Below are 48,900 nucleotides of genomic sequence, written 5' to 3'. Positions count from 1 at the left end.
GCAATAAGTTTTTTTTTCAAAATATCAAGTAGAATTTAATATTAGTATTAAGCAATTTTAAGGTTTATTAAAAAAAGTCTGAATTGTTTTATTAAGAATTCAGACTTTTTAAATAAAATTAACGGTTATTGAAGGCAAAGAGTTTTTGTTAACGTTCTGTTATGAAATGTAAGTACTCCACCACCTCTATCTGAGTCATAGCCGTAATCGAAATTTTCCCAGACACCTGATGAATTCTGAAGGCAAATATTTCCTGGCCCCGTTGGAATACCACCACCATTTAACATAAACATCTGTTCTCTTTTTAAAGCTTTGTCTTGAAATTTGTCTAATTGTAAACTTTCTAGTTTCATAATTTCTAAAATTTTAATTATTAAATAATTTTTTAAAAACCATCTAATCAATTATTTTATTAAAACAACGTGCACTTTGCGATTAGCAAAACAAATGTAAAGATGATTTTAAGTTTATCAAAATTGTAAATTATTTTTCAAAATAAAAATGCCATTTTCAGCAAATTAATTGCACTTTACAGCATTTTTAATAACTTTGATTAAAAGAAAGGACAATCATGATAAAACAATAACTAAAAGATACACGTGAAAAAAGATTTTCACAAGAGGAATTTGCTTTCAAACTCGGCATGGATACCTCAAACTATAACCGCAGAGAAAACGGTATTACCAAAATATCCAAAAAAGAATGGGACAAAATGGCAAAAGAACTTAACGTGAAACTAGAAGAAATTTATCAACCAGATGATGGTGTTTATATCATTAATAACGAAAATGCATCAGGAAACTATTCTGGAAGTCATAATTTCTTTAACTCTGAAAATGATCAGTTTGTTTTTGAAACCATGAAAAAATACATTCATAAACTCGAAGAAGAAAACGCAACTTTAAAAAACCAAATAAAATAGCCCAACGAAAATGGTTTCATTGGGCTATTTTCTTAAATAAACCTAAACTTTACGCAACCTTCACACCACCATCTTTAATCTTTGCCGATCTCATGCGCTGTATAACTTTAACCGAGGTATATTCATCCTGAATAACTGTTCCTTTAAAAACCAGTTTCCCATTCCTAACTATTTTTCAAATCATTTTCAACAGTTCTTCATAATGACCTTGGTTAGCATCTGTTAACTTTTTACGGTTATTAATAAGCTCATTCTGAGTCTGGTTTTTTGCGGTCATACTCACTTTATAATCAGTCAAAGAACCCGCAAAACCAGCATCCATTCCCTGAGCAACTAGTGCAACTTGGTTAGAAACAACAAACTGTCTCACACCCTCAATTTTCAAAATAGCACCTTCAATATTGCCATTAAACAAATCATTCTTCAAATCGGTAACAATACCAGCATTCAACGAAGCATCTTTAAAATAAGCACTCAAAAAATTCAAATCTTCATTCAATCTTTTAGCTTCTTCATACAAACTGGCGGTCACTCCCTTCTGACTTTCAGTAAGTATCAAACTACTTTCTAGTTCCTTTACAAAATTTAGCTTTGCAATAAACTCATCTTTAAAAGAAGCATCCAATTTCGAAAACCTACTTCTAATAACATCAAAATCACGAGTATAACTCGTTAAAACAAAATCGCCAAAAGCACTAACTTCCTCATTTCTAACATTTGCATTCATAATAATTAAATTTAAGTGAAACATCTAATACAATTTTAATAGCACTACAATATCAAAATTAAGAATGCAAAACGTATGCCTTCAAATATAAAAAGCAAGATTTTAACCAATATTTAACACAAATCCAATCAAGCTAAAAAACCATTTCTCTCTATATTCAATCTCTTTTTGTAACCCAAAGCGTCTACCTGTCGGCAAACAGGCAGTTGAGGGGGCAATCAGCAAGGGTTATAGAGCAATCAATTGGGGTTTATAAATATCAAGTTGGGGTTATGAACTAACCAGTAAGGGTTATTTAGTTCCCAATAAGGGGTTTTAAGTAACCAGTCAGGGTTTTAGTCTATCTAGGTAGGGTTTTAATCTATCTAGGTGGGGTTTTTTACTAACAAGTCGGGGTTGTTAAGTATCCAGTCAAAGAAAATGTTACAGTAAAAGCCGGGCTGGGGAAGAAATAAAATGAGTATCTTTACATAATATAAAGAAACAAAAATGACTACAATAACTTTAAAAATTAACAAAAACACCAAAGCAGGAAAACTACTTGCTTCATTGATTGAATTGTTAAGCAAAGAAGCAAATGGCGTAGAAATACTCGAGAGTAATTCAAAATCAGGTATTTCAGAGGCATTTGATGATGTTAAAAGTGGTAAAATAAACTCATATAAAGACAGTAATGAGTTGTTTAAAAAAGTTTTGAATGTATAAAATTATAACTACTAATAGGTTTGAAAAAAGTTTAAAACTTTGTAAAAAGAGAAACTATGATTTAAGTTTATTAAAAGTTGTCATTGATGAATTAGCTTTAAAAGGAAAACTTCCTTCACAATATAAACCACATAAACTTTCTGGAAATTATAAAAATTGTTGGGAGTGTCATATTAAACCTAATTGGCTTTTAATTTGGCAACAAAATGACCAAGAATTAATATTGTTGTTTATGGATACAGGAACACATTCGGATTTGTTTTAATCCTTCCCCAACAATCCATCCAACTCCTTATCATAAAAAAACAAAAACATACTTCCCATCATATCTTGATTTTCGGATGTAGTATTGTTTACGTTTAATATAATTTCGTAGTCGTGATTTTTGTATAACCAAATCCCTTCTTCGGACAAAAAAGGTTCAATGCTAGTTAAGCCAATTTTCCCTTTGTGATTTACAATTTTGCTAGTAAAAACACACTTCTTTATTGTTTTATCAAATAAGGATATTTGAGTAGCAAACGGATGAACATGAATCGCCGCAGCATGCAAACGCAAACTATCCTGAATTTCCAGTTGATTATTCACAGAACTTCTATACGTGTTTTTTCCAACAGGAATTACCCAATGACCAGATAGTTTATTACCGTGCCCATCATCATAAGTATGATTCTTAGTTTCAACCGGAATACATTGATTGGTTCCTGGATCTAATGGTGATTTATACGGATCAGATTGATTATAAGAAAGCATGATAAAAGCTGTTCGGCTCATCAATGGTTTCAAATTTTTCTCTCTTGTATAGTTGATATCAACTTCATGCCGTATCCAAAAATTTGCATCAAGAAGATTGTGATTTAAAGATTGTGTGGTTACATACAAAAACTCATTTCCTTTCATCGGAACACCATAACCACTAGGAAAACTGAAATTTTCCATACCATGTGAAAGTGATGTCAGTCGTGGATAATGCTTACCAATTCGATTTTCTAAATGTAATGAACTGTAATAATTCACGTCATTAAAATCAATATTCGTATGACAAATAAAATCCTTTGAAATTGTTTGCAGCGATTTATTATCAATCGCTTTTACGTGAAAACCTGTAAGCCAAATTAAAGTCGAATCTTGCGAAAGTTGCACATAATTAGACGCTTTCGGACCTTCCATCGACTTGTAAATACCATCAATATAAAATTCAGGCGAAATCATTTTATAGGTTTCTAATTTATTTTCGACTTTCCAATTTGGATTTACAACGCCTAATTTTTCAAACAAAAACGACTTCACAATGGCTTTATGACGGTTGGACAATTGCCAATGCCAAATTCCCGCGCCAATAAAAGCTACCAAAAACAAAACTCCTAAAATTTTATATATCTTTGATTTTCTCATGATTGTCAAAATTACATTTTTATATGAATGATAGAAAGCAAATAAGTACAAAAAGATTTTTTGGTTTAGATTTTTTGCGCACCCTTTCTATAAGTTTGCTGCTGTTTTCGCATTCCTCCTGGATTTATAATTCACATGCTTTATTAGGTAAATTACAAGATGCTAGTGGTTTTTTAGGTGTCGAATTGTTCATTGTTTTAAGCGGATTTTTAATAGGAGGTATTCTTTACAAACAATATCTTCATGATAATTATAGTTTAAAAGATGCGCTTTTGTTTGTCTCCCGAAGATTAATGCGAGTCCTGCCTAGCTACTATTTGGTTGTTTTTATACTAGCAATTGTATTTCTGTTATTTAGATTTTCGATAGCACCCGTTTGGAAATATCTTTTGCTGATTCAAAATTTTGCCACGCCTATTGCTGCTTTCTTCCCAGAATCGTGGAGTTTACCCGTCAAAGAAATCGGTTATATTTTTGTAGTGTTCTTGTTATTGATTTCCTCAAAAATAGTGTGGCAAATTTCAAAACGCTATATGTTTTTATACATTATAGTTGGATTAATAATCGCCACATTTTTATTGAAATTATATTACAACATATATTCAACAAATTTAGATTTAAAACAGTGGAGTTTTGAAGTTCGTTCTGTTGTTATTTACAGGATTGATTCAGTTTTGATTGGTGTTCTTTTTGGCTATTTTAATCATAATTATAAAGAATTTATTGTAGCAAAACGCAAGTTATTTTTTGTGGTTGGCGTTGTTTTATTTTTACTCTTAATTTTGTGCATTGTAGTTTTCAAATTGAGATTAAATAATGCTTCCTGGTTCTGGAATATCTGTTGTTTGCCATTAGTATCCTTGATGATATGCATGTTTATTCCCTATTTGTTAAACTGGAAAACGCCTTCGCAAACACTTCGAAAAGTTATTACTTTCATTTGTAATATTTCCTATTCCGTCTATTTGGTGCATTACAGTTTGGTGCTTTTTCTAATGAAATATTTTATTGAAACAAAGAATTTCAATCTTTGGCAATTAAACGGTTTTGCTCTTCTATACTTGTCAGTTACCGTTGGATTGAGTTATTTAATGTATACTTTTTTTGAAAAACCAATCAATGAATATCGAGCTAAAAATTTCAAGCTAAATGACAAATAATACAACACACAGGGTTTTTGGATTAGACTTAATGCGGGCCATAGCAATTACAATGGTGCTGTGTTCACATATTCTATGGATATATAATCCGAATGATGGAATAATTCGTCATTTATTTGCCCTTTTTGGATTTTTAGGTGTTGAATTTTTCTTTGTGTTAAGCGGTTTTTTGATCGGTAGGATACTTTACAAAATCTACTTGAAAGAAGATTTCACTAGTAAAATCGCTTTTGGATTTCTCAAAAGAAGATGGTTCAGAACATTACCCAATTATTATTTGGTGCTGCTTATCAATAGTATAATTACAATGAGTTTGGGTTATTCAATGCCAAATTTTGGGTTGTATTTTGTATTTCTACATAATGGTTTTTTCAAAATGTCGACGTTCTTTCCCGAATCATGGAGCTTGTCTGTTGAAGAATGGGCCTATTTTATTTTGCCATTTTCACTGTTGTTATTTTCGCTTTTTTTCAAACCAAAAAACAAGAATAGATTCTTTCTGATTATTACCTTGTTTCTAACTACATTATTCGTTTTTTTTAAAATTAGTTACCAATTTCACAACCAAACTACTACATTAGAGGAGTGGAATGTTTCTTTAAAATCGGTGATGATTTATCGGTTAGATGCCATTTTCATAGGAGTTATATGTGCTTGGATTAGTATTAATTATTCTAATAATTGGAGGAAATTTAAAGTCTCATCAGTATTAATTGGAAGCTTTATAATGCTTTTCATGTATTTCGGAATGGGTTATTTACGAATTCTTCCCGAAACATGCCCTTATGTTTGGAATGTAATTTATCTTCCTTTAGCATCACTCTCTATTGCCTTTTTTGTTCCTTTCTTTTCTCAGTTGGAGATGTCAATTTCATTCATTAAACGTCCAATTGTTTTTATTAGCAAAATTTCTTACTCAATTTATCTGCTTCATTACAGTGTTTTGCTGCAATTATTCATGTTTTTTTTTGATAAAGAAAAAGCATCTTTGCTACAACTTCATTTCTTAACCGCAGTTTATCTTACAACTACAATTGTAATATGCTATCTTTTTTACCGTTTTTACGAAAAACCAATGATGGATTTGAGAGATAAAAATTAAGAATAGTCATTTTATAAAGCTTTATTTATAGTATTTGTAAAAATGCAATAACAAAAACTATCATTTCGTAAAATAGTGCTTCAAATCAATATATTTTATTAAAATCTTTTATAAAAGCTCAACGTTTTCGTAAATTTGCACAGCAAACAAATAAACCCAATATACTATGGCTTTTGACATTGAAATGATTAAAAAAGTGTATGCTACTATGGCTGAAAGAGTTGATAAAGCTCGACAAATAGTTGGACGACCATTAACACTTTCTGAAAAGATTTTATATTCACATTTATGGGAAGGAAATCCTTCACAAGCTTTCTCACGAGGAAAAGATTATGTAGATTTTGCTCCCGATAGAGTTGCCTGTCAAGATGCAACCGCCCAAATGGCATTATTACAATTTATGCACGCCAGAAAAAAAACAGTTGCCGTTCCAACCACAGTTCATTGTGATCACTTAATTCAAGCAAAAGATGGTGCAGCCACCGATTTAGCCTTTGCGAACAAACAATCAAAAGAAGTTTTTGATTTTCTTTCTTCTGTTTCTAATAAATATGGAATTGGTTTTTGGAAACCTGGTTCTGGAATTATACACCAAATCGTTTTAGAAAATTATGCATTTCCAGGTGGAATGATGATTGGAACAGATTCGCACACAGTAAACGCCGGCGGACTTGGGATGTTAGCAATTGGTGTTGGTGGTGCAGATGCTGTTGATGTAATGTCGGGTATGTCATGGGAATTGAAATTTCCAAAACTTATTGGAGTAAAATTGACAGGAAAATTAAACGGTTGGACGGCACCAAAAGATGTAATCCTTAAAGTTGCCGATATTCTTACCGTAAAAGGTGGCACTGGAGCAATCGTTGAGTATTTTGGAGAAGGCGCAACCAATATGTCGTGTACAGGTAAAGGAACCATTTGTAATATGGGTGCAGAAATAGGAGCAACGACTTCTACCTTTGGTTACGATGATTCGATGAGACGCTATTTAGCGGCAACTAATCGTCAAGATATTGTGGATGCTGCCGATACAATAGCTGAATATTTAACTGGTGATGCCGAAGTTTATGCTAACCCAAATCAATATTTTGATCAGGTAATTGAAATTAATTTATCAGAATTAGAACCTCATATCAACGGACCATTCACACCAGATAGAGGGACACCTGTTTCTAAAATGAAAGAAGCAGCAGTTAAAAATGGTTGGCCTTTAAAAATTGAATGGGGATTAATAGGTTCATGTACCAATTCGTCTTATGAAGATATGTCGCGTGCTGCGTCTATTGTGGAACAAGCAGTGGCACATGGAATTACTCCAAAAGCAGAATTTGGAATCAATCCAGGTTCCGAACAAATAAGATATACAATCGAAAGGGATGGAATCATTACCACTTTTGAAAAAATGGGGACAAAAGTATTTACAAATGCCTGTGGTCCATGCATAGGACAATGGGATAGAGCAGGAGCAGATAAACAAGAAAAAAACACTATTGTGCATTCGTTTAATAGAAATTTCTCTAAACGTGCTGATGGAAATCCAAATACACATGCTTTTGTCACATCGCCAGAAATGGTGGCAGCTCTCGCAATTTCGGGCGATTTAACTTTTAATCCAATTACAGATACCTTATTAAATGATAACGGTGAACCAGTGAAGCTTAACCCGCCACACGGAGATGAATTACCAAAAAGAGGTTTCGATGTAGACGATGCAGGTTTTCAGGCTCCAGCGGCAGATGGTTCTCAAGTTCAAATTTTGGTTAGTGAAACATCCGACAGATTACAATTGTTAGCACCTTTTGCAGCTTGGGATGGTAAAAATATTTCGGGCGCCAAATTATTAATTAAAGCATTCGGGAAATGTACTACCGATCATATTTCTATGGCTGGACCTTGGTTGCGTTTTCGAGGGCATTTAGATAATATTTCCAATAACATGCTCATTGGTGCTGTAAACGCTTTTAATCAGGAAGCAAATAAAGTTAAAAACCAATTAACAGGCGAATATGCTGCAGTTCCTGTTGTGGCAAGAGCTTATAAAGCAGCCGGAGTTTCAACTATTGTGGTGGGAGATCAAAATTATGGTGAAGGTTCTTCAAGAGAACACGCTGCCATGGAACCAAGGTTTTTAGGTGTGAAAGCTGTACTAGTAAAATCGTTTGCACGAATTCATGAAACCAATTTGAAAAAACAGGGAATGCTAGCTCTGACCTTTGCAAACGAAGGCGATTACGATAAAATTCAAGAAAACGATACCATCAACTTTTTGGATTTAACCGAATTTGCGCCAGGAAAACCATTGACACTGGAATTTGTTCACGGTGATGGTACAAAAGATACCATTTTAGCAAATCATACATACAACGAAAGCCAAATTGGTTGGTTTGTTGCAGGTTCTGCATTGAATTTGATAGCAGCAGGTAAAGCATAATTTTATGTAATTTATAGTAAACGCCTCAAGGAAATTTGAGGCGTTTTTTTTAAAAATAAAAAAAGATAAAAAACTCTTTTTATTTTTAAATATTAGTTTTATATTTGTATTCTAAATATGTACTATGTTTTCAAAATCTTGCGAATATGCAATTAAAGCCATGATATTTGTATCACAAAAATCGAAAGATGAAGGTAATGTTGGTGTAAAAGAAATTGCCAAAGGTATTGATGCACCAGCGCACTTCATCGCAAAAATATTGCAAGATTTAAGTAAAAAAAGATTATTAAATTCTGTGAAAGGACCAAATGGTGGATTTTATATGAATCAAGGGAATTTGAAAAGTTCTCTCGCAGATATAGTAAGGGCTGTTGATGGTGACTCAATTTACAAAGATTGTATTATTGGTTTAAAATTATGTTCAGAAAAAAATCCGTGTCCTGTTCACTTTGAATTTAAAGAAATAAAACGAAATTTAATATCTATGTTAGAAGATAATACTATTGCTGATTTTAATGAGGAATTAGATTTAGAAAAATTTTTTCTTAAAAATAAATAGGTTTTTTTAGTAAAATAAAAGATAGTAATAAATATTAATATTTTCTATTATTAAAGTTTGTGAACTATGCAATTTATGTTTATCATTTTATAAAAAGGTGCAGCATTAAATCATGATATTTACTTACGTGTAATGTCTATAAATTATTAAATATGAATAAGTTAAAATTATTGGATTTATTAATTCTTGGTTTTATTTTGACCTCTTGTGCTTCAACAAAAATTGTGAGTAGTTAGCGCAATCAAAATAGCGAAATTGCTGTAGAAAAGCTTAATAAAGTTGTGGTAGTGGCACTTTTTAAAGATGAAATCAGCAATCGCAATGCAGAAAATCAGATGATAAGTTATCTCAAAGGAAATGAAATTGCGTCATACGATTATTTTAATGCAAATTTTAACAGAAAAAATGCAGAAGCAATTTGGGATAAAATTAGAAAAGATGGTTTTGATACTGCCGTCTCCATGTGGTTGATAGATATTAATGAAGAAAAAATTCACACTCCTGCAGAAATTGATTTTTATCCTGAATATTAAAGAAATTTTAGTGGCTATTATAGTAACAGATTTAATTACAATGCATCACCAGGATATTACACAACCACAAAAACCTACACCATTGAAACCAATATATATTCTATAAAATCTGATAAAATCATATGGTCTGGTATAACCGGAACTATCGATCATAAGGGTGTAAAAAAAATGAAAGAGTAGGTTGCAAAACGATTTACAGACAAATTGTCAAAGAAGGGTTTTAAATAAATAAGTAAAATATGAAATTAGCCAAAAAATTAATTCTTACCTTTTTAATTACTGTTTTGTTTTCAAAAAGTAGTTATGGACAAGTTGCTACCAATATTATTAGTGATAATTCCAACACTTTAGCGTTGTGGCTGGTGTTTTTAGTTGTAGTAATCCCAATAATTATTTTTATAGGCAGCCTCTACATTAAATTTAAAAATAAAGTTGAAGAAAATGATGAATGGACGAAACTAGGAATTCAAAATCATTTTTCAGAATATTTAAAAAGCTTGACTAAAGTTCAGGTTCAAAAATTACTCAAATTTCAAAATCGTAATGCTTCAATTTCTAAAAAAAACTCTTCTAGTAAAGCAAAATTATTGTCTATTTTGCTTTTAACGTCAGGTACATTATTTGCGGAAGATTTTAAAAAGCAAAAAGATAATTTCTTTTCACAGCCGGGAATTATAATCACTGTAATTTTAATTCTTCTACCTGTTTTATTAGGAGTTTTGTATGCGATGGTAAAAGCCAATAATACGATTAAACAATATTTAAACAAGGGAAAATTTGACGAAGCAAAACAATTTGCAGATCATTTAGAAAATATAAATCCATCAGAATTAGGAGAAACGCTTCATAAAAGAAAAGTTGCCCTCGATTTTGAACTCACCAATAATGAGCTATCTGGAACCGAAAAAGCCGAAGACAAAATTGGAATTTTACACAATATTAGCGACAAGCATCAAGTACATTTCACAGCTTTGAAAAAAAAAGCTGTTCAAAAGCCCAGTTTAGAATCTAATATTTCCAAACTTATTTTATGGTATTTTGGATGCGCCACCTTTTGGTTGGTTGTAGGAACTGGAATTGGTGAGTATCTTGGAATTAAATTTGTTGCTCCAGATGTAGATCATCAAAGTTGGTTAAGTTTTGGACGATTGCGACCAGTACACACCAACATTGTTTTTTGGGGTTGGGCATCGATCGCAATGATTGGTTTAGGATATTATGTCGTTCCAATAGTTAGTAATGCTAAAATTTACAGTGTTAAATTGGGTTGGTACGCTTTGGCGTTAACTAATCTTATGGTAATTTTTGGAACCATTTGCTTACTGTCGGGTATCAATAATGGCGGTGGCGAATTTAGAGAATACATTTGGCCCGTAATGGCATTGTTTGCAGTAGCATTAATACTAACGCTCGCAAATTTTATTTTAACAGTCGCAAAACGTACTACAAAAGAAATTTATATCGCAAATTGGTACATAGTTTCAGCGATAATCTTTACAATAATCGTGGCATTAACTGCTTATTTGCCCTTTTGGCAAGATGGCGTTTCAGAAACTATTGTTCAAGGCTATTTTATGCATTCGGGAGTAGGGATGTGGTTCACTTTATATACTTTAGGATTGTTATATTATTTTATTCCGCAACAACTTAACCGACCGATTTATGCTTACAGTCTCGGAATTTTAGCATTTTGGACACAAATATTATTTTATACAATTATTGGTACACATCATTTTATTTTTGCGCCGATAGCTTGGTGGTTGCAGACTGTTGCCATCGTAGGAAGTGCAGGGATGATAATACCTGTTGTGGCTGCAACAATAAATTTTTCAATGACTTTTAAAGGGCAATGGAATAAAGTTGCCACTAGTTATACCTTACCTTTTTTCTTAATTGCAATAATATATTATTTTATTGTATCGCTTCAAGGTACAGCAGAGGCTTTTAAGTTTACAAATTTGATTTGGCATTTTACCGATTTTACAGTAGCACATGCACATTTAGGTTTCTACGGAATTATAACTTTTGCGCTCTGGGGCGGATTTTATGTTGTTATTCCGCGCTTAACAGGGAAAGAACCACCACAACATTTAGTCGGAGTTCATTTTTGGTTAGCGTTCATAGGAATGTTGTTTTACACTATTCCACTTTCTATTGGTGCTACTTTAAGAGGTTTAATGTGGATGGAAGAAAAGCCATTTATTGATAGCGTTGTTTTAATGTTTGATTTTTGGCTATGGAGAGCAATTGGCGGAAGCTTAATGTTTATTTCGCATTTGATTTTTGCTTATAATTTTTATAAAATGACAACCAAAGAAATAGAAGATCTTGACATAAAAGAAGAAGCATTTAAGATTTTAAAACAAAAAACAACTAATTATGGCAATGAATATTTTCAATAATCACATAAGATTATACCTCACAGCCGGGCTTTTATTCACGTTCTTGACCTATTTGGTTGTAATAATGCCAGCGTTTCAAAATCAATATAACAATCTGCCTTTACTGGGAACAAAACCACTTTCTGGTGATGCCAAAGCAGGAAAACTACTTTATATTGCCGAAGGTTGCGTGGGTTGTCACTCACAACAGGTTCGAAATGTCGATATGGATAAAAAGTTTGGTTCACGACCAGGAATGGCTGCCGATTATGCCAATATTGGTAGAACCAGCATTTGGCAAAACACGGCGACACTAATGGGAACAGAACGAACTGGACCGGACTTAACCGATGTAGGTAACCGTCAACCCAGCAAAGATTGGAACTTAATGCATCTTTATCATCCAAGATCGGTAGTGCCACAATCAATAATGCCTTCTTACCAATGGCTTTTTGAAATTAAAGCAAAACCCTCAAAGAACGATGTTGTTGTGACTATGCCATCGGAGTTTTTGAATGGAAAAATCGGAAAAGTTGTGGCAAAAAAACAAGCCTTACAACTCGTTGCCTACATTCAGTCACTCAAACAAACTCCTTTGCCAACAGGAACAGTTCCTCGAGAATTTTTGTATAAAAAAGTTGCAAATACCCTTGCAGGAAAGGAAGGAACAAAAGCACTTGACGGGAAAACTCTTTACGATGCCAATTGTATAGCTTGCCATCAGGCCAATGGTGAAGGTCTAAAAGGGGCATTTCCCTCATTGAAAGGAAGTCCAATTGTAAATGGAGAAAACCTTGAGTTGTACGTAGATATTATCATGAATGGTTATGACGCACGTGCTGAATATGGCGTTATGGCAGCCGTGGGAACCAATATGAATTTTACAGAAAAAGAGGTTACAGCTATCATTAATTATGAAAGAAGCTCTTGGGGAAATAAGGGCAAAAAAGTTACCGAAGAGGAGATTAAAAAAGTTATGGATTTTGTAAAAGTCAAAGTTTCTGCATCAAATCAATAATTATGAAAAAAGTAATTACAACTTTAGCGCTAGTTCTATTTCAAATCACAGCATTTGCATGTCCCGTTTGCGAAAGAAATCAACCCCAAATTTTACGTGGAATAGTTCACGGCTCGGGTCCAGATAGCAATTGGGATTATGTTAGCATTTGGATTACAATTCTCATAGCATTTCTCACACTTTTTTTTTCAATAAAATGGTTGGTAAAGCCTGGTGAAAAAAATTTAGACCACATAAAATATTCAATATTTAAATAAAAAATTATGTCTACAAAAAGTTCAATACTAATATTTTTAGACCATGAAACCAAGCCTTATGGTGAATTTGATGCGCCCATCAATTTTGAATTAGACACGACAAAACTGGTCGATGGTGATCATATACTTAAAATTGTGAGCAAAAATCCAGATGGAAAAGAAGGTATTCGTCACGTTCCTTTTAATGTAAGAAACGGACCAGCAATCGCCATTGAAGGGATCAAAGAAAATGATATTGTCGACGGAATTATTCCCATCATGATAAATGCATACAGTAAAGGCAATCAAAAGCAATTTCTTATAGAAGGAAGTGAAACACCACAATCAACGCCTGCGTGGTTTTGGGCAATAATCATTGGTTTTATTGGCTTCGCAATCTATTATTTTACAGTTGCAATGATAAAAGAATCCTAATCTATTAGACGAATAATATTTTTTTTGTACAGGAAATACTATTATTTAAACAATTAAATCATGATTATTATTTATTAAACTATGGCAATTTTATAATTTATTTAAATAGTTGTGTAATGCGTGTACAAAAAATAATAATGAATTTTATAACTTCAATAAAAATTATTATTTATAACTTGTAACAAAATTTTATACAATGAAATCAGCAAACAAATTAGGCATTTGGATGGATCATGCCAATGCATACATTATCAAATTTGGATCAGAGGACAGCTCAACAAAATCTATATCTTCAGATTTTAGTGCCGATGACAAAAAACAAACCTTGCAGCGAAGCGAAAACGAAATGCACAATAAAGAGCAACAAAAGCAAGGAACATTCTACAAAAATTTGTCACTAATTATTAAGGATTTTGATGAAGTATTACTTTTTGGACCTACCGAAGCTAAATCTGAATTACACAATTTATTAAAGGCCAATCATCAGTTTGATAAAATTATTATAGAAGTAAAAAATACTGATAAAATGACGGATAAGGAGCAACATAATTTTGTCACGGACTATTTCACACGATTTGATTTCAAGAAATAAAATTTTTTAAAATCTCCATTTTTGGTATTCAATTTTTCAAAAAATGTCTCTTGTAATTATACATATTTTATAAGATTACTTGCGCCGATCAAACATTATTTATTCATTGAGCAATGTTGAAACAGTCAAAAACAGCAATCAAAAATTTTACGAATTTCTAAAGAGATTTGTCTTTTAAAATGAAATTTATTTAAAATGTAATTCTGAATAATCATTTTTTATTGGTTCGATAAATTGGCACAGCAAGTTCTAAAACAAACGAGGTTTTCCAATTTACAGTCTATGACCAACGAAAAGGTACACGAGTTAGATACGTGATAATCAATAACAAAAAAATGATTATTCAGAATTTTTTTCAAAATCAACAATTCATGGCAAATAATAAATATAATTAATTAAAAATTTAAAAATGAAAATACTAATCGTACTTACTTCTCACAGTCAGTTGGGTCACACCCAATTAGGTAATTCCGAAGGTAAAACTGGATTTTGGATCGAAGAATTTGCAACACCTTATTATCTATTTAAAAAAGCGGGTGTTCAAATGGTTCTTGCTTCACCAAACGGCGGTCAACCCCCAATCGATCCAAAAAGTGACGCTCCAGAAAACCAAACTGAAGCCACAATCAAATATAAAAATGATGCAGAATTGTTGAAGATGATGGCAAATACGATCAAATTAGAAACGATAAAGGCGACCGATTTTGATGCAGTTTTTTATCCAGGTGGTCACGGGCCCTTATGGGATTTGTCAACAAATGAACATTCTATTGCATTACTTGAAGATTTTTGGGCTGCCAATAAACCAATAGCGACCGTTTGCCATGCGCCATCGGTTTTATTGAATGTTAAAAATAAAGAAGGTAACAATTTGGTCAAAGGGAAGAAAGTTACTGGATTTTCCAATACCGAAGAAATAGCCGTAAAATTGGATAAAATTGTTCCTTTTTTGTTGGAAGATGAATTAAAAATGAAAGGTGGAATATATTCAAAAAAAGGTGATTGGGAAAGCTATGTAGTAGTAGACGGCTTGTTAATTACGGGTCAAAACCCAGCATCATCAGGAGCGGTTACCAAAGCATTATTGGCTATTTTACAAAAATAAAATACGGTGGATTATAAAGACTATTACAAAATATTAGAGATAGATAAAAAAGCCACACAAGCCGAAGTTAAAAAGGCTTATAGATCTTTAGCAAAAAAAAACCATCCTGATAAAAATTTAGGCGATAAAAAAGCCGAAGAAAGTTTTAAGCTTGTAAATGAAGCCAATGAAGTTTTAGCCAATCCTGAAAAAAGAAAGCAGTATGATGAACTGGGTGAAAACTGGCAACAAAACCAGCATACTCAAAATCAATATCAAAACTCCAATCAAAAATATTATCAAGACAATGCAAATCAGGGTTTTGGAGATGTAAACGATGGAGATTTTTCAGATTTTTTTGAACAGTTTTTTGCACAGCAACGCGGAGGTAATCGACAGCAAAATCAACCTAGAAAAGGTGGTGATTATGAAACTGAAATTGAAATTTCATTGCAGGAATCTTATTCGGGAACAAGCAGGATTATACAACTACAAGACGAAAAAATAAGGCTAACTACAAAACCTGGCACGTATACAGACCAAAGATTACGCATAAAAAACAAGGGATCAAAAGGAAGTTCAGAAGGCAATCATGGTGACTTATTTGTTAGAATTAAAGTTGCCGAAAACTCAAAATACGTTCGTAAAGGAGATGATATATACCACAATATTAACGTAAATATGTATGTCGCCGTTTTAGGAGACGATATAATTCTTGAAACATTATCAGGCAAGTTAAAAGTAAAAATTGCTTCTGGAACGCAGAACGGGAAATCGTTAAGATTAAAAGGAAAAGGAATGCCTGTTTATGGAAAACATGGAATTTTTGGAGATTTGTATCTGATAATCCAAGTAAAAATACCCGAAAATTTGAATGAAAAACAAAAAACATTATTTGAGGAATTGAAATTAATATCCTAATTGTTATGATAAATCACACCATTGTTCCTTACGTAAGTAGTGATTATTGGAATCATTTAAGAGATTTTGAAGAAGCCATTTACCGTGCTAATTTGAAGTATTCTTTGGGTCATTTAAATTTTTCCGAAAATAATCCGACTAACATTGTTGGTGATGCTTTGAAAAAATCGTTGCTGATTTGCCAATTGGCGGGCATTAAAAGCAGCCGTCATTTTAAGAAAATTTATGTGTATGATTTAGAAAACCAAATAACATATATTGATTGGCGAATGAGTCAAGAAGGATTTAATTTAATGATAATGCAGTTGCCTAAACTCAATAAAAAAACAGCACTTTGGATATGGAAATTGGCTGGGTTGTGATTTTTTGAAAGTATAAAAATGTAAATTTATGAAAATAAATAGTTTTAATAGTAATAGATTAAATTATTCATGAAGTCATTTTTTCAAGAACAAAAAATATGAATTATGGAAACAGAAATAAAAAATAATTTTTGGCAATTTGATTCTAATTATTGGTTTCAAAAATTAAATAGTTCGTCAAACGGAATATCGCAAAAAGAAGCTGACGCCATTTTTTTAAAATCGGATAATCATAAAAAAAAAGATAATGCTTTTATAAAAGATGTAAAACTTTTTTTCGGACAATTCAAGAGCCCATTGATGCTTTTGCTTATTGGTGCGGTCGTGCTTTCTGCTTTTCTAGGCGACACTTCAGATGTATTTATTATACTTTTTATTGTGCTTTTTACTGGCTTGTTGAGTTTTTTTCAAGAACGAAATGCGAGTAATATTGTGGAAAAATTACAATCACTAATTTCCTTGAAAAGTACCGTTTTTAGAGACGGTAAAATTGTAGAAATCAATTCTGACCAAGTTGTTGCTGGCGATGTGTTAGCTTTTAAAGCTGGTGATATGATTCCTGCTGACTGTTTACTTTTAGAAGCAAATGAGTTGTTTGTAAATGAAGCTAGTTTAACGGGCGAATCCTATCCTACACTCAAAAGTTTGGGAATATTAGATGAAAAAACCGAATTATCTAAACGAACAAATTGTTTATTTGAAGGAACAAATATCGTTAGTGGCTCTGCAAAAGCTATAGTCATTGCAACAGGAACAGACACTATTTTTGGAAACATTGCCCAAAGTGCCAACCAAAAATTTGAAACTACTTTTGAAAAAGGCATCAAAGATTTCGGTTATTTTTTGATGAAAATAACGTTGGTTCTCTCCATATCAATTTTGATAATTAACCTTATAAATCATAAAAGTGTTATTGAATCTGCGCTTTTTGCATTAGCATTGGCGGTTGGTATGGCGCCAGAATTACTGCCCGCAATTACAACAATTGCTATGAGTGCTGGTGCAAAACGAATGTTATCAAAAAAAGTTATCGTTAAAAAATTAGCTTCTATTCAAAATTTAGGGGAAGTAAATTTATTATGTACAGACAAAACGGGTACAATTACAGATGGTATTATTCAAATAGCAAGTATTGTTGACGGATTGGGTCAAGAAAATGAATTTACAAAACAATTAGCCCTTTGGAATGCAACCTACGAAACTGGCTATTCAAACCCAATAGACGATGCCTTGAAACAATTAAAAATTGAAACCAAATTAAGTCCAATAAAAATTGGAGAAGTTCCCTATGATTTTATTCGCAAGCGATTAAGTATTGCTATAAATACTGAAGCAGAGAAATTAATCATCACAAAAGGCGCGTTCGCTCAAATTTTAAGTATTTGCACAAAAATCAAGATTAACGACACTGTTTTCGACAATATTAATTTGCATACAGCAGCATTACAGTCAAAATTTGAAGAATTTGGTAACAATGGACTTCGAGCTATAGGTATTTGTTACAAAAAAATTTATACAAATACTATTTCAAAAAATGATGAAACTGAAATGATTTTTGCAGGATTTATTTTGCTGCAAGACCCAATAAAAACTGGAATTATTGATGCTATTAATGCTTTGAAAAAATTAGAAGTTGATTTAAAAATTATTACGGGCGATAATAAAAATGTGGCCAAATCGATTGCTTTAAAAATTGGGATTTTAAATCCTTTTATACTCACAGGCTCTGAAGTTGACAACACAAGTACAACGGCACTTTATCAATTAGTAAAAAAAACACACATTTTTGCTGAAGTAGAACCCCAACAAAAGGAGCGTATAATTTTGGCTCTCAAAAAAACTTTTACCGTAGCTTACATGGGAGATGGCATCAATGATGTATCTGCAATAAATGCTGCCGATGTAGGTATTTCTGTTGAAAATGCTGTTGATGTGGCACGAGAAGCAGCAGATTTTGTTTTGATGGAAAAAAATTTAATGGTTTTGGTTGACGGAATTATTGAAGGTCGTAAAACATTTGCCAATACTTTAAAATACATATTCATCAATACAGGTTCAACTTTTGGAAATATGTTTAGTGTAGCTATTGCATCATTAATATTACCATTTTTACCAATGATGCCTAAACAAATTTTGTTAATGAATTTCATTACTGATTTTCCATTTCTAACCGTTGCTTCAGATAATGTTGACGAAGAACAACTAAACAAACCAGGAAAATGGGATTTAAAATTTATTCGTAACTATATGATTGTGTTTGGAATACACAGTTCTATTTTTGATATAATTACTTTTTTAACGCTTTTATACGTATTGAAAGTTAAAGAAGCCGCTTTTCAAACGGGCTGGTTTATTGAATCTGTTTTGACCGAACTTTTCATTTTATTTATTATCAGAACACATAAAAACTTTTTTAAAAGTAAACCTGGAAAGTATCTTTTTATCTTAAGTATTGTAGGTCTTGTACTTACACTTGTATTGCCTTATTCAGCATTTGCTAGTAATCTAGGATTGTCGCCATTACCAATTTTGTACCTCGGTTATATATTGGGAATTATTATTTTATATATTGTTACGGCTGATTTTCTTAAAGTTTGGTTTTTTAAAAAATACAAAACCTAGTCATTAATTTAAGTAATAAATTTTATGAAAAAAAATCAAAACCTGCAGAGTTATCTGTAAAACAGAAAAAAATAGCTCAAGTGATGCACGAATTTAAAGAAGGAGATTTGCATTCAGGTAAAAGCAAAAATAGTGTCACCAATCCGAAACTTGCTATTGCTTTTGCATTGAGCGAAGCCGATGGATTGAGTACTGAAAAGAAAAAATGAAAATTCTAATCACTGGTGCTTCCGGAAATGTTGGAATGGCTGTAATAAATTCTTTGAGTAAAATACAGCACAATCATGAGATTATTGCAGGAATTAGAGATTTTAATAAAGATAAAAAAAAGTTTGCTGGTCACACAGTTGAATTTGTAAAGTTTGACTTTTTGGATGCTACAACGTACACACCAGCTTTAGAACAAATCGACATACTGTTTTTACTACGTCCGCCGCAAATTACTGATACTAAACACTATTTTAAACCCATAATTGAAGTTGCGCAACTTGTCAAAGTAAAACATATCGTTTTTCTTTCAGTTCAAGGGGTAGAAAAAAGTTCTCTAATTCCGCATCATAAAATTGAAAAATTGATAGTAAAAAGTGAAATGCCGCATACATTTTTGCGACCAGCGTATTTTATGCAAAATTTTCTAAATAGCTTGAATAATGATTTAGTAAATAAAAGACGAATTTATTTACCTGCTGGAAATGCTAAATTCACATTGGTTGATGTAGCTGATATTGGGAATGTTGCTGCCCAAATTATTGTTAATTCCACACAGTACATTAATAAAGCTTATGAATTAACCAATAATGAAAAACTGACTTTTAGCGAAATGGCACAGCAATTAACTGAAATTTTAGATAAAAAAATAGTTTACCAATCACCTTCAATTATTAGTTTTTATTGGACGAAAAGAAAAGAAAAAATGCCTTTAAATTTAATTATGGTAATGATCATGTTGCATTATTTACCCAGATTTCAAACGGAACCACATATATCCAATTGTGTAAAATTGATTTCTAAAAAGGAACCTTATACGTTTCAAAAATTTATAAAATACAATTTAAAAAATCTTAAAAAGTGAAAACAACCCTAATTATAATCGGAATTATACTTTTAATTTTACCTATCGGAAAAATTAATTTAACAATGAAATTCAAAAAAGCAGGTCAAAACGCTTTTTGCTAACACCGAAATATCTACTAAAATATATAACGAAAAGCAATTAGAAAATTTGCCCGAACCTGTGCAACGCTATTTTAAATTAGTTTTGAAAAACGGTCAGCCTTACATCAATTCTGTTGGATTGACGCACAACGGATTTTTTAAAACCGATTTAAAAAAAGATTTTATCAAAATTGATGGCGAGCAATATTTCTCGGCTCAAAAACCCCAATTCATCTGGAAAGGTGAAACGTTGATGTTCACCGCTCGTGATTTTTTTATTGTGGACAAAGGGGGATTAATTGCAACGTTACTAAATGTTTATAATATTGTAGATGCTAACGGTTCTAATTTTGATGAAGGCGAATTGCAACGCTGGATGGGCGAAAGCGTTTGGTTTCCTACCAATCTTTTACCGTCAGAATATGTAAATTGGACTGCAATTGATGCTAACGCTGCAAAATTATCTTTTAAATATAAAACAACAGCTTTTGATTTTATCGTCAGATTTAATGACATTGGAGAAATTAAAGAAATGGAAGGCTATCGGTTTATGAGTGCTGCAAAAAAAGAAAAATGGGTTTGTAAAATGGCAAATTATCAGGAACGAAGTGGTGTAAAAATTCCAATTTCTGACCAAGCTATCTGGAGGTTAAAGGAAGGTGACCAAGTTTATGCCAAATTTGAAGTTCAAAAAATAGTATACAATATTTCTGAAAAATTGTAAAGAGTATGTTCAGACATCAAGGCAAAACCAGAACCGCAAAAAACAATTTACAAATTGCATCGCTACTTTCATCCGTGGCTGGAATAGTATATGTAGCTGGGTTTTTATCTGTGCAGAAGTTAACAACTAACGTAACGGGACATTTTGCTTTTTTTGTTGATGAAGTTTTATAACTCCGTTTTTGGAACGGATTCGTCTATTTTTTATATATAATTTCGTTTCTACTTGGCGAATTACTGCTGGTTTTATGGTAGAATTTGTGGCAAGAAAAAACGAAAATACCATTTACATCATTCCAATTATAACTGAAATAATTTTAATGTTATTTGTGGCTGTATTTGGAGAAAATATAATTTTAAATTATGGCGACTTTATTGCCTGTACTTTATTGTTTTCGATGGGATTACAAAATTCTTTAGTAACCAAAATTTCAAACTCGGTGGTAAGAACTACTCACTTAACAGGACTTTTTACAGATTTAGGAATTGAATTATCCCAATTGTATTTTTATAAACAGTTTGAATTAAGACTAAAATTGTTCACTTCAATCAGATTGCGATTAACCATAATAGTATTCTTTTTTTTGGGTGGAATAATTGGGGGATTATTTTATCTTAAAATGCACCTGACGGTGTTGCTAATTGCAGTTCTGGTCTTGGGATTCGGGTTAATTTTCGATTATATAAAATTAAAAATAAGTTTGATAAACAAAAAATTACACGAGCTTTGATATAACTTAATGATGAATAAACAAAATGCTCTCCTTACCGCGAGCGCTTTTTTATAGTATTTTTTTATAAACTTCTTTAAGACCCGAGTACCAATTTACTTCTTCATAAAAAAAATCTATAGCAGTTAAACTGTTCTTTTTACGGATAACACATTTTCCCGTCACTTCAGCATCACATCCTAAAACAGTTATTTTTTTGTTGTTTACCAATTTATTGGCTAGATATAAATCATACAATTTTTTGGCAATGTCTTGACGAATTGTCATTTTAGAATTGAACGTACTCACGATAATAACACCTTTTTTAGAATGAGCGACTAACTCCATTCCGTTCTGACCATAATTATAAATCTCTAATTTTGAATTTGCTTTAGAAAAAGCAAAACAAATCAGAACCAGCAAACCAAAAAGCATTTTTTTCATATAAGATAGATTTGATAGGGTCAAATTAGAGACGAAAATTAATATTTATTTTAACACAAAATACATTTATTAACAAAAAAATGTTGATAAATGCAAAAATCCGTTTAGTAATTAACAAACTAAACGGATTTACTATACTGCAATAGTAATTTAATAATAGGTATAACGTCTTACTTTTGCTATGTATTTTGCCAACCGAATTACCTGATGGCTGTATCCGTATTCGTTATCGTACCAAACATATAAAACAATATTTTTGCCATCTTCTGAAACAATTGTTGCATTGCTGTCATATATTGATGGTTGTGCAGTTCCTACAATGTCTGATGAAACTAATTCGTTGTTCAAAGAATATCTAATTTGTTCTACCAGTTCGCCTTCTAAAGCATTTTTCTTCATGATAGCATTTACTTCCTCGAATGATGTTGTTTTCGAAACTTCTAAATTCATTACTACGAGAGAACCATTGGGAACAGGAACACGTATTGCATTGGAAGTTAATTTTCCTGCTAAACTAGGTAGTGCTTTGGCAACAGCGGTTCCTGCTCCAGTTTCAGTAATTACCATATTCAAAGCCGCAGCACGACCACGGCGGTATTTTTTATGCATGTTGTCAACCAAATTTTGGTCGTTTGTATAAGCATGAATTGTTTCGATATGCCCTTTTACAACACCAAGTGTATCTTCTACCACTTTCAACACTGGGGTAATGGCATTGGTAGTACATGATGCTGCAGAAAATATAGCAACAGCATCTGGGTTGTAGTCGTTATGATTTACACCATAAACAATATTTGGAACTCCTTTTCCTGGGGCAGTCAATAAAACTTTACTAACACCTTTTGAAGTTAAATGACGTTTTAATTGTTCCTCGTTTGTAAAAGCACCAGTATTATCGATTACTAAACAGTCTTCAATTCCATATTTTGAATAGTCTATATCTTCTGGATTGTTTGCAGTAATAATATGAACTGTTGTTCCGTTTATAAGTAACGCATTATTTTCTGCATCGGCCTGAACTGAACCTTGAAAATCGCCATGAATAGAATCATAACGTAAAAGTGAAGCTCTTTTTTCTAATGAAGAAGCATCGTTTCTATCACGGGTAACAATCGCGCGAAGACGTAATTGTTGTCCTTTTCCCATCTTGCTCATCATTTCGCGCGCCAGTAATCGACCAATTCTACCAAATCCATACAAGACCACATCTTTTGGTTTTAAATCGTGAAAATCTTTGGCATTTTTCAATTTATCAATAACAAAAGCACGACTGTCATTATATTTATTGTCTTCCAGATGGTACTCGTATGTTAATTTTCCGATGTCAATTCGAGAAGGCGGTAAATCTAGATTTTGTATAGCAAGGGCAATTTCTACTGAATCGAAAATATTTATGGGCTTTTGAACAAACTCTCCTGCATATTCATGAAAGTTGATAATATCGCTTACATTTCTATCAATGAGTTGGTTTCTAAAAAGCACTAATTCAATTGATTTGTCATACCACAAATCGCTAATAATTTTAATTAGTTCAACGGCGGCTTTTCGTCTGTCTGCCTGAAACGAAATTTCTTTCTCGTACAATTTGATGCTGTCCATAAAATAAATAAGTTTTTAGTTTGGTTGTTTTTTCTATTAGCTGTAGCCAATAAGAATCTTTTTTAATTTGGTTCAAAAATATAAAATTGAGATGTTTTACGATAACGATTTCGTGATTTTTTTAAAAAACAAAAAACCAGTCCAAAATTGAACTGGTCTTCATAACAATCAACCTTAAACGCTTATAAAATTATCTGAATTAACTGTCCGATACCATTAATCATTTGGATGTTAACACTTTGATTTTCGGCTTTTTTATTCAAAAACTTAGAGATAGTTTCAACATCTGTAGCTTTCACATTATCAACCGAAAGGATAATATTTCCTTTGAGTTGGTCGTAGTAAGGTTTTAAATTATCATTATTGATTTCTTTAATGCGAACACCATAACCAATTTTGAATTTCTTTTTATCAGCAGCATCTATATTTTCCAACTCTAATCCTTTAAATTCAGTAGTTGCAATGTCGTTTTTGATTAAAGTTACAGCTACTGTTTTTGTTTCTCCACCTCGAAGAAAAGTTACTTGTACTTTATCATTTGGTCTTTTGGTGCTAATGTAACCTGATAGTTCAGAGAACGTATCAATTTTTTGACTATCTAATTTTTTGATAATATCACCTTTTTGCAAACCAGCTTTTTCGGCTCCAGAATTTTTGGTTACTTTATTAATATAAAATCCTTCGGTATCTTTGATTCCTAATTCTTTGGATGCTTTGCTGTTCAATTCTCCACCCTCAACACCAAGAATGCCGCGCTGCACATTGCCAAATTCCATGATATCTTCAATAATTTTTCTGGTTATATTTGACGGAATTGCAAATGAATATCCAGTGTAACTTCCTGTTGGCGAAGAAATCATGGTATTAATCCCAATTAGTTCTCCACGAGTATTTACTAATGCACCACCTGAATTTCCTGGATTGACAGCCGCATCAGTTTGTATAAAAGATTGGAGACCGTTATTTTCTAAATTTCGCGCCTTCGCCGATACAATTCCAGCTGTAACCGTTGAAGTCAAGTTATACGGATTTCCAACCGCTAAAACCCATTCGCCAACTTTTACCTGATCAGAATCAGCGAAAGTAGAGTAAGGAAGCTTATCATCGGCATTAATTTTTAATAAAGCAATATCCATTTTTGAATCGGTGCCAATAAGTTTTGCCTTATAGGATTTGTTATTATTCAAAGTCACCTCAAGATCTGTAGCACCTTTTATAACATGATTATTGGTTACAATATAGCCATCTTGTGAGATGATAACTCCCGAGCCTGTTCCCACTTGCTCTTGTTGTTGTCCTCCACGAGCTCCGTAAAAAAATTCCATAATAGGATCTGAAACCGTTCGGACAGAAACATTTTTAACGTGAACAACCGTATGAATAGTGGTTTCTGCAGCTGTTGTAAAATCGACCATTTCGTTGGTTAAACCCACATTTTTGGCATAATTACCTGATGCCATGGTCACTACAGAATCTCGATTGCTTTTTCCTTCAATAAATAATTTGTAAGCACCAAGAGTCGTTGCACCACTCAATAAAGAAATCAGAAATAAACTTGATAAACGTTTCATAATTACTATATTTTAAATTATTTGATAACAAAATTATAAATTTCTATTTTTCTAAAAACCAGTTTAACGCTCGTTTAACATTTTTTAAGTTAATCTTAATATTCACTATCTTTGTGATAGTAAACAACGTTATGCGAACCACTTTTTACAAATACGAAGGAACCGGAAACGACTTTATCTTTATAGATAACAGACAAAATAGCTTCCCGAAAAATAATCCTCAACTCATTGAAAATCTTTGTAATCGACGCTTCGGAATTGGAGCCGACGGTTTACTATTATTAGAAAATGATATTGAAACCGATTTCAACATGGTTTATTACAATTCAGATGGTAATCAAAGTTCCATGTGTGGCAATGGCGGACGTTGTATTGTGGCTTTCGCCAAAAGATTGAATATTATTACAAATGAAACGACATTCACCGCTACTGATGGTTTACATCATGCTTCGATTCAAAAAAACGGAATAGTTTCTCTACAGATGAAAGATGTTCTCGAAGTAAAAATTGAAAGCGATTATATTTTCCTAAATACGGGTTCGCCTCATCATGTCATATTGGTGGATGATTTAGATGCTTATGATGTAAAAACCAATGGAGCTAAAATTCGCTATTCAGATTTGTATGGAAAAGCAGGAAGCAATGTGAACTTTGTAAAACAAATTTCAGATAATCATTTCCGCTTACGCACTTACGAACGTGGTGTTGAGGATGAAACTTATTCCTGCGGGACAGGAGCAACTGCGGTAGCGATTGCAATGAATGCTATTGGTAAAACAGCTTTGAAACATGTAAAATTAGATGTTGAAGGTGGCGAATTAGAAGTTTCGTTTGATAAAGTAAACGATAGCTATACTAATGTTTTTTTAACAGGTCCAGCAACATTTGTTTTCGAAGGAGAAATAGAAATTTAATAAAATGATAGAAATATATAGAGGTTCACCAATTCAAACTATGAATATTTGTAATCTGCTAGAACATAGTGGAATTAAGGTTTTCGTTGTAAACGAATTGATGGCAAGTATTGAACCATGAGTTTTAAGTCCCGGTGGTTCAGGATTGATTCTCAATGTAAATGCAAATAATGTTGAAAAGGCAATTAACTTGATTAAGGATTATGATAAAGGCAGTTTAAGTCTATAAATTAAATTTTATGATTAATTGGTAATGCTTCAAGCACAAAATATTCATTTACGCGCACTCGAACCCGAAGATTTAGAGTTTGTCTATGCTATAGAAAACGATGAAAACATCTGGGAAGTCAGTAATACTATAACGCCATATAGTAAATATCTTATTAAGCAATACCTCGAAAATGCCCATCAAGATATTTATGAAGCCAAACAATTGCGATTAGCTATTTGTAAAAATGATTCATCGGAAGCCATCGGTTTAATTGATTTATTTGATTTTGATGTAAAGAACAAACGTGCAGGCGTTGGCATAATCATTCAAAACGAAGTCGATAGAAATAGTGGTTATGGTAAAGAAGCTTTAGGTTTGGTTGTTGAATATGCTTTTATGCAGTTGCAATTACACCAGCTTTATGCAAATATTGGAACAGAAAATAAAGCAAGTTTATCGCTTTTTACTACATTTGGGTTTGAAAATATAGGAATCAAGAAGGATTGGAATTTTACCAAAAATGCTTTCCAAGACGAAGGTTTTTTTCAGTTAATAAAAAAATAAATTTTAAACAGTTTGGTTTTGAATAGAAATAAAATTATAAAATGTTTAGGAATTGTTTTCTTCTTTTTTGTAGCAATTGTTTATATCAAATTTTTCACATCGGATACCAATTTTGAAAAAAAAGAGCTATATGTTGAAATTCCAACAGGCTCAAAGTACCAGGATGTGGAAAAAATACTTTCACCTTTAGTAAAAAACATGAGCGATTTCGAATTTATCGCCAAACGCCGTTCCTATCCCGAAAATGTTAGGGCAGGACGGTTTTTAATAAAGAGTGGAATGAGCGCTTTTCAATTGGTATCAGCGTTACGCAGAAATGTTCCTGTAAAATTGGCTTTTAATAATCAAGAACGGTTAGAAAATTTGTGTGAACGTTTAAGTTCTCAAATTGAACCGAATTCTAAAAAACTCATGAACACTTTTCGAGATTCTGTTTTTTTACAAAAAAATGGCTTTAACAAAGAATCTGTTTTTGCGATGTTTTTGGCCAATACGTATGAAGTGTATTGGGATATTTCAGCAGAAAAATTTCGAACTAAAATGCTCGATGAATACAATAGTTTCTGGACAAAGGATCGAATTGCAAAAGCAACAGCATTAAATTTGACTCCTGTTCAAGTTATTACAATTGCCTCAATTGTGCACAAAGAATCGGTTAAAAAAAGCGAACGACCAACAATTGCCGGGGTCTATCTAAACAGATTTGTCAAAGGAATGCCATTGCAGGCTGATCCAACGGTAATTTATGCATTAAAAATGAGAGACAATAATTTTGACCAAGTTATAAAGAGGGTTCTTTACAACGATTTGTTTATTAAATCTCCTTATAATACGTATATAAATATTGGCTTGCCACCTGGACCAATTTCTATGCCCGATGTTGATGCTATAGATGCCGTTTTGAATCCAAAAAAACACGATTACCTATATTTTTGTGCTAGTGTAGAAAAATTTGGCTACCATATTTTTGCGGCTACTTACGAGCAACATCAAGTAAATGCCAAGAAATATGCCGATTGGTTGAACCTACAAGGAACAAAGCGGTAATTTTGATAGTTTTCAAAAACATAGTTTTATTACTGCTATTGTGGTCTTGTCAAATTTCTTTTGGACAAAATTCTATTGAAAACTTTCTAAAACCTTCAGATACTTTAAATAAAAAACGACTCAAAACACTTATTATTGCTGAAGCTGCCGTTGGTTCGTTATCTTTAATTGGCCTAAATCAACTTTGGTATGCTAATTATCCTCGTTCAAATTTTCATTATATCAATGACAATGCCGAATGGCTTCAAATGGATAAGGCGGGACACGTGTTTTCATCGTATCATATAGGTAGTTTTGGCGCTAACGCTCTAAAATGGTCGGGAGCCAATCGCAAAAGTCAACTCATTTATGGTTCAACTTTGGGATTAGTTTTTATGACAACCGTTGAGATTTTTGATGGCTATTCTTCACAATGGGGATTTTCTGTAGGAGATGAACTTGCTAATATTTCCGGCACAGCTTTGTATGTTTCGCAAGAATTACTTTGGAACGAACAACGTATTGTACCTAAATTTTCTTTTCATACCACGCCGTACGCTTCCTCCAGACCAAATGTTTTAGGTAGCTCTATTCAAGAACAAATTTTAAAAGATTATAATGGACAAACGTATTGGCTATCGGTCAATATTCATTCTTTTGCTAAATCCTCTACAATTCCAAAATGGTTAAATATAGCCGTCGGTTATGGAGCCGAAGGGATGATTACAGGAAACGATGGATTTGTAAATGCGATTTTTCTTCCAGAAAGCAAAAGATACCGCCAATTCTACCTTTCATTGGATCTCGATTTGACTAAAATTGAAACCAAATCCCATCTAATTAAGACTATTTTAACAGTTTTCAATTCGATTAAAATTCCAGCTCCAACCTTTGAAATCAAGAGTTCAGGAACTACTAAATATCACTTTTTATATTTTTAACTGTCTGATATTCAATTTTATAAATTTAATTGTATATTTGCACTCGTAAATTTCATGTTGGTGACAGCACTTGAGAAATAATAATAAATGATTAAAAAAGGAATTTTTTACACATCAATTGTACTAATTGTAGCTTTTATAAGCGCCGGTTTTAAACCATACAACTCCCCAATCAACAACAGTTTTCGTGTTGATGTCAATGAAGAAACATCCTATGTTTATCCTTCTCAAAATTATTTAGATTATGTTACTCTTAAAATTCCTTTTACGGGTAAATATTTTATTGGTTTCAAAGAGGCCATTGCTTTTAAAGAATCTCAAGGCAAGTACAGTAAAATAAACACTTTAGGATATATCGGCAAATACCAATTTGGAGTGGAAACCTTAAAATCAATAGGCATTACTGATAGTATTTGTTTTATCAATAGTCCCAAACTTCAGGAAAAGGCTTTCGTGGTATTACTTTCTAAAAACAAATACGAACTGCAGGAATACATCAACTTTTTTGATGGAAAAGTAATTGATGGTATAAAAATCACCGAATCAGGTATATTAGCGGCAGCACATTTAGGAGGGACAGGTTCTGTAAAACGTTTTTTGAACTCTAACGGAGAAAGAAAATGTAAAGATGAGTATGGCACTTCGGTTAAAACGTATTTGAAAGACTTTGGCGGTTTTGAAACTGGCGCCATCAAGGCTTTTAAAAACGCGCAAATAAAGTAATCACATTTTGTGAATAATAAAAATAGTAGGACGGTTGTGTAAATCAATTGTAATTTTTTTCCAATCGGCTACTCGAAATGTTTTAATATATTCTGATGGTAATGTAATGTCTGATGCTATACAAAGATGAGTACTGGGTTGTAGCATTTGTAAAAAATCTTCAAATAACTTATTATTTCGATAAGGCGTTTCTATAAAAATTTGAGATTGATTTTTGGTATAAGACAGATTTTCATAGTTTTTCAACGCTGATTTTTTTTCGTCTTTATCAATAGGAAGGTAGCCATTGAAGGCAAAACTCTGACCGTTCATTCCGGAGCCCATCATTGCCAACAGGATTGAAGATGGTCCAACCAAAGGCACAACTTGTATTCCTTTTTCGTGAGCAATTTTTACAATAACAGCACCCGGATCGGCAACACCAGGACAACCAGCTTCGCACACTAATCCTATGTTTAATCCGTTTAGGCATGGTGTAATCATTGCGTTATATTGTGTAACATCAGTATGCTTGTTGAGAGTTGAAAGGCGTAAACTTGATTGAACTTTTTCGGGTTGAATCGATTTGATAAATTTTCGAGCAGTTTTTTCATTTTCAACAATATAATCGTCAATAAAATCGATAGCTCTTTTCACAGTTTGAGGTAAAACATCATGAGGATTCATCTCTCCTAAGGTGGTAGGGATTAAATATAGTTTGCCTCTCAAGGTTACAGGCTTCATGAATGTTTTTCTAACAATTTCTTGGAGATTATATCACAGGTTTCATCAAGCATTTCATAAACCATGTCAAAACCGTTTTGCAAACCATAATATGGATCAGGAACATCTACATTGTCTCCTGGAAATAATTCATTTAGAATGAGCTGCACCTTTTTTTTGTGATTTTCATTTTTGGCTAATTCAATCACGTCATCGTAATTGGTATTATCCATCACAAAAATATAGTCAAAATCTTCAAAATCACTAGGGGTAAACTGCCTTGCTTTTTGATAGGAAATATCGAGCCCTTTTTTTTGTGCTGTATCTACAGAACGTTGATCAGGCTGCTTGCCAATATGATAAGCACCAGTTCCTGCGGAATCAACAAAAAATTTATCTTTGGGAAGTTTGGCAGATAAAAGCCCTTCCGCCAAAGGTGACCGGCAGATATTTCCAAGACAAACCATCAAAATTTTAACGGGCATAGTGATTATTTCTAAACCGTAAACTTACTCAAAAAGGGTTTATATTGATAATTTTTTGTGAATATCTTCTACATATTTTTTGAACTGTTTATCAGTAGAAACCAAATTGTCAACAGTTTTGCAGGCGTGCAATACTGTAGCGTGATCTCTATCGCCAATTTGAGAACCAATATTAGCTAAAGAAGATTTTGTGAATTTTTTCGCAAAAAACATAGCGAGTTGTCTAGCTTGAACTACATGACGCTTTCTAGTTTTTGATTGTAAGGTATCAATATCAAGTTGGAAATAATCTGATACAACTTTTTGGATGTAATCAATAGAAATTTCTCGTTTTACATTTTTAACAAATTTCTCTACAACGCTTTTAGCCAAATCTAAAGTCACTTCCTTTTTATTAAAAGAAGATTGGGCAATTAACGAAATAATAGCACCTTCAAGTTCTCTAACATTTGATTTAATATTACGAGCAACATATTCTATAATTTCATCGGGAATTTCAACGCCATCTCTGTATAGAATATTTTTTAGGATACAAATTCTAGTTTCATAATCTGGCTGGTGTAATTCAGCGGATAATCCCCATTTGAATCGCGACAATAAACGTTGTTCAATATCTTGCATATCAACGGGTGCTTTGTCCGAAGTAAGAATTACTTGTTTGCCGTTTTGATGTAAGTAATTGAAAATATGGAAGAAAACATCTTGTGTACCGGTTTTTCCTGAAAGGAATTGAACGTCATCAATAATCAACACATCAATCAGTTGATAGAAATGTATAAAATCGTTTCTGTTATTTTTCTTTACAGAATCAATATATTGTTGTGTGAAAACTTCAGCAGAAATATATAAGACTGTTTTTTCTGGATATTTATCTTTTATTTCAACACCAATTGCATGTGCTAAATGCGTTTTACCTAATCCAACACCACCAAAAATTAATAGCGGATTAAAGGATGTTCCTCCAGGTTTATTGGCCACTGCCATACCAGCAGAACGCGCTAACCTATTGGAATCTCCTTCAAGGAAATTATCAAAACTATAATTAGGATTAAGTTGGGATTCAATTTTTAAATTTCTTATTCCAGGTATTACAAAAGGATTTTTGAGTTCTGGATTGAGATTTTTAAACGGAGCATCAACATCTTGTGATTTTATGGGACTACGGTGTGCGCTTGGCAACTGTTCTGTAAACGGTTGTTTGTTGCCATAAGTGTTCTCCATTTTGATTTTATAGAGTAACTTTGCGTTTTTACCGAGTTCTTTCGTCAAGGCAACTTTTAGTAATTTAACATAGTGCTCTTCGAGCCATTCGTAAAAAAATTTGCTAGGAACTTGAATGTAAAGAGCGTTGTCAGTCAGTTCTACTGATTTAATCGGTTCAAACCAAGTTTTGAAAGCTTGCTCTTGAATATTGTCTTTTATAAATAACAGACAGTTTCCCCACACCGATTGCGCAGTTTTGCTCATATTTGGTTTAAAATTATAGTATTTATGTATTAGGTTTTAACTCTAAAAAACAACGAGTGTTTTACTGTTTTTCGGGGTAACAAATATGTGAATAAAATTTGTTAAAAAAAATTAAAATCGTATTGATTTATTAAAAATATTGTTGTAGTGATAAATTTAATTTTAGATTAAAAGCAAAAAATAAGATGAAAGAACACCAAATTCAAATCAGAGTGCGTTACTCTGAAACCGATCAAATGAGCGTAGTTTATCATGGAAATTATGTCCCATATTTTGAGATGGGACGCGTGGAATGGATGAGAAACAAAGGGATTTCATATAAATCTATGGAAGAAAGCGGAATTGCATTGCCTATTGTATCTATGACTATAAATTACAAAAAACCAGCTCGTTATGACGACTTACTTACAGTGATAACCAAGTTCAAAAGACAATCATCAGTAAAGATCGAATTTGATTGTGAAATTCGTAACGAAAATGATGAGTTGTTAACAACTGCACAATTTCTGTTGGTTTTTGTAGATATAAATTTGGGTAAAGCTATTCCTCCACCGCAATATATTTTGGACATTATAAACGAATAATTTATCCATTATAGCTTTGTTTAATTTTTAAAAATGTTGAGATGACTTTCGGTATTTTTTTCGGTTATTTCAATAAAGTTACAGGTAGTTAACCTTTATTTCAGAATCAATAATGAAGTTTTTTAAATAGTTTCAATTTCCAATTGGAAAGCATAAGAAAAGTGATAAAACCAAATTATTTCTCGGTCTATGTTTTCTGAAAATTTGATTTCCTATTGAGTAATATTGGAAATAAAAAATTAAAAAAAGCCACTTTTCTTTAAAAAAAATTTTGCGACAAGAGGAAGTACTGATTAAGAAAATATTTTTTATTTTCAGAATTATAAAGGCAAGTGTTTTTGCTCAAACAAATCTACAACATCTTCTTTGCCTACTTGTAAATTCCAAACATGTAAACCAAGCGATTCGGCAATATCTGTATTGTTTTTTTTATCGTCTACAAACAAGGTTCTTTTTGTAGATAAATCATGTTTTCTGATTATGGTATTAAAAATTTCGGCATCGGGTTTGCGCATTCCCATTTCATAAGAATAGTATACTTTTTCAAAACAACGATAAAAATCTGAGTAAAAAGACATGCCTACTTTGTGTTCAAAACGGTTGATGTGAATAGAATCGGTATTGGTCAGGAGGAACAATCGGTAGCGTGAAGATAATAATTGTAAAAACTCTAATCTATGCAATGGAAAATCACCAATGACTGAATTCCATGCCTTGGTAATTTGTTCAATACTAGCATTAGGAATGTGTTTTAAAAACGAATTGATGAATTGCAGTTCGGTTATTTTTCCTTTTTCGAATAAATCATTGTGTGCCAACAAATCTTCGTTTGGACCATCCAATCCTAATTTTTTAAACTCTTCAATGGAATGTTCTTTTCTTAAATTGATAAAAACATCTCCAAAATCGAAAATAATAGTGTTAATCATGGTTTAAATAAAGTTTAAGTTGGTCGTCTTTAATTTTTTTTATTTGAAAATTGCCATTCAAAATAGGTGCTGAAATACCGCTTTTTAAGTGAATGTTGCCTACAAAAACCCTAGCTTCATCCCAAAGATTATCGTCAATAAAACTCTGAAGCGTTTGTGTTCCGCCTTCAATCAGTAAAGATTGAATCTCATATTTATATAAAATACCTACAATTGTTTTGGTAAACTCAAAATCAAAGATAGCATTTTCATAAATACAATTTTCAGTAGATATTAAATTTTCTTGTTCAGTGATAATTATTGTTTTTATTTTTCCGTCTTTCACAGCATAATCTTTGGTTATTTTCCCATTGCGGTCTAAGACAATTCTTATGGGGTTTTGACCAGTCCAATCTCTAACATCTAATTTTGGATTGTCTGCTAAAACAGTATTGGTTCCAACTAAAATAGCTTGCTCCTCGCTTCGCCATTTATGAACCAATTGTCTTGAAAATTCATTAGAAATCCAAACAGGTTCTTTTTTATTTTTAGTCATCGGTGCAATAAATCTATCCAAACTTTCAGCCCATTTCAGTATAATATAAGGACGTTTTTTGTTGTGAAAAGTGAAGAACCTTATATTACTTTCGATGCATTCTTTTTCGAGAACGCCCACAGTAACATGGATACCATTTTCTTGTAATCTTTGAATGCCTGTACCAGCTACTTTGCTACTTGAATCAATAGTTCCTATGATTACATTTGGAATTTTGTATTTGATAATCAAATCGCAACAAGGTGGCGTTTTTCCATAATGGCTGCAAGGTTCCAGCGATACATATAGCGTAGCTTTGGATAATAACGAGGTGTCTTTTACCGATTGTATGGCATTTACTTCGGCATGATTTCCTCCATAAGCAGCAGTAAATCCTTCGCCAATAATTTTATTTTCATAAACAATTACCGCACCTACAGAGGGATTTGGCATGGCAGCAGGCAAACCATTTTTGGACAATTCTATGCAACGCTTTATATAAATTTCGTGTATATTCACCGCACAAAAATAACACATTACTTTTAGAATGAATAACTTCGTAATAAGAGAAATCACAAAGGAAGATAATGCGCCGATTGCAGCCGTAATTCGAGAAGTTTTTGTTACCGATAATTACCCAAAAACGGGAACTGCATTTGCTGACAAGCAATTAGATTTTATGTTTGAAACGTATCAAAAACCCAGAGCAATTTATTTTGTAATCGAATATAAAGGAAAGATAATTGGGGGTGCTGGTGTTGCACAACTTGAAAATTCATCAGAGAATATCTGCGAATTGCAAAAAATGTATTTTCTAAAAGAAGCCAGAGGAAAAGGAATAGGTTATCAAATGATTCAAAAATGCTTGGTAAAAGCTACCCAAATGGGTTATCAAAAATGCTATCTTGAAACCTTACCCGAGATGCTAACCGCACAACATTTATACACAAAAGCAGGTTTTGAATACCTTGCAAAACCACTGGGAAATACAGGTCACACCACTTGTCCTGTTTGGATGATAAAAAAATTGACAATTGAAAATGAATAAGCGACAATGCTTTTAAAAAATTATAAAATTACTTTCCTACAGCAGCTTTCTTCTTTGTACGATGAACAAGAAATCGAGAGTTGTTTTAAACTTGTTTTAGAAGATTTTCATCAAATTAAGAGAATCGATTTGGCGCTAAACCCAAAAATGGAACTAGACTCAACGCAATTACAATGTTGGGAAAGTGTTTTGACAGAACTGAAAATGCAAAAACCAATTCAATATATTTTGGGCAAAACCGAGTTTTTTGGATTGCCTTTTTTGGTCAATGAAAATGTTTTAATCCCAAGACCAGAAACAGAGGAATTAGTCGAGATGATTATTAAAAACACAAAAAAAAGAGCCTCAAACACCAAATTGAAGATTTTAGATATTGGAACAGGCAGCGGTTGCATTGCTATTTCATTGGCTAAAAATATTCCAAATGCAGTAGTTTATGCCATTGATGTGTGTGAGAAAGCATTGGCTGTAGCCAAAAAAAACGCAGAAATTAACAAAATAGCAATCGATTTTATTTTAAATGATATTTTAACAACAACTGATTTAGAACAACAATTTGATGTCATAGTTTCTAATCCACCGTATGTTCGCAATTTAGAAAAGCATGAAATACTCCCAAATGTTCTTGAATATGAACCTCATTTGGCATTGTTTGTAGAAGATGATGATGCCTTACTTTTTTATAAAAAGATTGCACAACTGGCGTTGAAAAATCTAACGGAGAACGGACAATTGTATTTTGAAATCAATCAATATCTAGCTAACGAAACTTTTCAGTTACTAGAAAGTTTAGGTTTCCAAAATATCGAACTGAAGAAAGATATTTATCAAAATGACCGAATGATAAGTTGTAGCTACTCGTAACGCAACGCCTCAATTGGGTCTAGTTGTGATGCCTTGATAGCGGGATAAGAACCAGAAATTACGGCAACCGTAAAAGTTGTAATTACAGCAGCCATGATGGCAAGCCACGGAATTACAAAACTAAAATTAATAGCTACAGCAATAAGATAACCAGTAATAATTCCGAGGATGATGCCCACTAAACCGCCAAGTTGACCAATAATTAAAGTTTCAACAAAAAACTGAAACGCAATCGTACTTTTCTTGGCACCAAGTGCTTTTCTAACACCAATTTCGCGGGTTCTTTCGGTTACTGAAACCAACATAATATTCATTAAAGCTATCGAGGAACCAAAAATAGTAATGATGCCAATAATCCAAGCAGACCAGTTTAATACGCCCAATATCCCGGCAATTTTATGTATCAAATCATCACTTCGGGAAACCGCAAAGTTGTTATCTTCTACCGGATTAAGTTTTCTAACTTTTCGCATCGTAACAAGTGCATGATCAACGGCTTCATCTACCAATTCATTTTTGTCAATCATAGTGCTAATCGTATAATTGATGTTGGCCATAGAAAACATGGAGCGCGCAAGTTGAATAGGGATCATCAAACGCAAATCCTGACGGTTTCCAAATGAGGAACCTTTTTCTTTTAAAACGCCAATAACTTTGAACTTTGCACCACGAACGGATAACGTTTTACCGATAGGGTTCACATCTTTCAGCAAACCTTTTGAAACAAAATCAGAGCCAACGATACAGGAATAAATATTATTTGAAATGTCAAAAGCATTAAACTCTCTGCCTTGAATAACTTCTAACCCCGAGTTCGTTAAAAAATAATCATCTACGCCCATCACAGTAATTTCGGGATCTGTTTTTTTATTTTCATAGGTAACTTCAGCAGTAGAAGTTGCAGTAAACGACAGAGAGGTGTGCGTCAACGGATAATCATAAATGGCTTTGAATGCTTTTGCTTGAGGGTAAGAAATAATAGGATTAATTTTTTCTATTTCTTCACCGCCATGACTTCGGTTGGTGCTTTCATATTGGTTGATGTTGAAAGTGTTGGAACCCATCGAAGCAAAATTAGAAGAAAGTGTATTTTGCAAAGCCGAAACAACGGTTAAGATGCCTACCAAAGCCCAAATTCCCAGGGCAATAATCAATACCGTAAGTATGGTTCGCAACAATTGGGTGCGTATCGAACTGGTAGCAATTTTTATATTTTCTTTGAATAATCCAATCATGGTCGTAATTTGACACTAATTTACATTTTTTGTTACAAGAATATTCTCTTGTTTGCAGAAATTAGTTTTAAAAAATAAGATATTTGCGAGTAAATTACGAGTTACGATTTGGGAATTACGAATTATTTTCCTTTTCTAATTATAATAACTCGTAATTAGTAATTTTTAATTCATAATTAATTCATGGCTTCAAAACCAACTATTCCAAAAGGGACAAGAGATTTTTCACCAGCAGAGGTTGCTAAACGTAATTATATTATTGCGATTATGCGAAACCATTTTGATAATTTTGGTTACCAACCTATAGAGACACCGTCGTTTGAAAACTCGGAAACCCTGATGGGTAAATATGGGGAAGAAGGCGATCGTTTGATTTTTAAGATATTGAATTCAGGAGATTATTTGGAAGAAGTTTCGACTGAAGAATTGCAAAAAATTAATTACAAAAAATTATCAGCAAAAATATCCGAAAAAGCGCTGCGTTATGACCTAACTGTGCCTTTTGCGCGTTATGTGGTGCAACATCAAAATGAAATTGTGTTTCCTTTTAAACGCTACCAAATTCAACCCGTTTGGCGTGCCGATCGTCCGCAAAAAGGTAGATTTAGAGAGTTTTATCAGTGCGATGCAGACGTGGTTGGTTCTACATCGTTGTGGCAAGAAGTAGAGTTGGTGCAATTGTATGATGCTGTTTTTGCTGAACTGGGATTAAACGGCGTTACGATTAAAATTAACAACCGAAAAATATTATCAGGAATTGCAGAAGTAATTGGCGCAACAGATAAATTAATAGATTTTACAGTCGCTTTGGACAAACTCGACAAGATAGGAGAGGATGGCGTAAGAAAAGAAATGATAGAAAGAGGAATTTCGGAAGCAGCATTACAAAAAGTGCAGCCGTTGTTCAGTTTCACGGGAACTATTCAAGATAAACTGGAAAAACTTTCGGTATTACTAGCTACTTCAGAGATAGGAAAGCAAGGAATAGAAGAGTTGCGTTTTATTTGTGACAATGTTACGACTTTGGGTTTGCAAAAAGCATTTTTAGATTTAGATGTTACTTTGGCTCGCGGACTGAATTATTACACTGGAGCAATTTTTGAAGTTTCACCTCCACAAGGTATTGCAATGGGTTCTATAGGTGGCGGGGGAAGGTATGATGATTTGACTGGAATTTTCGGGTTGAAAGACATGAGTGGTGTAGGGATTTCGTTTGGATTGGACAGAATTTATTTAGTGCTCGAAGAACTGAATTTATTCCCAGAAACAGTTACAAATGCAACAAAAGTTTTGTTTTTTAATTTTGGCGAAAGCCCTACTTTTGAAGCAATGAAAATTATTAAAACCTTACGAACTCAAAATATTAAAGCAGAGATATATCCTGATGCTGCCAAGATTGAAAAGCAATTCAAATATGCAGAAAAAAGAAATATCCGTTTTGTAGTTAAGGAAATAATAGGCTCTAGTTTTATTATAAAAGACACGCAGACAGGAGAACAACTTCAAATGAATCTTGAAAACTTCATTGCTAAACTTTCCTAAAAAAAGTTACAGCAGCGTAATACAATTTTCTCTTAATTAAAATATAAAAGTGCTCGAATTGGTAATGATAAAAACAAAAAATCCCCAGGTGGGGATTTTTTAATAAATGCAGTTTAGTGTCAAATAAAAAGCAAAATAAAATTAGTTTTTAACCAATATTTTTTTAGTAATAGCACCACCATCTGTAAGTACTTTTACTATGTAAGTTCCTGTACTTAAGTCTGAAACTTGCAACTTAATATCGGCTTGATTTTGGTTACCTATTGTCCAATCGGTTACTTTTTGTCCTAATAAATTAAATAATAAAACAGATTTTACCGTTACTTCTTGCAGTTCATTTTTAATAGTAATCATGTTGTCTGATTGTGAATGTATTACTGCAATGCCTTGATCTTCCTCATTATTGGTTGTTCCAAGAGCTGCTGAATTTTTAAATCTCAACGAGAATCTTGTGTCATAAGTTCCTGCAGGAAGATTAATTTGATAACTACTAGATTTTACACTATTGTAAGTGTTTGTGACATTATCATAAATGTATATTTCTTGATTAGCATCAAAATTTTCTTTTGCATCTACAACAAAAGTAACGTTACCAGCAGTTGCGTTTTTAACCCCTAACGGATATATATTATTTACATTAAAATAACCATCACCATTAATATTTAATTTGTCTGTTCCGTTGATGAAATACATATCATTTGTAAGTGTTTCAATGCTTATCGCATCGTAACCATTGTCATAACCGGCTGTAGCATGTTGGTTCATAAAACCTAACAATATTTGTCGGTGGAAGTTATCGGTAGAATTGTAACCCAATCGTAATTTCGCAAATTGTTCTTGAACAAAACTGTCTGGCGCATTGTTAAAGGCAGGATTTGAATTGGCAACAGTAGGATTTACTGATCTGAACATCGTGTAAGAATTGGCAACATCATCTTCTTTTATAAATAATCTTTGCCCATTATTGAATGTAATAGTTCCTCCAGTAGCGGTACCCGTTACAAAAAACCCTTGACCCACTGGTATAAATCTATTTGGCGTTTTACTACTCGAACCTAATCCGCTAACCCCAGCTGGAGCCACAGGAGCAGTACCACCCGTTTTGGTATAAGTTGCGTAACCGCCTTGATAGAGTCCAGTATTGTGAGAAGTATTTGAACTATAATGTTGCCAAATGTATAATGTACCTTTGATACTTAACGAATTATCATTGATAAACTGATCTGCATCAAGTGCCGATGGATAAGGATTACCACATAAATTAAGGTTATTAGGACCTACCGTTGAGGTAATTGTCCCGTTGTTTGGTTTGCCAACAAAAGTATAGTTCTGATCTGGCGTCGCAGCACCGCATCCTTTCATTGTATATCCTTGACCCGCAAGCAATGCACCATTTTGACCCACAGAAGACCAATTAGCATAACTGTTGGTTGAGTTTTGGAATTTAAATATCCAATAACTGCTCAAAGTCATAGGCGTTGTTGGCGAACCATTTATTCCTGGTGTCCAAGTAATATTCTGGATGTTATTTGGATCTGTTCCGTCTTTCATCACTCCAGCAACTGTAAACCCATGATTGATGGTTGTATTATTTATAGAGCTAACAGGCGAAGACCAATAGTTATAATTAAATTTGTTGGCTTGTCCTTGTTGATCTCTTTCCAGTGAACCAGCACTTGTAACGTCCAAATCTGAATTTGCAGTTTGCACAAATTGGGATTTTCCTGTTAGGTCAATTTTACCATCAAGTTTTATGTACCAGTCGTTTTGAAGTTTGGTATCATTATTCATTTTTATGGTTACACCTGGATCAACAAACATGGCTAAATCTACATTGTTTGCAGTATCAGTTATATTGTGTTTCACTTGAATGATTGAATAATCCAACTCTGTCGCATCCAATCCTCTGATGTCTTTAGTAGGATCATCAATAGCAGTTGCAAATGTTCCTGTTCTTAAAGTGGTAAATGGCATTGGAGCTTGCTGTACCGCAATAACTTTATGGTTGTACAATTTCATTCCTGTACCAATATCAATCGAAGAAGTAGTCAAATCATCAACAATGTCATCTTTGTAAGTATCCATTCTGTAATAACGTAATAAATTGGAATACGGTAATGAACTAACATCTTTTGGTACAATGGTGCCTCTAACCTGTGAAGCTGAATTTTGAATTTCTTGATACACCATTCTTTGCACTTGAGAGGCAGTTAATGCAGCATTAAAAATTCTAACTTCATCAATTTTACCTTTGAAATAAAAATTGTTGGCAATTGGATTTTTACCCAATGTGAGTTTTGACGGATCGGCTGCAATATTTCCAGAAACTGCTTGAGAAGCGGCAAATTTTCCGTTCAAATAGAGTGTCAAATTACCACCACCATAAGTAGCTGCAACATGATACCATCGAGAAGCTGTTAGAGGAGTTGCAAATGTTAATTGCACACCATTTACCATAGCTTGAAGTGTTTTAACGGTGGTAATTTTAATTTGAAATTTATCTTGTCCCACTACAACACCTCCACTACTAAATGCGCTATTTATATCAATCCATGCCATTATAGTTGCGTTAGGTAAACCACCAAGAATAGGCGAGTCTTCTGCATAATCATTTCTGCCATCAAAATCGAGATATAATTTTCTATTGAGGTCTCTTGGCGAACCAATAACGGTCGTGTTGGTGTCAAAAGTGTCCAGTATTCCGTCTTTGTCTACGTCCACTGAACCATCGATTTTACCATCGTTGTTAGCATCTAAACTAGCATATAAACCTGTTTGAATATCTTTTATACCATCATTGTTAGAATCTAACTGCATATAATCGGGTATTCCGTTACTGTCTGTATCAAGAGCATAAGATTTTGCGGTTGTACCAAAACCAACGAAGTTATCATTCAAATCTAAGATTCCGTCTCTATCGGTATCTACTAAATCCCCTTTTCCATCTCCGTTGATATCTCCGTCACCGTTTGACAATCCTGCTTCATCAATATCAAAAAATGAGTCGTTATCACTATCTAAATCCAAATAATTTGGCACACCATCACCGTCAGTATCAGGAATAATATAGGTACCTCCTGCAATTTGTGCATCGATGGCATCTAAAACACCATTTCCATTGGCGTCAACCCATAATCCTGGATCCATTTTAGAAGTATTATTGCTGTATGCTTTGTAACCCGCTTCTTCAATATCTGGAATACCGTCGTTTTCATCGTCTAAATCAAAGATATTGGCTATACCATCACCGTCAGAATCTACATAGATTTGCGTAATTTTTATATCATCCATGGCAAAGTCATTCCCGCCGCCGCCAGGGGCGTTATTTCTGATTTTGATTAAAAAATCGGTAATATTACCTAAATTAACTGTGGTAGTATAATTCAACCAATTAGACAATGTTGGACCACATGTATTGTCTGAAGGGTCTGCTGCGTTACACCGGCCAATGTCTCCAGTGTTGTAGCTCGCAATTAATGTCGCTCCTGTTACATCTCTAAATTCAATAGTAATATTTGGTTTAATCGTAGCTCCCAAATTTCCTTGTCGCATGAGGTTCATAACCCAAAAACCAAAAGTTGTTTGAGTATTTGGAAGTATCCCGTTTATAACTGCTTGATAAAAATAAGTTCCGGCAGTATTATCTGAATTAAATATAGCCATTCTGCCATAAAGATCTCCTGTATGGTCTCTTTGATCAGTCCAAGCCAAATCTTTATGAATATTTTCTGGATCGGATGCAACGCCGTTGGTGTTTGTGATGATATAATTTACACAATATTCTCCGTCATCTAGCACGCCAGAAGAATTCGTAGCACAACTATTAGCATTTGTGGTTATGTTATCTTCGTAACAAGAAGTTGTTGAAGCCCCAGGAATATTGATGTTAATCTTACCTTTTGTTTGACCAGCACCAAAAGTTTCATTTAAAAAAGTATACGTTAATAAATTATTTAACGGATAACTTATGGCATCACTTTGTTCTCTAACATCAAGTATTCCATCGTTATCGTCATCTAAATCTTTGTTGTCGGTAATACCATCGCCATCAGTATCTGCATAGGTTTGAACTCCTACTCCAGTAATATCAAAATTAAATGGGTTCATTCCCGTTGCATTAGTAACTATGGCAAAAGTTGCAGTTTTGGTTCCTTTTACTATCGGATTAAAATCTATTTGAAACGTGGTAGTTGCGCCAGCAGCAAGTGTCGCACTTGGCGCAGCAGACATAGAAAAATCTGCGGAATTTGTCCCAGTAAATGTTGCAGCACCAATAGATAAAGTTCCGGTACCAGTATTTTTTATAGTATACGTCACCGTAACCGAACCACTTTGAATAGAAACTGTTCCAAAATCGGTTTGTTTCGCAGCCGTTGGAGTGACATCGCCATCTGCAATAAGTACACCATTAGGATTGGCGACTGTCATTACCAGTGTACCACCTGTTCCACTTAAAGCATAAGAAAACGGATTTTTTGAGCTGTCTCCATTTGTGATTCTAATGGTTGCATTGCGGACACCAGCTGCAGTAGGTGTAAATAATACTGTGAAAGTGGTACTTCCAAAAGCGGCAACAGAAGAACTAGGTGCAGTTTGAATTGTAAATTCGCTGGCATTGGCTCCAATAAAACTAATAGCGCCTATCGTTAAGGGAAAATTACCGGTATTATTTATTGTAAAAGTTCTCGTGCTAGCAACCGTGCTGAAGTCCGTCCAATTTGCGGTTGTTGTTGTTGCTGTACCGTTAGTTATGGATGAAGCATTCCCACTCACTGTGATTGCTTGGGTTACTCCAGTTCCTTGAATAGTGAAATAAAAAGGGTTTTTAGTAGTATCTCCATTGGCAATATTAAGTACAGCAGTTCGTGTCCCAATTGCACCAGGAGTAAACAATATTGTAAAAGTGGTGCTTCCTAAAGCTGGCACAACTGAACTTGGTGCTGTTTGAACAGAAAAATCACCAGGATTAGTTCCTGTAAAAGTAATGGCACCAATAGATAAAGGAATTGTTCCCGAGTTGAAAATGGTATAAGTTCGGGTCACAGTAACGTTGCTAAAATCAGTCCAATTGGCTGTTGTTGGTGTAGTTGAACCGTAGGTAATTGTAGTCGCGTTTCCTTTTACACTGCTTAATTGAGGTGTACCAGTACCACTCAAAGCAAATGTGTAGGGATTTTTAGTACTATCATTGTTAACAATGCTAATAGTAGCGTTTCTTGTTCCAGCAGCAGTTGGCGTAAATAATACGGTAAAAGTTGTAATGCCGTTGGCTGCTATAGGGGAACTTGGAGGAGTTTGAATCGTAAATTCCGAAGCGTTAATTCCCGTAAAAGTTATAGCTCCTATAGTTAATACTATATTTCCTAAATTAGTTATTGTAAAAGTTCTCGTATTGGTTACAGTACTATAATCAGTCCAGTTAGCAGTGGTTGTAGTTGCTGCACCATTTGTAATGGTTGCCGCGTTTCCTTGTATAGTAATTCCTTGTACAACACCAGTTCCTTTTATCGCAAAAACATAGGGGTTATTACTAGTATCATTATTTACAATAGATATAGAAGCATTTCTTGTTCCAGCTGCCGTAGGATTAAAGGTTACAACAAAAGTAGTACTCGAAGAAGGACCTATCGAATTACTCGGAGCAGTGGTAACAGTAAACTCACTTGCATTGGCTCCAGAAAAAGTAATAGCACCTAAACTCAAAATCCCAGCTCCAGTATTATTTATAGTAAATGTTCGTGTGGCATTTGCAGAACCAAAATCTGTCCAGTTTGTGGTGGAAGTTGCTACACTTCCATTTGTAATGGCACTAGCATTACCTGTTACATTTATAGTTGCATTATTTACGCTTGCAACTACAGACGACCGAGGGGTCGAAGTACAAGTTCCATTAGCTGCTTCAACATAAAATATAGTAGTAGTTGAAATAGATGGTGTTGTAAAACTTGTACCAAAACCTAAATTACTACCACCACTTGAAGCAGCATACCATAAAAGAGTTCCAACAGATGAATTTGCTCCCAAGATAACTGTACCCGTTCCTGTTCTTGAACCAGGAAAAGTAGCTGTTACTATAGGCGTTGCGTAAATTGTTACTGTTTTTGTTGAAGTATCATTTGCGCATAAAGCACTAAATGCTGTAAGTGTTAAGGTTACATTTCCAGCAGCAATATCAGATGCACTTGGAGTATAGGTACAGTTAGTTAATGAATTCGCATTTGCAAAACTACCAGTGCCGCTACTTGACCACAATACACTAGTTTGATTAGTCGCACCAGAACCCGCTGTAATATTAACGGCACCAGATGTTGAACAAGTATTTATTGCTGTTCCCGCAATCGCTGTCGTTGGAGCATTAATAGTCAATGTTTTACTTGACATTACATTTCCGCATGGAGCGTTTGCAAAGGAAGTTAACGTTAAAGTTACGCTACCACCCGTAATATCGGCAGAACCTGGAGTGTAAGTACAGGTTGTTAATGAGGTAGGATTACTAAAAGTTCCATCACCATTAGAAGACCAAATAATGCTTGTTTGATTTGTAGCACTAGACCCAGCAGTAATATTAAGAGTACCTGCAGATGCACAAGTAGTAATAGCAGTTCCTGCAACTGCAGTAGCCGCTTTTATGATTGTCATAGTTTTAGTAGAAGTAGCAGTACAAGTAGTATTTAAAGCCGTTAATGTCAAAGTTACGCTTCCAGCGGTAATATCTGCAGCACTCGGAGTATAGGTACAAGTTGTTAATGAAGTAGCATTGGCAAAAGTTCCAGTTCCACTGGAAGTCCAATTAATACTTGTTTGATTTGTAGCACTAGAACCAGTAGTTATGTTTACTGAACCAGCGGACGAACAAGCAGTAATAGCTGTTCCTGCAATAGCAGTTGTTTGCGGATTAATGGTCAATGTTTTAGTTGAGGTTACATTTCCACAAGGTGCGTTTCCGAAAGATGTTAACGTCAATGTTAGGCTGCCACCCGTAATATCTGCGGCACTTGGAGTATACGTACAAGCAGTTAATGAAGTAGCATTAGCAAAAGTTCCAGTACCACTTGAAGACCACGCGATACTTGTTTGATTTGTTGCACTCGAACCAGTAGTAATGTTTACTGCACCAGTAGTGGCACAAGTTGTAATTGCGCTTCCAGCAATTGCAGTCGTAGCATTTATAATCATCAATGTTTTGGAAGAAGTCGCATTCCCACAAGGAGCATTTCCACTAGCAGTTAAGGTTAATGTTACACTACCAGCAGTAATATCAGCAGCACTTGGATTGTAAGTACAAAGTGTCAAAGAGTTTGAATTGGTAAACGTTCCTGAACCACTTGAAGTCCAAGTTACACTAGTTTGATTAGTAGCACTAGAACCAGCCGTAATGTTCACAGCACCGGAAGTAGAACAACTATTTATAGGTGTTCCTGCAACTGCTGTAGAAGCAGCAGTAATAGTTAGAGTTTTAGTAGCAGTAACATTGGCACAACCTCCATTGGAAGCAGTCAACGTTAAGGTTACACTGCCTGATGAGATGTCAGCAGCACTTGGAGTGTAAGTACAAGTAGTTAATGAATTTGGATTTACAAAAGTTCCAGTTCCACTTGTGGTCCAAGTAACGCTAGTTTGATTAGTCGCACTAGAACCTGATGTAATATTGACAGCTCCTGAGCTTGAGCAAGTAGTGACATTTGATCCTGCAACAACAAGCATAGGATTTTTTATAGTTACTGTTTTGGTAGAAGTTGCATTTCCACAGGGAGCATTACCAAAAGCCGTCAATGTTAAGGTTACACTACCTGATACTATATCGAAAGCACTTGGATTGTAAGTACAAAGAGTCAAAGAGTTTGAATTGGTAAACGTTCCTGAACCACTTGAAGTCCAAGTTACACTACTTTGATTAGTGGCACTAGAACCAGCCGTAATGTTCACAGCACCGGAAGTAGAGCAAGTAGTTATTGCAGATCCCGCTACCGCTGTAGGTAAGGAATAGATTGTCATTGTTTTTGATGCCGTAACATTAGGACAAGCAGCATTTGATACGGTTAAAGTTATGGTTACACTCCCTGCTGTTATATCAGCAGCACTTGGCGTGTAAGTACAAGTGGTCAATGAATTAGGATTCACAAAAGTTCCTGAACCACTAGAAGTCCAAAGAATGCTAGTTTGATTTGTTGCACTTGATCCTGTAGTGATATTGATTGCTCCAGAAGTTGAACAAGTAGAGAGCGCAATTCCAGCATTTGCAGTCATTGCATTACTAATGGTTACCGTTTTGCTCGAAGTAACATTTCCGCATGGAGCATTTCCAAAAGCCGTCAATGTTAAGGTTACACTACCTGATACTATATCAGCAGCACTTGGATTATAAGTACAAAGCGTTAATGAATTAGCATTCGTAAACATACCACTACCGCTTGAAGTCCAAGTTACACTACTTTGATTAGTCGCACTAGAACCAGCCGTAATGTTCACAGCACCGGAAGTAGAACACGTAGTAATTGCTGATCCAGCTGACGCTGTAGGAGTACTGTAAACAAATGCATTTATAGAATTATTTGATGAGATAGTACTTGTACAGTAGGAAGAAGATAGATTAGTTACAAGAATTGTAGTTGTGCCAACGTTTAAAGTTGGGGTTGTAAAAGTTCCTGTACCTGGACTTCCAGCAGTAAAATTCATTACGGCTGTATTTCCAATTGCTGTTGTTGCCCCCGAAAGATTATAAGTTACAGTATACGTTCCCGATGTTAGAGTGTTAGACTTGAGCGTCATTACAGCTGTTGAGGTTCCACAAAAAGGACCAGTAATAGTTGGTGCAGAAGTTAGGGCATAAGTTGGACAGGTGTAAGTTATAATCATATAGCCACCAGAACCATTGCCGCCATTGGAAGTTTTTGTTCCGCCGCCGCCGCCGCCGCCATATGTATTACCATTTGTACCAGTAGCTGCGTTTAAACTTGAACCATTTCCACCAGTTCCGGCGAAACCACCACCTGCAGTACCGCCAATAGTAACAGTTCCATTTCCACCGCCGCTTGTTGGACCAGCTGCTCCACCACCACCGCCTGAACCAGTAGAAATCCCTGAACCACCTGTACCTCCGTTTTTTGTGCCATTACCACCGTTACCGCCATTACCACCATTTGCATAACTTCTACCAAAAGCACCACCAGTTGCATTTATTGTTCCCGATGCAAAAGTTGCTATTGTAGAAGTACCATTTATACCGTTGCCGCCAGTTGAACCACTTCCTCCAGTTCCCACAGTTATTGCGTATGAGGTTCCAGGTACCACAGTGTATGGAAATATTGTATAACCGCCGCCACCACCGCCGCCACCGCCATTTTGGTTTGCACCACCACCATAACCACCACCACCGCCGCCGCCATAAGCTTCGGCTTGTATAGATGATACTCCTAGTGGTGTAACAAAAGTACCATTGGTTGTGTAGGTTTGAGTTTGTCCTCTACCAATAAAAGTAACTATTAGTAGTAGGATTATTAGAATTAATTTTTCAGATTTAAGTAATAATTTTTTCATAACAAAGAGTTATTTTAATTTATTATTTAAATGAAGCAGTACAACTTCATTTTGAATTTATTTGACATTTCAAAACTAAATTATTTTTGAATATAATCGATTAAAAGTATAAAATAATCGATAAAATACATATTTTATATAAATTAATTTATAAAAAACTTACATAAAATTATTTTTTAAATTGTTTTAATATTTTTTTTTTGACGATGAATCAAACCTATATGAAA

The 48,900-nt window shown here is 33.7% G+C and carries 44 protein-coding genes and 1 pseudogene; 32 read left to right on the top strand and 13 right to left on the bottom strand.

All coding sequences use genetic code 11. The features are described 5' to 3' along the window. Window positions 1-125 precede the first annotated feature (125 nt). Entirely contained in the window at window positions 126-353 is a 228-nt protein-coding gene (locus Q0Q96_RS06040) for a hypothetical protein (protein ID WP_293872334.1), read from the bottom strand. A gap of 248 nt (window positions 354-601) precedes the next feature. Between Q0Q96_RS06040 and Q0Q96_RS06035 the strand changes: the two are divergent. Then, window positions 602-922 (top strand): annotated as a pseudogene (locus Q0Q96_RS06035) (helix-turn-helix transcriptional regulator); the annotation flags it as partial. 175 nt (window positions 923-1,097) lie between these two features. Here the strand turns inward: Q0Q96_RS06035 and Q0Q96_RS06030 are convergent. Continuing rightward, window positions 1,098-1,673 carry a hypothetical protein gene (locus Q0Q96_RS06030; protein WP_293872333.1) on the bottom strand — a complete coding sequence of 192 codons (576 nt, stop codon included), beginning with the start codon at window positions 1,671-1,673 and terminating at the stop codon, window positions 1,098-1,100. A gap of 465 nt (window positions 1,674-2,138) precedes the next feature. Between Q0Q96_RS06030 and Q0Q96_RS06025 the strand changes: the two genes are divergently transcribed. Beyond that, window positions 2,139-2,354, top strand: a complete 216-nt coding sequence (locus Q0Q96_RS06025) for a hypothetical protein (RefSeq protein WP_293872332.1) — start codon at window positions 2,139-2,141, stop codon at window positions 2,352-2,354. Continuing rightward, window positions 2,347-2,619, top strand: a complete 273-nt coding sequence (locus Q0Q96_RS06020) for a type II toxin-antitoxin system YafQ family toxin (RefSeq protein ID WP_293872331.1) — start codon at window positions 2,347-2,349, stop codon at window positions 2,617-2,619. Before Q0Q96_RS06025 ends, Q0Q96_RS06020 begins: the two co-directional genes overlap by 8 nt. On the opposite strand, the gene Q0Q96_RS06015 is transcribed toward Q0Q96_RS06020, so the two are convergent. Further along, window positions 2,616-3,749, bottom strand: coding sequence for a hypothetical protein (locus Q0Q96_RS06015; protein ID WP_293872330.1), 1,134 nt, complete (start codon window positions 3,747-3,749; stop codon window positions 2,616-2,618). The genes Q0Q96_RS06020 and Q0Q96_RS06015 overlap by 4 nt on opposite strands. A gap of 23 nt (window positions 3,750-3,772) precedes the next feature. Between Q0Q96_RS06015 and Q0Q96_RS06010 the strand changes: the two genes are divergently transcribed. The 19 genes from Q0Q96_RS06010 to Q0Q96_RS05925 all read left to right on the top strand — a co-directional run bounded on the left by Q0Q96_RS06010 (window position 3,773) and on the right by Q0Q96_RS05925 (window position 21,794). After that, window positions 3,773-4,909 (top strand): acyltransferase, encoded by a 1,137-nt coding sequence (locus Q0Q96_RS06010; RefSeq protein WP_293872329.1) that lies wholly within the window; start codon window positions 3,773-3,775, stop codon window positions 4,907-4,909. Further along, entirely contained in the window at window positions 4,899-6,011 is a 1,113-nt protein-coding gene (locus Q0Q96_RS06005; RefSeq protein WP_293872328.1) for an acyltransferase, read from the top strand. The genes Q0Q96_RS06010 and Q0Q96_RS06005 overlap by 11 nt, the downstream gene beginning before the upstream one ends. A 166-nt stretch (window positions 6,012-6,177) precedes the next feature. Beyond that, on the top strand, window positions 6,178-8,442 hold the full coding sequence (locus Q0Q96_RS06000; protein ID WP_293872327.1) for an aconitate hydratase: 2,265 nt from the start codon (window positions 6,178-6,180) through the stop codon (window positions 8,440-8,442). Window positions 8,443-8,566: 124 nt separating this feature from the next. Further along, complete coding sequence (locus tag Q0Q96_RS05995) at window positions 8,567-9,001, top strand: Rrf2 family transcriptional regulator (RefSeq protein WP_293872326.1); 435 nt, start codon at window positions 8,567-8,569, stop codon at window positions 8,999-9,001. Window positions 9,002-9,288: 287 nt separating this feature from the next. Then, on the top strand, window positions 9,289-9,534 hold the full coding sequence (locus Q0Q96_RS05990) for a hypothetical protein (RefSeq protein WP_293872325.1): 246 nt from the start codon (window positions 9,289-9,291) through the stop codon (window positions 9,532-9,534). Window positions 9,535-9,773: 239 nt separating this feature from the next. Continuing rightward, window positions 9,774-11,936, top strand: a complete 2,163-nt coding sequence (locus tag Q0Q96_RS05985; RefSeq protein WP_293872324.1) for a cbb3-type cytochrome c oxidase subunit I — start codon at window positions 9,774-9,776, stop codon at window positions 11,934-11,936. Continuing rightward, window positions 11,914-12,933, top strand: a complete 1,020-nt coding sequence (locus Q0Q96_RS05980) for a cbb3-type cytochrome c oxidase subunit II (RefSeq protein WP_293872323.1) — start codon at window positions 11,914-11,916, stop codon at window positions 12,931-12,933. The genes Q0Q96_RS05985 and Q0Q96_RS05980 overlap by 23 nt, the downstream gene beginning before the upstream one ends. A gap of 2 nt (window positions 12,934-12,935) precedes the next feature. Then, window positions 12,936-13,190, top strand: a complete 255-nt coding sequence (locus Q0Q96_RS05975; RefSeq protein ID WP_293872322.1) for a hypothetical protein — start codon at window positions 12,936-12,938, stop codon at window positions 13,188-13,190. A 6-nt stretch (window positions 13,191-13,196) separates the two neighbouring features. Further along, window positions 13,197-13,604 carry a cytochrome C gene (locus tag Q0Q96_RS05970; protein WP_293872321.1) on the top strand — a complete coding sequence of 136 codons (408 nt, stop codon included), beginning with the start codon at window positions 13,197-13,199 and terminating at the stop codon, window positions 13,602-13,604. Window positions 13,605-13,800: 196 nt separating this feature from the next. Beyond that, the gene (locus Q0Q96_RS05965; RefSeq protein ID WP_293872320.1) at window positions 13,801-14,196 is read left to right on the top strand and encodes a hypothetical protein; all 396 of its coding nucleotides are present in this window, start codon (window positions 13,801-13,803) and stop codon (window positions 14,194-14,196) included. Window positions 14,197-14,605: 409 nt separating this feature from the next. After that, window positions 14,606-15,301, top strand: coding sequence for a type 1 glutamine amidotransferase domain-containing protein (locus Q0Q96_RS05960; protein ID WP_293872319.1), 696 nt, complete (start codon window positions 14,606-14,608; stop codon window positions 15,299-15,301). A gap of 6 nt (window positions 15,302-15,307) precedes the next feature. Then, complete coding sequence (locus Q0Q96_RS05955) at window positions 15,308-16,201, top strand: J domain-containing protein (RefSeq protein ID WP_293872318.1); 894 nt, start codon at window positions 15,308-15,310, stop codon at window positions 16,199-16,201. Window positions 16,202-16,206: 5 nt separating this feature from the next. Continuing rightward, window positions 16,207-16,563 carry a hypothetical protein gene (locus Q0Q96_RS05950; RefSeq protein WP_293872317.1) on the top strand — a complete coding sequence of 119 codons (357 nt, stop codon included), beginning with the start codon at window positions 16,207-16,209 and terminating at the stop codon, window positions 16,561-16,563. Window positions 16,564-16,668: 105 nt separating this feature from the next. Next, window positions 16,669-19,185, top strand: a complete 2,517-nt coding sequence (gene mgtA, locus Q0Q96_RS05945) for a magnesium-translocating P-type ATPase (protein WP_293872316.1) — start codon at window positions 16,669-16,671, stop codon at window positions 19,183-19,185. Next, window positions 19,173-19,394, top strand: coding sequence for a DUF6496 domain-containing protein (locus Q0Q96_RS12245; RefSeq protein WP_366069062.1), 222 nt, complete (start codon window positions 19,173-19,175; stop codon window positions 19,392-19,394). Before mgtA ends, Q0Q96_RS12245 begins: the two co-directional genes overlap by 13 nt. Beyond that, window positions 19,391-20,257 carry an NmrA family NAD(P)-binding protein gene (locus tag Q0Q96_RS05935; protein ID WP_293872315.1) on the top strand — a complete coding sequence of 289 codons (867 nt, stop codon included), beginning with the start codon at window positions 19,391-19,393 and terminating at the stop codon, window positions 20,255-20,257. Before Q0Q96_RS12245 ends, Q0Q96_RS05935 begins: the two co-directional genes overlap by 4 nt. Window positions 20,258-20,368: 111 nt before the next feature. Beyond that, entirely contained in the window at window positions 20,369-21,064 is a 696-nt protein-coding gene (locus tag Q0Q96_RS05930) for a DUF6544 family protein (RefSeq protein WP_366069060.1), read from the top strand. Between the two features lie 5 nt (window positions 21,065-21,069). After that, window positions 21,070-21,237 carry a hypothetical protein gene (locus Q0Q96_RS12240; RefSeq protein WP_366069051.1) on the top strand — a complete coding sequence of 56 codons (168 nt, stop codon included), beginning with the start codon at window positions 21,070-21,072 and terminating at the stop codon, window positions 21,235-21,237. Between the two features lie 8 nt (window positions 21,238-21,245). Beyond that, window positions 21,246-21,794, top strand: coding sequence for a YoaK family protein (locus Q0Q96_RS05925; RefSeq protein WP_366069049.1), 549 nt, complete (start codon window positions 21,246-21,248; stop codon window positions 21,792-21,794). A gap of 51 nt (window positions 21,795-21,845) precedes the next feature. Here the strand turns inward: Q0Q96_RS05925 and Q0Q96_RS05920 are convergent, their stop codons facing one another. The 3 genes from Q0Q96_RS05920 to Q0Q96_RS05910 form a co-directional block, all read right to left on the bottom strand. Beyond that, the gene (locus tag Q0Q96_RS05920) at window positions 21,846-22,217 is read right to left on the bottom strand and encodes a hypothetical protein (protein ID WP_293872313.1); all 372 of its coding nucleotides are present in this window, start codon (window positions 22,215-22,217) and stop codon (window positions 21,846-21,848) included. A 150-nt stretch (window positions 22,218-22,367) separates the two neighbouring features. Next, a complete protein-coding gene (locus Q0Q96_RS05915; RefSeq protein ID WP_293872312.1) occupies window positions 22,368-23,816 on the bottom strand; it encodes a glyceraldehyde-3-phosphate dehydrogenase in 1,449 nt (482 codons plus the stop codon). Window positions 23,817-23,998: 182 nt separating this feature from the next. Next, window positions 23,999-25,387, bottom strand: a complete 1,389-nt coding sequence (locus Q0Q96_RS05910; RefSeq protein WP_293872311.1) for a trypsin-like peptidase domain-containing protein — start codon at window positions 25,385-25,387, stop codon at window positions 23,999-24,001. Window positions 25,388-25,518: 131 nt separating this feature from the next. On the opposite strand from Q0Q96_RS05910, the gene dapF reads away from it, so the two are divergent. The 6 genes from dapF (at window position 25,519) to Q0Q96_RS05880 (ending at window position 29,766) form a co-directional block, all read left to right on the top strand. Continuing rightward, window positions 25,519-26,301 (top strand): diaminopimelate epimerase, encoded by a 783-nt coding sequence (dapF, locus tag Q0Q96_RS05905; RefSeq protein WP_293872336.1) that lies wholly within the window; start codon window positions 25,519-25,521, stop codon window positions 26,299-26,301. Between the two features lie 4 nt (window positions 26,302-26,305). After that, window positions 26,306-26,422 carry a DUF2007 domain-containing protein gene (locus Q0Q96_RS05900; RefSeq protein ID WP_293872310.1) on the top strand — a complete coding sequence of 39 codons (117 nt, stop codon included), beginning with the start codon at window positions 26,306-26,308 and terminating at the stop codon, window positions 26,420-26,422. A 126-nt stretch (window positions 26,423-26,548) separates the two neighbouring features. Further along, complete coding sequence (locus Q0Q96_RS05895; protein ID WP_293872309.1) at window positions 26,549-27,076, top strand: GNAT family N-acetyltransferase; 528 nt, start codon at window positions 26,549-26,551, stop codon at window positions 27,074-27,076. Between the two features lie 18 nt (window positions 27,077-27,094). Next, window positions 27,095-28,123 carry an endolytic transglycosylase MltG gene (gene mltG, locus Q0Q96_RS05890; protein WP_293872308.1) on the top strand — a complete coding sequence of 343 codons (1,029 nt, stop codon included), beginning with the start codon at window positions 27,095-27,097 and terminating at the stop codon, window positions 28,121-28,123. A 5-nt stretch (window positions 28,124-28,128) separates the two neighbouring features. After that, the gene (locus tag Q0Q96_RS05885) at window positions 28,129-29,043 is read left to right on the top strand and encodes a DUF2279 domain-containing protein (RefSeq protein WP_293872335.1); all 915 of its coding nucleotides are present in this window, start codon (window positions 28,129-28,131) and stop codon (window positions 29,041-29,043) included. 87 nt (window positions 29,044-29,130) lie between these two features. Further along, window positions 29,131-29,766 carry a peptidoglycan-binding protein LysM gene (locus Q0Q96_RS05880; RefSeq protein ID WP_293872307.1) on the top strand — a complete coding sequence of 212 codons (636 nt, stop codon included), beginning with the start codon at window positions 29,131-29,133 and terminating at the stop codon, window positions 29,764-29,766. Here Q0Q96_RS05880 and Q0Q96_RS05875 read toward each other — a convergent pair whose 3' ends face one another. Genes Q0Q96_RS05875 through dnaA form a run of 3 tightly spaced genes read right to left on the bottom strand, consistent with a single transcriptional unit; the run spans window position 29,767 to window position 32,420 of the window. Further along, entirely contained in the window at window positions 29,767-30,489 is a 723-nt protein-coding gene (locus Q0Q96_RS05875; RefSeq protein WP_293872306.1) for an SAM-dependent methyltransferase, read from the bottom strand. Continuing rightward, window positions 30,486-30,953: a low molecular weight protein-tyrosine-phosphatase gene (locus Q0Q96_RS05870; RefSeq protein ID WP_293872305.1), complete on the bottom strand. Its 468-nt coding sequence runs from the start codon at window positions 30,951-30,953 to the stop codon at window positions 30,486-30,488. Before Q0Q96_RS05870 ends, Q0Q96_RS05875 begins: the two co-directional genes overlap by 4 nt. Window positions 30,954-30,992: 39 nt before the next feature. After that, window positions 30,993-32,420, bottom strand: coding sequence for a chromosomal replication initiator protein DnaA (gene dnaA, locus Q0Q96_RS05865; RefSeq protein WP_293872304.1), 1,428 nt, complete (start codon window positions 32,418-32,420; stop codon window positions 30,993-30,995). Between the two features lie 185 nt (window positions 32,421-32,605). Between dnaA and Q0Q96_RS05860 the strand changes: the two genes are divergently transcribed. Further along, on the top strand, window positions 32,606-33,004 hold the full coding sequence (locus tag Q0Q96_RS05860; protein ID WP_293872303.1) for a thioesterase family protein: 399 nt from the start codon (window positions 32,606-32,608) through the stop codon (window positions 33,002-33,004). Window positions 33,005-33,324: 320 nt separating this feature from the next. On the opposite strand, the gene Q0Q96_RS05855 is transcribed toward Q0Q96_RS05860, so the two are convergent. Further along, a complete protein-coding gene (locus Q0Q96_RS05855) occupies window positions 33,325-33,933 on the bottom strand; it encodes an HAD family phosphatase (RefSeq protein WP_293872302.1) in 609 nt (202 codons plus the stop codon). Beyond that, entirely contained in the window at window positions 33,926-34,984 is a 1,059-nt protein-coding gene (ribD, locus tag Q0Q96_RS05850) for a bifunctional diaminohydroxyphosphoribosylaminopyrimidine deaminase/5-amino-6-(5-phosphoribosylamino)uracil reductase RibD (protein ID WP_293872301.1), read from the bottom strand. The genes Q0Q96_RS05855 and ribD overlap by 8 nt, the downstream gene beginning before the upstream one ends. Window positions 34,985-34,994: 10 nt before the next feature. Between ribD and Q0Q96_RS05845 the strand changes: the two genes are divergently transcribed. Then, window positions 34,995-35,495, top strand: a complete 501-nt coding sequence (locus Q0Q96_RS05845) for a GNAT family N-acetyltransferase (RefSeq protein ID WP_293872300.1) — start codon at window positions 34,995-34,997, stop codon at window positions 35,493-35,495. 6 nt (window positions 35,496-35,501) lie between these two features. After that, window positions 35,502-36,359 (top strand): peptide chain release factor N(5)-glutamine methyltransferase, encoded by an 858-nt coding sequence (gene prmC, locus Q0Q96_RS05840; protein ID WP_293872299.1) that lies wholly within the window; start codon window positions 35,502-35,504, stop codon window positions 36,357-36,359. On the opposite strand, the gene Q0Q96_RS05835 is transcribed toward prmC, so the two are convergent. Further along, entirely contained in the window at window positions 36,350-37,594 is a 1,245-nt protein-coding gene (locus tag Q0Q96_RS05835; RefSeq protein ID WP_293872298.1) for an ABC transporter permease, read from the bottom strand. The genes prmC and Q0Q96_RS05835 overlap by 10 nt on opposite strands. Before the next feature lie 183 nt (window positions 37,595-37,777). On the opposite strand from Q0Q96_RS05835, the gene hisS reads away from it, so the two are divergent. After that, the gene (gene hisS, locus Q0Q96_RS05830) at window positions 37,778-39,136 is read left to right on the top strand and encodes a histidine--tRNA ligase (protein WP_293872297.1); all 1,359 of its coding nucleotides are present in this window, start codon (window positions 37,778-37,780) and stop codon (window positions 39,134-39,136) included. Between the two features lie 141 nt (window positions 39,137-39,277). Here the strand turns inward: hisS and Q0Q96_RS05825 are convergent, their stop codons facing one another. Then, window positions 39,278-48,673 carry a choice-of-anchor D domain-containing protein gene (locus Q0Q96_RS05825; protein WP_293872296.1) on the bottom strand — a complete coding sequence of 3,132 codons (9,396 nt, stop codon included), beginning with the start codon at window positions 48,671-48,673 and terminating at the stop codon, window positions 39,278-39,280. Window positions 48,674-48,900 lie beyond the last annotated feature (227 nt).

Source organism: Flavobacterium sp. (genome assembly GCF_025352015.1).
Lineage (GTDB): Bacteria > Bacteroidota > Bacteroidia > Flavobacteriales > Flavobacteriaceae > Flavobacterium.
Note: the sequence above shows the minus strand (reverse complement) of the source record. Positions and strands in the feature narration are given on the sequence as shown.

Bases quoted from the DNA above. Each gene is read 5' to 3' on its own strand.
- Q0Q96_RS06040 (WP_293872334.1), bottom strand. From the start codon at position 353: ATGAAACTAGAAAGTTTACAATTAGACAAATTTCAAGACAAAGCTTTA.
- Q0Q96_RS06030 (WP_293872333.1), bottom strand. From the start codon at position 1,673: ATGTTTCACTTAAATTTAATTATTATGAATGCAAATGTTAGAAATGAG.
- Q0Q96_RS06025 (WP_293872332.1), top strand. From the start codon at position 2,139: ATGACTACAATAACTTTAAAAATTAACAAAAACACCAAAGCAGGAAAA.
- Q0Q96_RS06020 (WP_293872331.1), top strand. From the start codon at position 2,347: ATGTATAAAATTATAACTACTAATAGGTTTGAAAAAAGTTTAAAACTT.
- Q0Q96_RS06015 (WP_293872330.1), bottom strand. From the start codon at position 3,749: ATGAGAAAATCAAAGATATATAAAATTTTAGGAGTTTTGTTTTTGGTA.
- Q0Q96_RS06010 (WP_293872329.1), top strand. From the start codon at position 3,773: ATGAATGATAGAAAGCAAATAAGTACAAAAAGATTTTTTGGTTTAGAT.
- Q0Q96_RS06005 (WP_293872328.1), top strand. From the start codon at position 4,899: ATGACAAATAATACAACACACAGGGTTTTTGGATTAGACTTAATGCGG.
- Q0Q96_RS06000 (WP_293872327.1), top strand. From the start codon at position 6,178: ATGGCTTTTGACATTGAAATGATTAAAAAAGTGTATGCTACTATGGCT.
- Q0Q96_RS05995 (WP_293872326.1), top strand. From the start codon at position 8,567: ATGTTTTCAAAATCTTGCGAATATGCAATTAAAGCCATGATATTTGTA.
- Q0Q96_RS05985 (WP_293872324.1), top strand. From the start codon at position 9,774: ATGAAATTAGCCAAAAAATTAATTCTTACCTTTTTAATTACTGTTTTG.
- Q0Q96_RS05980 (WP_293872323.1), top strand. From the start codon at position 11,914: ATGGCAATGAATATTTTCAATAATCACATAAGATTATACCTCACAGCC.
- Q0Q96_RS05975 (WP_293872322.1), top strand. From the start codon at position 12,936: ATGAAAAAAGTAATTACAACTTTAGCGCTAGTTCTATTTCAAATCACA.
- Q0Q96_RS05970 (WP_293872321.1), top strand. From the start codon at position 13,197: ATGTCTACAAAAAGTTCAATACTAATATTTTTAGACCATGAAACCAAG.
- Q0Q96_RS05965 (WP_293872320.1), top strand. From the start codon at position 13,801: ATGAAATCAGCAAACAAATTAGGCATTTGGATGGATCATGCCAATGCA.
- Q0Q96_RS05960 (WP_293872319.1), top strand. From the start codon at position 14,606: ATGAAAATACTAATCGTACTTACTTCTCACAGTCAGTTGGGTCACACC.
- Q0Q96_RS05950 (WP_293872317.1), top strand. From the start codon at position 16,207: ATGATAAATCACACCATTGTTCCTTACGTAAGTAGTGATTATTGGAAT.
- mgtA (WP_293872316.1), top strand. From the start codon at position 16,669: ATGGAAACAGAAATAAAAAATAATTTTTGGCAATTTGATTCTAATTAT.
- Q0Q96_RS05935 (WP_293872315.1), top strand. From the start codon at position 19,391: ATGAAAATTCTAATCACTGGTGCTTCCGGAAATGTTGGAATGGCTGTA.
- Q0Q96_RS12240 (WP_366069051.1), top strand. From the start codon at position 21,070: ATGTTCAGACATCAAGGCAAAACCAGAACCGCAAAAAACAATTTACAA.
- Q0Q96_RS05920 (WP_293872313.1), bottom strand. From the start codon at position 22,217: ATGAAAAAAATGCTTTTTGGTTTGCTGGTTCTGATTTGTTTTGCTTTT.
- Q0Q96_RS05915 (WP_293872312.1), bottom strand. From the start codon at position 23,816: ATGGACAGCATCAAATTGTACGAGAAAGAAATTTCGTTTCAGGCAGAC.
- Q0Q96_RS05910 (WP_293872311.1), bottom strand. From the start codon at position 25,387: ATGAAACGTTTATCAAGTTTATTTCTGATTTCTTTATTGAGTGGTGCA.
- dapF (WP_293872336.1), top strand. From the start codon at position 25,519: ATGCGAACCACTTTTTACAAATACGAAGGAACCGGAAACGACTTTATC.
- Q0Q96_RS05900 (WP_293872310.1), top strand. From the start codon at position 26,306: ATGATAGAAATATATAGAGGTTCACCAATTCAAACTATGAATATTTGT.
- Q0Q96_RS05880 (WP_293872307.1), top strand. From the start codon at position 29,131: ATGATTAAAAAAGGAATTTTTTACACATCAATTGTACTAATTGTAGCT.
- Q0Q96_RS05875 (WP_293872306.1), bottom strand. From the start codon at position 30,489: ATGAAGCCTGTAACCTTGAGAGGCAAACTATATTTAATCCCTACCACC.
- Q0Q96_RS05870 (WP_293872305.1), bottom strand. From the start codon at position 30,953: ATGCCCGTTAAAATTTTGATGGTTTGTCTTGGAAATATCTGCCGGTCA.
- dnaA (WP_293872304.1), bottom strand. From the start codon at position 32,420: ATGAGCAAAACTGCGCAATCGGTGTGGGGAAACTGTCTGTTATTTATA.
- Q0Q96_RS05860 (WP_293872303.1), top strand. From the start codon at position 32,606: ATGAAAGAACACCAAATTCAAATCAGAGTGCGTTACTCTGAAACCGAT.
- Q0Q96_RS05855 (WP_293872302.1), bottom strand. From the start codon at position 33,933: ATGATTAACACTATTATTTTCGATTTTGGAGATGTTTTTATCAATTTA.
- ribD (WP_293872301.1), bottom strand. From the start codon at position 34,984: ATGTGTTATTTTTGTGCGGTGAATATACACGAAATTTATATAAAGCGT.
- Q0Q96_RS05845 (WP_293872300.1), top strand. From the start codon at position 34,995: ATGAATAACTTCGTAATAAGAGAAATCACAAAGGAAGATAATGCGCCG.
- prmC (WP_293872299.1), top strand. From the start codon at position 35,502: ATGCTTTTAAAAAATTATAAAATTACTTTCCTACAGCAGCTTTCTTCT.
- Q0Q96_RS05835 (WP_293872298.1), bottom strand. From the start codon at position 37,594: ATGATTGGATTATTCAAAGAAAATATAAAAATTGCTACCAGTTCGATA.
- hisS (WP_293872297.1), top strand. From the start codon at position 37,778: ATGGCTTCAAAACCAACTATTCCAAAAGGGACAAGAGATTTTTCACCA.
- Q0Q96_RS05825 (WP_293872296.1), bottom strand. From the start codon at position 48,673: ATGAAAAAATTATTACTTAAATCTGAAAAATTAATTCTAATAATCCTA.